The 55,507-nt window shown below is 71.9% G+C and carries 56 protein-coding genes (1 of these 56 cut by a window edge); 34 read left to right on the top strand and 22 right to left on the bottom strand.

Annotation, left to right across the window (positions count from 1 at the left end):
* A protein-coding gene (locus QNO07_RS25000; RefSeq protein ID WP_283994678.1) for a chitinase crosses the window boundary here: on the bottom strand, positions 1-1,283 show its 5' portion. The gene continues 421 nt to the left of window position 1, outside the view; only the first 1,283 of its 1,704 coding nucleotides appear in the window; the start codon lies at positions 1,281-1,283; its stop codon lies beyond the left edge, outside the window.
* Between the two features lie 452 nt (positions 1,284-1,735).
* Here QNO07_RS25000 and QNO07_RS24995 point away from each other — a divergent pair, with 452 nt between their 5' ends.
* The 15 genes from QNO07_RS24995 (at position 1,736) to QNO07_RS24925 (ending at position 14,112) form a co-directional block, all read left to right on the top strand.
* Entirely contained in the window at positions 1,736-2,638 is a 903-nt protein-coding gene (locus tag QNO07_RS24995; protein ID WP_283994677.1) for a hypothetical protein, read from the top strand.
* Positions 2,639-2,735: 97 nt separating this feature from the next.
* Positions 2,736-3,440 (top strand): Flp pilus assembly protein CpaB, encoded by a 705-nt coding sequence (gene cpaB, locus QNO07_RS24990; RefSeq protein ID WP_283994676.1) that lies wholly within the window; start codon positions 2,736-2,738, stop codon positions 3,438-3,440.
* Between the two features lie 8 nt (positions 3,441-3,448).
* Entirely contained in the window at positions 3,449-4,714 is a 1,266-nt protein-coding gene (locus QNO07_RS24985; RefSeq protein WP_283994675.1) for a CpaE/TadZ family protein, read from the top strand.
* A 3-nt stretch (positions 4,715-4,717) separates the two neighbouring features.
* On the top strand, positions 4,718-5,089 hold the full coding sequence (locus QNO07_RS24980) for a TadE/TadG family type IV pilus assembly protein (protein ID WP_283994674.1): 372 nt from the start codon (positions 4,718-4,720) through the stop codon (positions 5,087-5,089).
* The gene (locus QNO07_RS24975) at positions 5,086-5,508 is read left to right on the top strand and encodes a TadE/TadG family type IV pilus assembly protein (protein WP_283994673.1); all 423 of its coding nucleotides are present in this window, start codon (positions 5,086-5,088) and stop codon (positions 5,506-5,508) included. Before QNO07_RS24980 ends, QNO07_RS24975 begins: the two co-directional genes overlap by 4 nt.
* A gap of 83 nt (positions 5,509-5,591) precedes the next feature.
* Positions 5,592-6,929: a TadA family conjugal transfer-associated ATPase gene (locus QNO07_RS24970; RefSeq protein WP_283994672.1), complete on the top strand. Its 1,338-nt coding sequence runs from the start codon at positions 5,592-5,594 to the stop codon at positions 6,927-6,929.
* A gap of 10 nt (positions 6,930-6,939) precedes the next feature.
* A complete protein-coding gene (locus QNO07_RS24965; RefSeq protein ID WP_283994671.1) occupies positions 6,940-7,935 on the top strand; it encodes a type II secretion system F family protein in 996 nt (331 codons plus the stop codon).
* A 112-nt stretch (positions 7,936-8,047) separates the two neighbouring features.
* Positions 8,048-8,935 carry a DUF5936 domain-containing protein gene (locus QNO07_RS24960; RefSeq protein ID WP_283994669.1) on the top strand — a complete coding sequence of 296 codons (888 nt, stop codon included), beginning with the start codon at positions 8,048-8,050 and terminating at the stop codon, positions 8,933-8,935.
* A 167-nt stretch (positions 8,936-9,102) separates the two neighbouring features.
* On the top strand, positions 9,103-10,395 hold the full coding sequence (locus tag QNO07_RS24955; protein ID WP_502961933.1) for a sensor histidine kinase: 1,293 nt from the start codon (positions 9,103-9,105) through the stop codon (positions 10,393-10,395).
* A complete protein-coding gene (locus QNO07_RS24950) occupies positions 10,385-11,344 on the top strand; it encodes a response regulator (RefSeq protein WP_283994668.1) in 960 nt (319 codons plus the stop codon). Before QNO07_RS24955 ends, QNO07_RS24950 begins: the two co-directional genes overlap by 11 nt.
* Before the next feature lie 137 nt (positions 11,345-11,481).
* Positions 11,482-11,664, top strand: a complete 183-nt coding sequence (locus tag QNO07_RS24945; protein ID WP_283994667.1) for a Flp family type IVb pilin — start codon at positions 11,482-11,484, stop codon at positions 11,662-11,664.
* A gap of 56 nt (positions 11,665-11,720) precedes the next feature.
* The gene (locus QNO07_RS24940; RefSeq protein ID WP_502961932.1) at positions 11,721-12,269 is read left to right on the top strand and encodes a pilus assembly protein TadG-related protein; all 549 of its coding nucleotides are present in this window, start codon (positions 11,721-11,723) and stop codon (positions 12,267-12,269) included.
* Positions 12,270-12,299: 30 nt separating this feature from the next.
* Positions 12,300-12,881 (top strand): hypothetical protein, encoded by a 582-nt coding sequence (locus tag QNO07_RS24935; protein WP_283994665.1) that lies wholly within the window; start codon positions 12,300-12,302, stop codon positions 12,879-12,881.
* Positions 12,881-13,498 (top strand): OmpA family protein, encoded by a 618-nt coding sequence (locus tag QNO07_RS24930; RefSeq protein WP_502961931.1) that lies wholly within the window; start codon positions 12,881-12,883, stop codon positions 13,496-13,498. Before QNO07_RS24935 ends, QNO07_RS24930 begins: the two co-directional genes overlap by 1 nt.
* Positions 13,499-13,683: 185 nt before the next feature.
* Positions 13,684-14,112, top strand: a complete 429-nt coding sequence (locus tag QNO07_RS24925; RefSeq protein ID WP_283994663.1) for an OsmC family protein — start codon at positions 13,684-13,686, stop codon at positions 14,110-14,112.
* Between the two features lie 74 nt (positions 14,113-14,186).
* Here the strand turns inward: QNO07_RS24925 and QNO07_RS24920 are convergent, their stop codons facing one another.
* Complete coding sequence (locus QNO07_RS24920; protein ID WP_283994662.1) at positions 14,187-14,555, bottom strand: DUF192 domain-containing protein; 369 nt, start codon at positions 14,553-14,555, stop codon at positions 14,187-14,189.
* 216 nt (positions 14,556-14,771) lie between these two features.
* On the opposite strand from QNO07_RS24920, the gene QNO07_RS24915 reads away from it, so the two are divergent.
* Positions 14,772-15,497 carry a prepilin peptidase gene (locus QNO07_RS24915; protein ID WP_283994661.1) on the top strand — a complete coding sequence of 242 codons (726 nt, stop codon included), beginning with the start codon at positions 14,772-14,774 and terminating at the stop codon, positions 15,495-15,497.
* A gap of 209 nt (positions 15,498-15,706) precedes the next feature.
* On the opposite strand, the gene mgrA is transcribed toward QNO07_RS24915, so the two are convergent.
* Complete coding sequence (gene mgrA, locus QNO07_RS24910) at positions 15,707-16,762, bottom strand: L-glyceraldehyde 3-phosphate reductase (RefSeq protein ID WP_283994660.1); 1,056 nt, start codon at positions 16,760-16,762, stop codon at positions 15,707-15,709.
* Positions 16,763-16,904: 142 nt separating this feature from the next.
* Here mgrA and QNO07_RS24905 point away from each other — a divergent pair, with 142 nt between their 5' ends.
* From QNO07_RS24905 to QNO07_RS24890, 4 genes are all read left to right on the top strand, one after another.
* On the top strand, positions 16,905-17,672 hold the full coding sequence (locus tag QNO07_RS24905; protein ID WP_283994659.1) for an isoprenyl transferase: 768 nt from the start codon (positions 16,905-16,907) through the stop codon (positions 17,670-17,672).
* 319 nt (positions 17,673-17,991) lie between these two features.
* Positions 17,992-19,314 (top strand): RNA 5'-3' helicase PhoH2, encoded by a 1,323-nt coding sequence (phoH2, locus tag QNO07_RS24900; RefSeq protein ID WP_283994658.1) that lies wholly within the window; start codon positions 17,992-17,994, stop codon positions 19,312-19,314.
* A gap of 606 nt (positions 19,315-19,920) precedes the next feature.
* Positions 19,921-20,658 (top strand): aggregation-promoting factor C-terminal-like domain-containing protein, encoded by a 738-nt coding sequence (locus QNO07_RS24895; RefSeq protein WP_283994657.1) that lies wholly within the window; start codon positions 19,921-19,923, stop codon positions 20,656-20,658.
* A gap of 202 nt (positions 20,659-20,860) precedes the next feature.
* On the top strand, positions 20,861-22,336 hold the full coding sequence (locus tag QNO07_RS24890; protein ID WP_283994656.1) for an AI-2E family transporter: 1,476 nt from the start codon (positions 20,861-20,863) through the stop codon (positions 22,334-22,336).
* Here QNO07_RS24890 and QNO07_RS24885 read toward each other — a convergent pair.
* The gene (locus QNO07_RS24885; RefSeq protein WP_283994655.1) at positions 22,330-24,120 is read right to left on the bottom strand and encodes an alpha/beta hydrolase; all 1,791 of its coding nucleotides are present in this window, start codon (positions 24,118-24,120) and stop codon (positions 22,330-22,332) included. The genes QNO07_RS24890 and QNO07_RS24885 overlap by 7 nt on opposite strands.
* Before the next feature lie 285 nt (positions 24,121-24,405).
* Here QNO07_RS24885 and QNO07_RS24880 point away from each other — a divergent pair, with 285 nt between their 5' ends.
* The 5 genes from QNO07_RS24880 (at position 24,406) to QNO07_RS24860 (ending at position 29,403) form a co-directional block, all read left to right on the top strand.
* Positions 24,406-24,930 (top strand): PadR family transcriptional regulator, encoded by a 525-nt coding sequence (locus QNO07_RS24880; RefSeq protein ID WP_283994654.1) that lies wholly within the window; start codon positions 24,406-24,408, stop codon positions 24,928-24,930.
* On the top strand, positions 24,927-25,631 hold the full coding sequence (locus tag QNO07_RS24875; RefSeq protein WP_283994653.1) for an ABC transporter ATP-binding protein: 705 nt from the start codon (positions 24,927-24,929) through the stop codon (positions 25,629-25,631). The genes QNO07_RS24880 and QNO07_RS24875 overlap by 4 nt, the downstream gene beginning before the upstream one ends.
* Positions 25,628-27,991, top strand: coding sequence for an FtsX-like permease family protein (locus tag QNO07_RS24870; protein WP_283994652.1), 2,364 nt, complete (start codon positions 25,628-25,630; stop codon positions 27,989-27,991). The genes QNO07_RS24875 and QNO07_RS24870 overlap by 4 nt, the downstream gene beginning before the upstream one ends.
* Before the next feature lie 171 nt (positions 27,992-28,162).
* Entirely contained in the window at positions 28,163-29,140 is a 978-nt protein-coding gene (locus tag QNO07_RS24865) for an SPFH domain-containing protein (protein WP_502961930.1), read from the top strand.
* On the top strand, positions 29,137-29,403 hold the full coding sequence (locus QNO07_RS24860; protein ID WP_283994651.1) for a type II toxin-antitoxin system antitoxin: 267 nt from the start codon (positions 29,137-29,139) through the stop codon (positions 29,401-29,403). The genes QNO07_RS24865 and QNO07_RS24860 overlap by 4 nt, the downstream gene beginning before the upstream one ends.
* A gap of 114 nt (positions 29,404-29,517) precedes the next feature.
* Here the strand turns inward: QNO07_RS24860 and QNO07_RS24855 are convergent, their stop codons facing one another.
* From QNO07_RS24855 to QNO07_RS24820, 8 genes are all read right to left on the bottom strand, one after another.
* Entirely contained in the window at positions 29,518-30,480 is a 963-nt protein-coding gene (locus QNO07_RS24855; protein ID WP_283994650.1) for a hydrogen peroxide-inducible genes activator, read from the bottom strand.
* A gap of 83 nt (positions 30,481-30,563) precedes the next feature.
* Complete coding sequence (mnhG, locus tag QNO07_RS24850; RefSeq protein ID WP_283994648.1) at positions 30,564-31,091, bottom strand: monovalent cation/H(+) antiporter subunit G; 528 nt, start codon at positions 31,089-31,091, stop codon at positions 30,564-30,566.
* Positions 31,088-31,348, bottom strand: a complete 261-nt coding sequence (locus QNO07_RS24845; protein ID WP_283994646.1) for an MrpF/PhaF family protein — start codon at positions 31,346-31,348, stop codon at positions 31,088-31,090. Before QNO07_RS24845 ends, mnhG begins: the two co-directional genes overlap by 4 nt.
* Complete coding sequence (locus QNO07_RS24840) at positions 31,345-31,728, bottom strand: Na+/H+ antiporter subunit E (RefSeq protein ID WP_283994644.1); 384 nt, start codon at positions 31,726-31,728, stop codon at positions 31,345-31,347. Before QNO07_RS24840 ends, QNO07_RS24845 begins: the two co-directional genes overlap by 4 nt.
* A complete protein-coding gene (locus QNO07_RS24835) occupies positions 31,725-33,287 on the bottom strand; it encodes a monovalent cation/H+ antiporter subunit D family protein (protein WP_283994643.1) in 1,563 nt (520 codons plus the stop codon). Before QNO07_RS24835 ends, QNO07_RS24840 begins: the two co-directional genes overlap by 4 nt.
* Positions 33,284-33,763, bottom strand: a complete 480-nt coding sequence (locus QNO07_RS24830) for a sodium:proton antiporter (protein WP_283994642.1) — start codon at positions 33,761-33,763, stop codon at positions 33,284-33,286. The genes QNO07_RS24835 and QNO07_RS24830 overlap by 4 nt, the downstream gene beginning before the upstream one ends.
* The gene (gene mbhE / locus QNO07_RS24825) at positions 33,760-36,522 is read right to left on the bottom strand and encodes a hydrogen gas-evolving membrane-bound hydrogenase subunit E (RefSeq protein WP_283994641.1); all 2,763 of its coding nucleotides are present in this window, start codon (positions 36,520-36,522) and stop codon (positions 33,760-33,762) included. The genes QNO07_RS24830 and mbhE overlap by 4 nt, the downstream gene beginning before the upstream one ends.
* Positions 36,523-36,579: 57 nt before the next feature.
* A complete protein-coding gene (locus tag QNO07_RS24820; protein ID WP_283994640.1) occupies positions 36,580-37,239 on the bottom strand; it encodes a universal stress protein in 660 nt (219 codons plus the stop codon).
* 242 nt (positions 37,240-37,481) lie between these two features.
* Between QNO07_RS24820 and QNO07_RS24815 the strand changes: the two genes are divergently transcribed.
* A complete protein-coding gene (locus QNO07_RS24815; protein ID WP_283994639.1) occupies positions 37,482-38,036 on the top strand; it encodes a peroxiredoxin in 555 nt (184 codons plus the stop codon).
* A gap of 23 nt (positions 38,037-38,059) precedes the next feature.
* The gene (locus QNO07_RS24810) at positions 38,060-38,593 is read left to right on the top strand and encodes an alkyl hydroperoxide reductase (protein WP_283994638.1); all 534 of its coding nucleotides are present in this window, start codon (positions 38,060-38,062) and stop codon (positions 38,591-38,593) included.
* A 112-nt stretch (positions 38,594-38,705) separates the two neighbouring features.
* On the opposite strand, the gene QNO07_RS24805 is transcribed toward QNO07_RS24810, so the two are convergent.
* The 5 genes from QNO07_RS24805 to QNO07_RS24785 all read right to left on the bottom strand — a co-directional run bounded on the left by QNO07_RS24805 (position 38,706) and on the right by QNO07_RS24785 (position 45,535).
* Positions 38,706-40,667, bottom strand: coding sequence for a SpoIIE family protein phosphatase (locus QNO07_RS24805; RefSeq protein ID WP_502961929.1), 1,962 nt, complete (start codon positions 40,665-40,667; stop codon positions 38,706-38,708).
* Positions 40,668-40,680: 13 nt separating this feature from the next.
* Positions 40,681-41,367, bottom strand: a complete 687-nt coding sequence (locus tag QNO07_RS24800) for a class I SAM-dependent DNA methyltransferase (protein WP_283994635.1) — start codon at positions 41,365-41,367, stop codon at positions 40,681-40,683.
* A gap of 146 nt (positions 41,368-41,513) precedes the next feature.
* Positions 41,514-42,203 (bottom strand): cytidylyl-2-hydroxypropylphosphonate hydrolase, encoded by a 690-nt coding sequence (gene fomD, locus QNO07_RS24795; protein ID WP_283994634.1) that lies wholly within the window; start codon positions 42,201-42,203, stop codon positions 41,514-41,516.
* Between the two features lie 135 nt (positions 42,204-42,338).
* Positions 42,339-43,733: a class II fumarate hydratase gene (locus QNO07_RS24790; protein WP_283994632.1), complete on the bottom strand. Its 1,395-nt coding sequence runs from the start codon at positions 43,731-43,733 to the stop codon at positions 42,339-42,341.
* Positions 43,734-43,831: 98 nt separating this feature from the next.
* On the bottom strand, positions 43,832-45,535 hold the full coding sequence (locus tag QNO07_RS24785; RefSeq protein WP_283994631.1) for a fumarate hydratase: 1,704 nt from the start codon (positions 45,533-45,535) through the stop codon (positions 43,832-43,834).
* Positions 45,536-45,702: 167 nt separating this feature from the next.
* Between QNO07_RS24785 and QNO07_RS24780 the strand changes: the two genes are divergently transcribed.
* Together QNO07_RS24780 and QNO07_RS24775 are read left to right on the top strand one after the other, a co-directional pair.
* The gene (locus QNO07_RS24780; protein ID WP_283994630.1) at positions 45,703-46,401 is read left to right on the top strand and encodes a DUF1707 SHOCT-like domain-containing protein; all 699 of its coding nucleotides are present in this window, start codon (positions 45,703-45,705) and stop codon (positions 46,399-46,401) included.
* A gap of 123 nt (positions 46,402-46,524) precedes the next feature.
* Positions 46,525-46,890 carry a WhiB family transcriptional regulator gene (locus QNO07_RS24775; protein WP_283994629.1) on the top strand — a complete coding sequence of 122 codons (366 nt, stop codon included), beginning with the start codon at positions 46,525-46,527 and terminating at the stop codon, positions 46,888-46,890.
* Positions 46,891-46,973: 83 nt separating this feature from the next.
* Here QNO07_RS24775 and glpX read toward each other — a convergent pair whose 3' ends face one another.
* Positions 46,974-48,008, bottom strand: a complete 1,035-nt coding sequence (glpX, locus tag QNO07_RS24770; protein WP_283994628.1) for a class II fructose-bisphosphatase — start codon at positions 48,006-48,008, stop codon at positions 46,974-46,976.
* Between the two features lie 194 nt (positions 48,009-48,202).
* Here glpX and QNO07_RS24765 point away from each other — a divergent pair, with 194 nt between their 5' ends.
* The gene (locus tag QNO07_RS24765) at positions 48,203-48,808 is read left to right on the top strand and encodes a DUF4245 domain-containing protein (protein WP_349636876.1); all 606 of its coding nucleotides are present in this window, start codon (positions 48,203-48,205) and stop codon (positions 48,806-48,808) included.
* Positions 48,809-48,915: 107 nt separating this feature from the next.
* On the opposite strand, the gene QNO07_RS24760 is transcribed toward QNO07_RS24765, so the two are convergent.
* From QNO07_RS24760 to xseA, 3 genes are all read right to left on the bottom strand, one after another.
* Positions 48,916-49,509 carry a malonic semialdehyde reductase gene (locus tag QNO07_RS24760; protein WP_283994625.1) on the bottom strand — a complete coding sequence of 198 codons (594 nt, stop codon included), beginning with the start codon at positions 49,507-49,509 and terminating at the stop codon, positions 48,916-48,918.
* 145 nt (positions 49,510-49,654) lie between these two features.
* A complete protein-coding gene (locus QNO07_RS24755) occupies positions 49,655-49,936 on the bottom strand; it encodes an exodeoxyribonuclease VII small subunit (protein ID WP_283994624.1) in 282 nt (93 codons plus the stop codon).
* Positions 49,933-51,159 (bottom strand): exodeoxyribonuclease VII large subunit, encoded by a 1,227-nt coding sequence (gene xseA, locus QNO07_RS24750; protein WP_283994622.1) that lies wholly within the window; start codon positions 51,157-51,159, stop codon positions 49,933-49,935. The genes QNO07_RS24755 and xseA overlap by 4 nt, the downstream gene beginning before the upstream one ends.
* A gap of 191 nt (positions 51,160-51,350) precedes the next feature.
* On the opposite strand from xseA, the gene QNO07_RS24745 reads away from it, so the two are divergent.
* Complete coding sequence (locus QNO07_RS24745; protein WP_283994620.1) at positions 51,351-52,331, top strand: 4-hydroxy-3-methylbut-2-enyl diphosphate reductase; 981 nt, start codon at positions 51,351-51,353, stop codon at positions 52,329-52,331.
* 122 nt (positions 52,332-52,453) lie between these two features.
* Here the strand turns inward: QNO07_RS24745 and QNO07_RS24740 are convergent, their stop codons facing one another.
* Entirely contained in the window at positions 52,454-53,065 is a 612-nt protein-coding gene (locus QNO07_RS24740) for a DUF6542 domain-containing protein (RefSeq protein ID WP_283994618.1), read from the bottom strand.
* 279 nt (positions 53,066-53,344) lie between these two features.
* Between QNO07_RS24740 and ychF the strand changes: the two genes are divergently transcribed.
* The 3 genes from ychF to QNO07_RS24725 all read left to right on the top strand — a co-directional run bounded on the left by ychF (position 53,345) and on the right by QNO07_RS24725 (position 55,405).
* The gene (gene ychF, locus QNO07_RS24735) at positions 53,345-54,433 is read left to right on the top strand and encodes a redox-regulated ATPase YchF (protein WP_283994616.1); all 1,089 of its coding nucleotides are present in this window, start codon (positions 53,345-53,347) and stop codon (positions 54,431-54,433) included.
* A gap of 292 nt (positions 54,434-54,725) precedes the next feature.
* The gene (locus QNO07_RS24730) at positions 54,726-55,010 is read left to right on the top strand and encodes a hypothetical protein (protein ID WP_026245732.1); all 285 of its coding nucleotides are present in this window, start codon (positions 54,726-54,728) and stop codon (positions 55,008-55,010) included.
* Positions 54,992-55,405 carry a hypothetical protein gene (locus QNO07_RS24725; protein ID WP_018530184.1) on the top strand — a complete coding sequence of 138 codons (414 nt, stop codon included), beginning with the start codon at positions 54,992-54,994 and terminating at the stop codon, positions 55,403-55,405. The genes QNO07_RS24730 and QNO07_RS24725 overlap by 19 nt, the downstream gene beginning before the upstream one ends.
* The last annotated feature ends 102 nt before the right edge of the window (positions 55,406-55,507 follow it).

Genomic DNA, 55,507 nt, shown 5'->3' with positions numbered 1-55,507 from the left:
TGCATGTCGAGCGTCTGCGGGGCCATGGTGAGCACCATGCCCGGTCCCGCCTTCGCCGACAGGGAGCGCAGCGCCTGCGTGAGATAGGTGCTGTTGATGCCGTGCTCCAGGTCGATGTCGACTCCGCCGAAGCCGTACTTCTGCATCAGCGCCCAGGTGCTGTCCGCGAAGCGGGTCGCCGTCGTGGGACTGTTGACCGTGACGTTGCCCAGTTCACCGCCGACCGAGATGATCACCGACTTGCCGGCCGCCTTCTTCGCGGCGACGTCGGAGATGAACTCCGCCTCCGAGGCGTAGCCGAGCGCCGGGTCGAGGTTGAAGGTGATCTCACCCGGCACGTTGGTGGAGTCTGCGAAGGACACCGCGATGATGTCGTACGCGTTCTGCACGTTGCGCAGCTTCTGCACGGTCGCGCCGTTGTCGAAGTTCTGCCAGTAGCCGGTCACCGCGTGCTTGGGCACGCCCGGGCTGGGGTTGCCGCCCGAGGGCCGGGTGGTGGCGGTCACCGGGGACGAGCGCGCGGACTCGCCGGCGCCGTTGACGGCACTGACCCGGAACTCGTAGGAGGTGGCGGCGGTCAGGCCGCTGACGGTCGCGGAGGTTCCGGTGGGCGACTGCACCCGCTGCCCGTCGCGGTACACGTGGTAGCCCGTCGCGCCCTGCACGGCAACCCAGTTGAGGGTGACGGAGGAGGACGTGGTGGAGCCGACCGCGAGCGAGCCCGGCACACCCGGCGGCACGGGGTCGGGATCACCGGGTGCGTCGCCGGGGCCGGTCAGCGTGAGGTCGTCGGCGTGGTAGGCGGCCTGGCCGTACCAGCCGTGCGTGTAGACGGTCACCGAGGTGGTGTTGGGCCCGGTGCGGAAACCGGTGGTGAGCCGCTGCCAGCCGGAGCCGCCGGGCGTCCAGGTGGACACGTCGGTGGTGCCGGTGCCGGACGCGCCCAGGTAGACGTACGAGCCCTGGACGTAGGCGCCGAGCTGGTAGTTCTCGTTCGGCCTGACGGTGACCACCTGCGAGCAGCGTGCGTGGTCGCTGCCGGCGGGGGTGGCCCGCAGTGCCGAGGCGCCCGAGCGCACCGGGTTGCTCACGGTCTGGCCGCTGCCGTTGGCGCAGCTCCAGCCGGACAGGCCCGACTCGAAGCCGGGGTTGCTGAGGAGATTGGGTTCGGCGGCGCCGGCGTTGCCGGCCAGTCCGCCGGTGACCAGACCGGCGGCGGCCACAAGCGCGGCGAGCGCGCCGCTGAGCAGCCGTCTGCTGCCCCGTGGGGTGGAGCGTTCCACGACATGCCTCCAGGCATAGGAATGCGGGGGGTGCGAGATGCGGGAGTACGGGGGGAGTACTCGGAGGAGTGGAGGTGCGCTGGCTGGGGAGACGCAGGGGAGGACGGACGGCGGCCACCGTTACTGTTGCTGCGGAAGACTGGTCCAGACCAATGGGGTTGTCAAGGGTTCACGCACCGATCCGCGCCCCGCGCGCGTGTGCGAGAGCCGGTGCCGGCGACCGCCGCCCGGCCGGGGAGCCCGCCGGTATGTGCCGCCGTCAACTGTTCACCGGCGCGTCCCGCCCGGCTAGGCTGCCGTGACAGGAAGACCACACAAGGTGATGTACGACAGTCGTTCCGCAAGGCCCGGGCCGGGGAACGCTGCGGGAAGCCGCACCGAGCCGGACCGCCCAACAGGACCGCAGGCAAGGACAGAAGGCCACCAGGACAGAAGGCGGGGAAGAAGACCAGGTGCCCACCGCGATCGCCGTCACCAGTCCCGAGCTGGTGCTCCCGCCGCCGGACCGGCAGACGCCGCCGGCCCACGTCCTCACCGCCCCCGCCGACCAGCCACTCGACGCGGCGCTGGCCGAGACCCGCCAACTGCTCGACCACCACGGCTACCTCGTCACCGTCTACCCGCACTCGCTGCCGCGCGCCTTCCGCGAGCGGCTGCACACCGTGCGGTCCGTGCTGGAGAGCGACCGCATCGCGCTGGTCCGCACCGACCTGCCGCCGCTGGCGCTGGCCGTGCTCGTGCGGCAGCTGCGGCAGCTGTCCGTCACCGACTTCCCCGCCGGGGTGCTCGCCGCCGCGATCCGCCTGCTGTCGCACTACATCCACGCCGGAGCGCTGCTCAACTCGGTCGCCCGCCTGGACCACGTCCCGGTCTCGCTCACCTCCCACGCCAGGTCCTGGGTCCCCGGCAGCCAGTTCGCGGTGCTCACCACCCCGGCCCCGCAGCTCATCAAGCTCGGCGGCGGCAGCACGCTCAAGGGCCCCGACTACGCCACCCGGCTGGTCACCGCCGCCGGCCAGCTCAACTCCGACTGGCCCGACACCGCGCTCGCCGCCCACTGGCAGGTCAGCGGCGTCGAACAGGTCGCCCTGCCACCGGAGTCCGCCGGATGGTGGGGGACGGGCAAACTCGTCGAGTTCGCCGCGGCGATCCCCGACATCTCCGTGCTCTACCAGGTCGTCAGCTCCGTGCAGCGCACGCTGTGCCACTGGTGCGGCCTTCAACTCATCGGCGACCGCTGCGCGTTCTGCGACTCACCGGTCGTTCCCGGCGCGCCGCCGCGCCTCAACCGCGCGGCCCCGGCAGCGCTCACCGCACGCCCCGGCATCCCGGCTTCGGCAGACGGGCAGACATAGACCGGTGCAGACGGCACCATTCGTTGTGCACACGTTCATACGCACGGCTCGCACGCACCGTTCACTGTCCCGGCCCCGAACGAGGTAGCTCCCGGTTATGAATTCCCGCCAGCGCCGCGGCGTCATCCTGCTGGTCCTGTCGATCGTCGGCGCGATCGCCGCCTTCGGCGGGGTGCTCTCGGTGATCAACAACGTGGAGTCGAAGGTCGGGCCCGAGGTGACGGCGTACGAGCTGAAGAGCGACGTCGAGCCCTACCAGGCCCTCGAACGGGACCAGTTCACCCGCATCAGCATGCCGGAGCGCTGGCTGCCGGAGACCGCCGTCACCGACCTCGCCCAGGTCGACGGCAAGATAGCCGTGAACCCGCTGCGCAAGGGCTCCCTGCTCCAGGCCGACATGATCGCCGACCGCCCCGCGCTCGACGCCGGGCAGCAGGAGATCGCCATCATGATCGACGCCGCCACCGGCGTCGCCGGGAAGATCACCCCGGGCTCGCGCGTCAACATCTACGCCACGTTCCGCGGCGAGGGCGACACCGAGTCCGTCTCCAAGGTGCTCGTCTCCGGAGCCCGCGTCATCGACGTCGGCCGGCTGACCAGCATCCGCCCCGAGGACAACGAGGACCCCACCGGCAGCGGCCAGGCCGTCCCCATCACCTTCGCGCTGGGCACCACCGACGCCCAGCGGGTCGCCTACGCGGAGTCCTTCGCCACCCACGTCCGGCTCGCCCTCGTCGCCCCGGGCGACGACGCCACCATCGACAAGGACGAGCGCAACTACACGCTGTCCGGGGACAAGTGAGGCAGCAGATGGTCATCCGAGTCATCCCCGCCACCCCCGACGCCGATCTCGCACGGGCCGTGCTGTCCCTGCTCGGCCAGCTGCCCGGCACCGAACCCGCCCCGCCCGTCGGCCACTCCACCGCACTGCTGGACCTGCTGGCGTCCGTCGCCGCCGAGTCCGTCGCCGACCTGCCCGAGGTCGTGCTCGTCCACGAGCGCATCGGACCCGTCCCGGCCCTGGAACTCATCCGTGAGATCGGGCTGCGCTTCCCCGCCGTCGGCACCGTGCTCATCACCACCGACGCCAGCCCGGCCGTCTACTCCGCCGCCATGGACTCCGGCGCCCGCGGCGTCATCGGCCTGCCGCTCACCTACGACGAACTGGCCGCGCGCACCCAGTCCGTCGCCCAGTGGGCCACCGGGGTGCGCCGCCACCTCGGCAGCGGCCCCGACGTGCTGCCGCCCACCGGCGGAACCGTCGTCGCCGTCGCCGGCGCCAAGGGCGGCGTCGGCACCACGCTCACCGCCGTGCAACTCGCCCTCGCCGCCCAGGCCGCCGGCGGCAGCGCCGCCCTCATCGACATGGACCTCCAGGCCGGCGACGTGGCGTCGTTCCTCGACGTGCAGTTCCGCCGGTCCGTCGCCGACCTCGCCGGCATCGGCGACCTGTCGCCGCGCGTGCTCCAGGACGCCGTCTTCGCCCACCCCTCCGGCCTCGCCCTGCTGCTCGCGCCCGCCGAGGGGGAGCGGGCCGAGGAGGTCACCGACGCCGTCGCCCGGCAGATCGTCACAGCGATGAGCACCCGCTACGACACCGTCGTCATCGACTGCGGCACCCAGCTCACCGCCGCCAACGCGGCAGCCGTCGAGATGGCCGACACCGCCGTGCTCGTCACCACCCCCGACGTCGTCGCCGTCCGCGGCGTCAAGCGCATGGTCAAACTGTGGGACCGGCTCCAGATCCGCAAGGCGGAGGAGACGGTGACCGTCGTCAACCGCCACACCCGCGGCACCGAGATCCAGCCGGCCCTCGTCCAGCAGATCACCGGCACCCTCATCGCCCGCACCACCGTCCCCGCCAACTTCCGCGAACTCCAGGGCTGCCTGGACGCCTCGCGCATGCATGAGCTGGACAGCCGCGGGGCAGTCAGACAAGCACTGTGGGCACTCGCCGGTGAACTCGGCCTCACCGGCCAGGCGGCTGCCCAGCAGCCCGGCAAGGGACTGGTCCGGCAAGGCGACCGCGGCGCTCTCGCCCTGCGACGCCGACGCGGCACGGCAGGGGAGCGCTGAACCATGCGGAGACAGCGGACCGGCACCGACCACGGGCAGACCACCGTGGAGTTCCTCGGCATGGCGCCGCTGATCCTGCTGGTCCTCGTCCTGCTGTGGCAGTTCGTCCTCGTCGGCTACACCTTCACCCTCGCCGGCAACGCCGCCGACGAGGCCGCCCGCGCCTGCGCGCTCGGCGAGAACGCCGGTGCCGCGGCGACGCGGGACCTCCCGGGCGCCTGGCAGGCCGGTGCGTCCACCTCCTGCGCCCGCAACCCCGGCGGCATGTCCACCGCAGGCGTCGACCTCAAGGTGCCGGTGCTGTTCCCCGGCAGCGTCAACTTCCCGTTCACCGTCACCGGTTCCGCCGGTGCGGCATCGGAGGCGCCCGAATGACCACCCCCCGCCCGCAGCTCCCACCCGCCCGCCCGCTGCTCCCGCCCGCCAGGCGGCTCCCGCCGCGCACCGCCCGCGACCGCGGGCAGGCGGCCATCGAGTTCATCGGCTTCCTGCCGCTGCTGCTGATCATCGCGCTGGCCGGTGTGCAGCTCGGCATCGTCGCCTACACCGCCTCCCAGGCCGGCAGCGGCGCCCGCGCCGCCGCCCGCTACGTCTCGCAGGACGACACCCGCAGCGCCACCGCGGGCGGCAAGCAGGCCATGAGCGGCTGGCTCGCCTCCCGCGCCGCGTTCGCCGAGCAGCGCCCGGCAGGCGAGGTCACCGTCACCGCCACCGTGCAGATCCCCTCCGTCATCCCCGGGATCGGCTTCGGCAGCGTCAGCAAGTCGGCCACCATGCCGCGAGCCAGGGACTGACGGCCGATGCGACCGGACCTCCCCGCACCGGGTACCCGCACACCCGTGAGACCCCGCAGGCACACCACGAGGAGGGCCCGCCCATGAGCCTCAAGGCACGCCTCAACGCACCCGAAGCCACCGCGGGCCAGCACGACGAGAGCCACCTCGTCACCGCCTACCGGGCCAAGCTCCTGGAGGAGATCGACCTCGCCGAGATGTCCTCGCTCGCCGCAGCCGAGCGCCGGGTCAGGCTGGAACGCGTCCTGGGCCACATCATCAGCCGCGAAGGCCCCGTGCTGTCCACCCAGGGCCGGGCCATGCTCATCCGGCGCGTCGTCGACGAGGCGCTGGGCCTGGGCATCCTCGAACCGCTGCTGGAGGACGTCACCATCACCGAGATCATGGTCAACGGCCCCGACCAGATCTTCGTCGAACGCAACGGCCGGGTCGAGCGGCTGCCGCTGCGCTTCGCCTCCAACGACCAGCTGATGCAGACCATCGAACGCATCGTCTCCACCGTCAACCGCCGCGTCGACGAGTCCAACCCGATGGTCGACGCCCGCCTCCCGTCCGGCGAACGTGTCAACGTCATCATCCCGCCGCTCGCCCTCACCGGCGCGACCCTCACCATCCGGCGCTTCCCCCGCTCCTACAGCCTCCAGGAACTCATCGGGCTCGGCTCGCTCGACGAGCCCATGACGCTGCTGCTCGCCGCGCTCGTCCGCGCCAAGTTCAACGTCATCGTCTCCGGCGCCACCGGCTCCGGCAAGACCACCCTGCTCAACGCGCTCTCCGGACTCATCCCCGAGGGCGAGCGCATCATCACCGTCGAGGACGCCGCCGAACTGCAACTCCAGCAGCAGCACGTCATCTCGCTGGAGTCCCGGCCGCCCAACGTCGAGGGCAAGGGCCAGATCACCATCCGCGACCTGGTGCGCAACTCGCTGCGCATGCGGCCCGACCGCATCATCGTCGGCGAGGTCCGCGGCGGCGAGACCCTCGACATGCTCCAGGCCATGTCCACCGGCCACGACGGCTCACTCGCCACCGTGCACGCCAACAGCGCCGAGGACGCCCTGATGCGGCTCCAGACCCTGGCGTCCATGTCAGAGGTGAAGATCCCCTTCGAGGCGCTGCGCGACCAGATCAACAGCGCGCTCGACGTGCTCGTCCAGCTCACCCGGCACGCCGACGGCTCCCGGCGCATCACCGAGATCGCCATCCTCGACTCGCACGGCCGGGAGGACTACCGCATCACCCGGGTCGCCGGCTTCGACGCGCAACCCATGGACATCGACGGCGTCGTCCGCGGCCGGTTCCGCTACCACCCGCTGCCACGCAGCGTCGCCCAGCGCCTCTACCTCGCCGGGGAGGCGCTGCCGCCCGTCTTCGGCGTCGCCGGCTCCGAACTGGAACTCGCCACCAGGGAAGCGAGGTAGCCGGTCCGCCATGTCCGCCCTCCCCACCACCGTGACGGCCGCCTCCGCGCTCGCCGCCACCGACCCGCTGGAGCGGCTCGGCCTGCTGACGCTCGGCGTCACCCTGCTGGCCTGCGTGCTCGCCGTCGTAGGCGTGCACGCCTACGCCAGCGGACGCGCCCAGCGGCAGGCCCTCGTCGACCGCCTCTCCCAGGCCGGGCCGCCGCCGCTCGCCGGCCGCAGCCGCCGCTTCACCGGCGTCGACCGCAGGCTGCGCCGCACCCGCGCCGGACGCCACCTCGCGACCCGGCTCACCGGCACCGGACTCGACGTCACCCCCGGCGAGTTCACCGTGTACGTGCTCGCGGGCAGCGCCGCGCTGTGGATCATCGCCCAGTCCCTGCTGGCCTCGTTCTTCGGCCCGCTGGCCGCCCTGCTCGGCGTGTGGGGCGCGTTCGCCTTCCTCAACTGGCAGCGCGCCAAGCGCATCGAGCGGTTCATCAACCAACTGCCCGAACTCTCCCGGCTGATCGCCAACGGCACCCAGGCAGGGCTGGCCCTGCGCACCGCCATCACCATGGCCGCCGAGGAGATGGACGCCCCCGCGGGCGAGGAACTGGCCAAGGTCGCCGACAAACTGGCCCTCGGACACTCCGTCGACGAGGCACTGGGCGAACTCGCGAAACGCCTTCCCTCCCGCGAACTCGTCGTGCTCGTCACCACGCTGGTGCTGTCCAACAAGGCCGGCGGCCAGGTCGTCGGCTCGCTGCGCAACCTCACCGACACGCTGGAGCAGCGCAAGGAGACCCGCCGCGAGGTCAGGACGCAGCTCTCCCAGGTCAACATGACCGCCTACTCCGTCCCGCTCATCGGCTTCGGCGTGCTGCTGATGATGGACCGCGCCGGCCCCGGCACGCTGGAGCGCATGACGGGCTCCTTCCCCGGCCAGGCCGCCGTCGTCATCGCCTTCTCGCTCTACGCGCTCGGCTTCTTCCTCATCCGCCGCATGTCGAGGATCGACGTCTGACCGCCGCCCACCACCCACCACCCGCCGCCCCCGGGACGGACCCCGACCGCCACGGGCCCGGCCCGCCCCCCGACCGCCGCACCACCGACCCGAACGAGAGGAGGACCGCACCATGGCGCTGCTGCTCGCCTTCACCCTCGCCCTGTGCGTCGCCGGAGCCTTCCTGGGCATCAGGATGTACCGGGCCGAGACCAAGCTGCCCGGCGACCTCGCCCTCGCCCTGGAGGTCGGTGCCTCCCGCGCCACCCCCGTCGGCTCCGCCGTCGACCGCATCGGCATGCGCTGGGCGCCGCTCGTCCTGCGCCTCATGGGGGAGGCCCGCGTCAACCGGGTCCGCCGCCGCATCGACCTGGCCGGCAACCCCGGCGGCCTCACCCTCGACCGGTACGCCGCCCGCCGCGCCGTCTACGGCGTGCTGGGCCTGCTCGGCGCGTTCGCCATGCTCACCCGGGGCCAGTACCTGCTGGCGGCGGCCATGGTCGCCTTCGGCCTGTTCTGGGTCGAGGTCGGCATCGCCGTCTCCATCCGCATCCGCAAGGACGAGATCGAGCGGACCCTGCCGGACTTCCTCGACGTGCTCGCCGTCGTCGTCTCCGCCGGGCTCGGCTTCCGCCAGGCCCTCGACCGGGTCGCGGAACGCTACGAAGGCCCGTGGGCCGACGAACTGCGCATCACGCTGCGGCAGATGGACATGGGCGTCAGCCGCCGCAAGGCCTTCGAGGAACTGCGGCGGCGCAACGACTCCGAGCAGGTCGCGATGTTCGTCACCGCGCTCCAGCAGGGCGAGGAACTGGGCGCGCCCATCGTCGACACGCTCATCTCCATCGCCACCGACATGCGCCGCACCGACGCCCAGAACGCCCGCCGCCGCGCCTCCAAGGCCGTCCCCAAGGCGACCCTCGTCATCACCACCGTCATGGTGCCCGCCACGCTCATCCTGCTCGTCGCCGGTCTCTTCCTCGGTACCGAGACCGACTTCGGCCGGATCTCGGGGGAGTGACCGCCATGGCAGCCCCCAACCGCCGCACCCCCACAGGACGCGGGCACGGCGGGGAGCCTGAGCGCAGGGCCTCCGGCGGACACCCGGCGCACGAGGGGTGGACGCGCGGGCCGGCGCGCGGGCGCGCGGGTGGGAAGGCGGGTGGGCTGGCGGGTGGGCAGCCAGCAGTGCCGCTGCAGGCCAACGCCCTCCAGTCGCTGTGCCGCCAGGTGTTCGGGTTCCGGCTCGCCATGATCGCCCTCGGCACCCCGATGGCCCTGGCCAACGCGGCCGAAGGGCTGCCGCAGTGGCTCGTCGGCTCGGCCGTCCTGGTCACCTTCATGGGTTCCTACGCCCTTTTCCGCGACTGGGAGCGCTTCGGCCCGCTGCTGCTGCGCCACCCGCAGCTGCTCGCCCTCGACCTGCTGCTGGGCGGCCTGCTGCTCGTCACCGCGACCCCGCAGTCACCGCTGGCCTATGTGAGCGTCTGCACGCCGCTGCTGGCCGGACTGCTCTACGGCTGGCGCGGCGCGGGTGCCTTCGCCGCCGCCCAGTGCCTGCTGCTCATCCTGCTGCACGCCACCGGCGCCGACCCCGCCGGCGCCTCGGGCAGCGCCCCGGGCAACGTCCCGGGCAGTGCCCCGGCGGACGAGGCGGGACTGCACAGCGCGCTGCTGCTGGCCGGGTTCTGCGCCATCGCCGGAGCCGTCGGTGTCACCCTGCGCAACCACGTGCTGCGGTTCGGCACCGCCTCGCAGGCCCTCGCCGACGCGCACGCCAGGCTGGCGGCCACCACCGCCGTCGCCGAGGAACGCTCCCGCCTCGCCCGCGACCTGCACGACTCCGTGGCCAAGACCCTGCACGGCCTGGCGCTCTCCGCCGACAGCCTCGCCCACGCCGCCGACCGGGACACCGCCGCCGAGGTGCGCCGACGCGCCGAACTCGTCGCCCGGTCCGCCCGGCGGGCCGCCGCCGAGTCCCGCGAACTCCTCACCGACCTGCGCCGCAGCAGCGAGCCCGACGCCTGGGTGCGCATCGTCACCGCCCTGCACTCCGGCACCACCGACTTCAGCCGCCGCAGCGGCCTGCCCGCCACCTTCCACCACAGCGGACCGGACGACACACCCCTGACCGTGCCGCAGCCGGTCGCCCGGCACCTGCTGACCATCACCACCGAAGCCCTCGACAACGCCGCCCGGCACGCCAGGGCCAGCACCGTCGCCGTCACCACCGCCGTCGCCGGCGGCCTGCTCACCCTGCGCATCCGCGACGACGGCACCGGCCTGCCCGCCGGAACCACCCTGCCCGCCCTGCGCCAGGCCGGGCACTTCGGCCTGCTCGGCATGGTCGAACGCGCCGCCGCCATCGGCGCACGGCTGCGGGTCGGCCGCAGCAGCACCGGCGGCACCGAAGTCCGCCTCGACCTGCCGCTCACCCCCCACCGCACCGCGCCCGAAGGGAGCCCGCACCATGCCGTCTGAACCCTCGGCGGAACACACCAGGACCCTCACCCCGCACAGCGCGGTGCGCAGGCCCGCGCTGGCCTCGTCGACCGCCGCCGACCCGCACACGGTGGAGCAGACGGCCACCCGGGCGCCCCTGCCGGCGCCCCGCGCCGCCGCCGAGCCCGGCCGGCCCGGGGCGCTGCGCGTGCTCGTCGCCGACGACAACCCCGTCGTCCGGGCCGGACTCACCGCGCTGCTGACGGGACGCGAGGACATCACCGTCGTGGCCGAGGCCGCCGACGGCGACCAGGCCCACGAAGCCGCCCGCCGGCACCGCCCCGACGTCATCCTGCTCGACGTGCGCATGCCCGGTGTCGACGGACTCACCGCCCTGCCCCACCTCGCCCGCCTGGCACCGGTACTGATGCTGACGTACAGCCAGGAGGGGGAAATCGTCCACCGGGCGCTCCGCCTGGGGGCGGAAGGCTACCTGGTGCACGGCGAGTTCACCGCGGAGGAACTGGTCCGCGCGGTTCGGACCGTCCGGCACGGTCAGGCGCACTTCACCGCCACCCCGTCCACCGTCCTGCTCGCGCAGTTACGAAAGGGCGACCTGGGCGCTCCGGGAACGCCAACTGTCTCGCCTCGTGGGCAATTTCCCCAGAACTCTTCGCATGCGCAACCTGTTGTGGCAGAGTCACTCTCCGGAAGGGCATGGGGTACGGCGGCCCCGGACGGGCCACCGCCCGCACCGGCGCAGGAGCCGGCCGAACGCTTCGGGCTGAGCAGCAGGGAGGCCGAGATCATGTCGCACATCGCGTCCGGCATGGCCAACGCACAGATCGCCGCCGCCTGTTTCGTGGCCGAGAAGACGGTCAAGAACCACATCAACCGCATCTTCACCAAGCTCCACACGACCACCCGCAGCGAGGCCATCGCCGTCTGGCTCGGCACCGCCCGGGGAAGGACGGCCGGCCATGGCTGAGGACGCACACCGCACCAAAAGCCGCCACTGGGCCCGACTTTGGGCCCACGGGCCCATGTCGGGCAAACACCCCGAGGCGTACCGTTCCCCTGCTACGGGGACTGACGCACCGGCCCTGCCCGAAGAGGGAGACCACCATGAACTTCCTGCGCTTCCTGAAGGACCGCAACCGCCTCGACGACAGAGGCCAGACAGCCGTCGAGTACCTGGGCATCCTCGCCGTCGTCGCCGCCATCATCGTCGTGCTGCTGACGACGGACTTCGGGTCGACGATCGCGGAAGCTATCGGCGATCAGATCAACAAGGTCACTGGCGGCTGATTGCATACAGTTTCCGCTCGGACCGAGGGCAGGCTTTCCCAATCTACATCGTTGTGGTGGGGGGCCTGCTCTTTCTTGCACTCGCCTACTTCGCTGTGGGGCAGGCGGCAGTATCACGAAACAATGCCCAGGGGGCAGCTGATGCCGCCGCATTGGCCGCTGCTCACGACGCCCAGGGGCAAGTGGGTGTTCAGATTTCTCGGAACATTGATGATCTCGGTGCGTTGAGTGAGATTTTGACGTCGATGAATATCAGTGCTCCTGGTGCCTGCGATGAGGCTGCTCGGTTCGCTGCGCGAAACAGATCCGATGTGGAGCGATGCACTCGTCAATCTGGAGGAGTTGCTCGTTTCACAGTTGATGTGCGCACTCAGGAGAGCGTAGGGGCATCGGTGGTCCCAGGGACTGACGGCACGCACTCGGTTGCTTCCGCGACGGCTGCTGTCGATTTTTTGTGTGCGCTGAGTGACTCGGTCGATGAGGATGAGTCCGAAGGTGTGCCTATCGAATTCAGGTGTAGGGATGGGCTGGTCGTTATTGACCCAAGTGACATTAACGTCCGCAAGAAGATAAATCAACTATTTGAAGTCCGCCTGGTCGGTTGATGGCGGAAGCGTGAGTGAGGGGCGTAGGCGATGGTGACCGGTGTGGTGCGTCCACGACTGATTGGCCTCAGGGCTCTGGCTATTTCAATCGTTCTATCTATCGGCCTGGTGGCGTGCAGCGGCAGTGACGGTGGATCAAGCGACCCTTCGGAGCGGGCCTCATCGCGCACCGAGGGTAAGGCTTCAGAAGAGCCCGCAGATGAAGTTGATACCGACAAGGTGATCGGGGAGCTGAAGGGTCCTGATGACATTTCCGTCCAAGTTCACTCCGTGGAGCGGGATCCTGGCGGCTTTTTGACCGTCAACGGTACACTCGCCAACGATGGCAGTAAGTCACTGATTGCCAATCGATGGCGTTCGGCGGAAAATGGCGTGAAGTCGCAGTCTTCGATCTCCGGGGCCACTCTCGTGGATACTGAGGGGAAGAAGCGGTACATGATTCTACGGGACACGGATGGTGAGTGTCTGTGCACAACAGGGCTCACGAATATCAAGCCGGGTGAGCGGCGGCCGATTTATGCCCAGTTCCCCTCGCCGCCCAGTAATGTGACTGAGGTCGAATTTCAGCTGCCTGGCATGTCGCCTGCAAAGCTTGAGATTTCAGAGAGGTGATGCAAGTGAGGCAGCTCACTTCTCATAGGGTTTGGGCGGTCGGTGGCGCCCTCGCCCTCGCCCTGGCGCTCGCCCCCGCCGCCCATGCGGAGGATCCGCCGGACGGGCCGGCGAGTGACGACGCTCCGGTGGAGATCGACGCCAAGTCGCCGCAGTTGAAGATGCGGGACGGGGCGACGTTGGCGCAGGCCCGGGTGATCGACATCGTGCAGGTGGTGGAGGACGAGGGCGGTGAGGAGCGGCGGGAGGACTCCAACGAGAAGACGAAGTTCACGCTGCAGGCGGAGGTCCTCTTCGGCAAGGACAGCGCCAAGCTCAACAGCCAGGCCAACACCCGCATCAAGGAGATCGCCGGGGAGATCAACACCCAGCGGGCCCCCGAGGTCAACGTGTTCGGGTTCACCGACAACCTGGGTTCGTACGCCCACGGGGTGACGTTGTCGAAGAAGCGGGCCGAGGCCGTGCACAAGCAGTTGCTGCCGGACCTGACCGACACGAGTGCGACCTTCAACATCCGCGGCTACAGCGAGGACTACCCCGTCGCGTCGAACGCGACCGAGGAGGGGCGGAAGAAGAACAGGCGGGTGGAGGTTTCCTTCCCCCGGGCCGAGCAGTAGCCGCAACAGCAGCCGCCGCGCCGGTGCCGCCAGCGGCTCGGAACAGGTTCGAGACGGTGCTGCTGGTGCACGGTCGGCTCGACCTGAGCAGGCCGGAGCTTCCTGAGGGGGGTGCTCGACAACGGGACACACCGGACGCGAGGATGGCGATCACCGTTATCCGAGCAACTTGGGAAGGAACGCACATGGCCACCACGCGCACTGCGAAGACCCACTGGGAAGGCAACCTGATGCAGGGGAAGGGCTCGGTCGAGCTCGTCTCCTCCGGCATCGGCACCCACGACGTCAGCTGGCCCTCCCGCGCGGAGGAGGCGAACGGGAAGACCAGCCCCGAGGAGCTGATCGCCGCCGCGCACTCCGCGTGCTACTCGATGGCCTTCTCGCACGGTCTGGCCGGCAAGGGCCACACGGTGGAGTACCTGGACACCCAGGCCGACGTCACCTTCCAGCCGGGTGAGGGCATCACCGGCATCGTGCTGAAGGTGCGCGCCAGCGTGCCTGGCCTGTCCGCGGAGGAGTTCCAGGCCGCCGCCCAGGACGCCAAGGCGAACTGCCCGGTGAGCCAGGCGCTGGCCGCTGTCAAGAACATCACCCTCGAGGCCGAGCTTCTCTGAGCCGCCCTGAGGGCTCTCCGGGGCCGCGCCCGCCCAGGCGCGGTCCCGGAGGGGCGCCTGCCGCGCAGCCGGTTTCAGCGGGTCGGCGACGGCTCCACGGCCACCCGTACGCCCTCGTACAGTCCCCAGCGCCGCATGGCGCCCGCTTCGGCCTCCAGGACGTGCCGGGACCGCAGCCGTGGGACGCCCAGACGTCCCGGACGCATCGTCCGCACCGCCAGCACCCGCAGGTCGCGGTCCAGGTAGGCCACGTCGATCGTGAAGCGCATTCGGAAGGTGTGCACGCTGCCGGCCGGGGTCAGCAGAAGCGCGCCCCGGGCCCCGTCCCGCCCGAGCAGTCCCCGGGTGCGGGACCGGTAGGACGCGGCGATCTCCAGCGGGACGCGGGTCCCGCCCACCACGAGCGTGCCCGCGCCGTCCCTCAGCCGTGCCCTGCTCCGCACCGGCCGTCGTCCCCTGCTCAGCACCGATCCACCCCTTCGCCGCCGTACCCGGCAACCGTGCCCCGCCGCAGCACGCGGCAACCGTCCCCGCAGCCGCAGCCGCAGCCGCAGCCGCAGCCGCAGCCGCAGCCACCGCCCCGGGCCCCTCCACCGCCTCCGCCCTGGCGCGGCCCTGGCGCGGCCCCGGGCTGCCTCCGCCGTCCGTAGGCTCGGCGTGTGGGGTATCTGCTGACCGTGCTCGCCGCCGTCTACGGGGCCGTCGCCGGCCTGCTGCTGCCGCGGGCCGGCTACCGGCTGGCGGTGGAGAGCGGCGCGCCGTGGCTGCGCGACTGCCCGGCGGGGCACCGGCTGTCCGGCTGGGTGGGGGGCAACCGCTGCGGGCCCTGCGAGGGCGCCCGCTACGGGCCGTCCGCCACGCGCTGCGCCGTGCTCACGGCCGCGGTCTGCGCGGTGCTGGCCGCCGCGGTCGGTCCCCGCCCGGAGCTGGCCGTCTGGTTGGTGCTGGTGCCGGGCCTGCTGCTGCTGGCGCTGGTGGACCGGGCCGTGCACCGGCTGCCGGACGTGCTCACGCTGCCGCTAGGCGCGGTCTGCGCGGTACTGCTCGGTGCGGCCTGGGCGCTGCCCGGTTCGGTCGGCGACTGGCCGCGGGCGCTGCTGGCCGGGCTCATACTGGCCGCCGGGTACTTCGTGCTGTTTCTGATCAGTCCCCGGGGCATGGGCTTCGGCGACGTCAAGTTGGCGTTGCCCGTGGGGGTCGCTCTTGGGTGGTACGGCTGGGACGTGGTCCTCACCGGTACGTTCGCCGGCTTCGTGCTGGGTGCCGGATACGGGTTGTGGCAGGTCGGACGGGGGAGGGCGACCCGGCGGACCGCCATGCCGTTCGGCCCCTTCATGGTCGCCGGAGCCCTTGCGGCCCTTGCCCTCGGGGGGCTGTCAGGGTGAAATCCACCGCGGTTGCATGGACCACGGCCGGGGAGCGGTTATGGTGGAAACCCCCCCTCGGGCCGGTCCGTATCCCCCCCACGGACCGGCCCGTTTTCTGTCCGCCGTCCGTCGGGGTGCCCGGACGGGCGGGCCCGGGTCCGGGTCTGCGGCCCCCAGCCCCCAGCGCCCAGCCCCCAGCGCCCAGCCCTCAGCGCCCAGAGCGCTGGTCAGCTGTCGCTGCTGCGGGACCAGATGTTGGTTCCGGGCTCGGACACCGCGTAGGTGTCGATCTCGGCCAGTTCCTCCGCGGTCAGCGCCGGTCCTTCCAGGGCCGTCACGTTGGACTCCAGCTGGGCCACGCTGCTGGCACCGATCAGTGCCGACGTCATCCGGCTGTCCCGCAGCACCCAGTTCAGCGCCAGCTGGGCGAGCGACTGCCCGCGCCGCTCGGCGATCGAGTGCAGGCCGCGCAGCCGGGCCACCACGTCGTCGGTGAGCAGGCCCGGGTCGAGCGACTTGCCCTGTGAGGCGCGCGAACCCTCCGGGACGCCGTTCAGGTAGCGGTCGGTGAGCAGGCCCTGGGCGAGCGGGGCGAAGGAGATGCACCCCATGCCCTGCGACTCCAGGGTGTCCAGCAGCCCGTCGTCCTCCGTCCACCGGTTGATCATGGAGTAGGACGGCTGGTGGATGAGCGGGCGCACGCCCATGCCGCGCAGCAGCTCCGCCGCCTCGCGGGTGCGCTGCGAGTTGTAGGAGGACAGGCCCACGTAGAGCGCCTTGCCCTGCTGGACGGCGGACGCCAGCGCGCCCATCGTCTCCTCCAGCGGGGTGTCCGGGTCGAAGCGGTGCGAGTAGAAGATGTCGACGTAGTCCAGGCCCATGCGCTTCAGTGAGGCGTCCAGCGAGGACAGCAGGTACTTGCGGGAGCCCCACTCGCCGTACGGGCCGGGGTGCATGTCGTAGCCGGCCTTGGTGGAGACGACCAGCTCGTCCCGGTACGGGCGGAAGTCCTGCTCCAGCAGCTTGCCGAAGTTCAGCTCGGCGGAGCCGGGCGGCGGCCCGTAGTTGTTCGCCAGGTCGAAGTGGGTCACGCCGAGGTCGAAGGCCCGGCGCAGGATGGCGCGCTGGGTGGTGAGCGCCCGGTCGTCGCCGAAGTTGTGCCACAGGCCGAGCGAGACCGCGGGCAGCTTCAGCCCGCTGCGGCCGGTGCGCCGGTACTCCATGCGGTCGTAGCGGCTGTCGGCGGCCCGGTGGTGCGGGGCGTCGGGGGAGGAGTTCGTCATGTCCTCTGACTATCACGGTGCGCACCGCCTGCCCGCGCCCGACTATCACCGACCTGTGACAGTCGGGCGGCGCGGCGGGTGGTGAACTGGCAGTAGGCTTCCGAGGGCTTGGGACCGGGGCGGAGAAGGGCGTACTGCGGAGATGAAGGCGAAGCTGCGCGATCTGGTGGTCCGGCTGTACTCCCGCCGGGTGGAGGGCCGCCTCGACCACGACCAGGTGCCCAAGCACATCGGTGTGATCCTCGACGGCAACCGGCGCTGGGCGAAGGCGTCCGGCGGCACCACCGAGCAGGGCCACCGGGCCGGCGCGGAGAAGATCCAGGAGATGCTGGGCTGGTGCTCCGAGACGGACGTGCAGGTCGTCACGTTGTGGATGCTCTCCACCGACAACCTGGACCGGCCCGCCGCCGAGCTGAACCCGCTGCTGGGCATCATCGAGGACACCGTGCGCGGCCTCGCCGCCGACGGCCGCTGGCGCGTCCACCACGTCGGCAACCCCGACCTGCTGCCCGACCACACCCAGCGGGTGCTGAAGGAAGCCGAGAGCGCCGCCGCCGAGCGGGACGGCATAGTGGTGAACGTCGCCGTCGGTTACGGGGGGCGGCAGGAGATCGCGGACGCGGTGCGCTCGCTGCTCGCCGAGCGGGCCGAGCGCGGCGAGAGCCTGGCCGCGCTGGCCGACTCGCTGAGCGTCGAGGACATCGCCGAGCACCTCTACACCCGGGGCCAGCCCGATCCGGACCTGGTCATCCGCACCAGCGGCGAGCAGCGGCTGTCCGGTTTCATGCTGTGGCAGAGCGCCCATTCGGAGTACTACTTCTGCGAGGTCTTCTGGCCCGCGTTCCGCAAGGTGGACTTCCTCCGCGCGCTGCGGGACTACGCGGCCCGCCACCGGCGCTACGGCTCCTGAGCCGGGCGGTTCCCTCCCCGCCGGCCCTTCCGGCGGGTGCGCTCGCGCGGCTGTCACCCTGACGCGGCACGTTGTTCATCCACGTGTTCGCATATGCCGTTGCATGCGAGCGCGGCAAGAGGGGAATACCCCCTGCAGGTCGGCGCCCCTCCGGGCACCGGCCGACGGGAGGCCCCTTGCTCACCACGGACAGCCGCACATCCGGTGCGGCGGACGCGGAGGGCCGGTGCCCGGCCCGCTCAGAGCGGGACCGGCCCGGTCTCTTCCCCTGCGACTGCTACGTCGCGCACCGACCTCTTCCGAGGGGGTTCGTCCATCCGTGGTGACCAGCAACAAGCGCCGCGACAACGACCGGCGCACCTATGTCATCGACACCAGCGTCCTGCTCGCCGACCCGGGGGCCATGGCGCGATTCGACGAGCACGAGGTCGTGCTCCCCGTGGTTGTGGTCACGGAGTTGGAGGCCAAACGCCACCACCCGGAACTGGGCTACTTCGCCCGGCAGGCCCTGCGGCTGCTCGACGAGTACCGCATCAGGTTCGGCCGGCTGGACGCACCCATCCCGATAGGGGACGTCGGCGGAACCCTCAGGGTCGAGCTGAACCACTCCGACCCGGGCATCCTGCCCGCCGGTTTCCGGCTCGGCGACAACGACTCCCGCATCCTGGCGGTGGCCCGCAACCTGCAGGCCGAGGGGTACGACGTCACGGTCGTCTCCAAGGACCTGCCGCTGCGCATCAAGGCGTCCTCGGTCGGCCTGCTGGCGGAGGAGTACCGTGCGGAGCTGGCCATCACCGAGTCCGGCTGGACGGGGATGAGCGAGCTGTCGGTGGCCGCCGAGACGGTCGACGAGCTGTTCGCGTCGGAGACCGCGGTCGTGCCGGAGGCGGACGGGCTGCCCGTGCACACCGGGCTGGTGCTCCAGTCCGGCAAGGGCAAGGCGCTCGGCCGGGTCACGGCCGACGGCAGGGTGAGGCTGGTCCGCGGCGACCGTGAGGTGTTCGGCGTCCACGGGCGTTCCGCGGAGCAGCGCATCGCCCTGGACCTGCTGACCGATCCCGACATCGGCATCGTGTCGATGGGCGGCCGGGCCGGTACCGGCAAGTCCGCCCTGGCGCTGTGCGCGGGACTGGAGGCGGTCCTGGAACGCCGGCAGCACCGCAAGGTGATGGTCTTCCGGCCGCTGTACGCGGTGGGCGGCCAGGACCTCGGCTACCTGCCGGGCACTGCCGACGAGAAGATGTCGCCGTGGGCGCAGGCCGTCTTCGACACTCTGTCGGCGGTGACGTCCCGCGAGGTCATCGAGGAGGTCGTGGCGCGCGGCATGCTGGAGGTGCTCCCGCTCACCCACATCCGCGGCCGGTCGCTGCACGACGCGTTCGTCATCGTCGACGAGGCCCAGTCGCTGGAACGCAACGTGCTGCTCACGGTGCTGTCCAGGATCGGGCAGGACTCCCGGGTGGTGCTGACGCACGACGTGGCGCAGCGCGACAACCTGCGGGTCGGGCGGTACGACGGTGTGGTGGCGGTGGTGGAGAAGCTGAAGGGCCACCCGCTGTTCGCGCACGTCACGCTGAACCGGTCGGAGCGTTCGCCGATCGCGGCCCTGGTCACCGAGATGCTGGAGGAGGGCCACATCTGACCGGCGACTGACCGGCGACTGACCGGCGACTGACCGGCGACTGAGCAACGCCCCGACCATCCGGCGGCAACCGGGAGGCGGGGACGTGCGGAGGGAGCCGCCCGCAGCCCGCGGGCGGCTCCCTCCGGCGTCGTGCCACCCGGCTTGCCCATGTTCCGCCGCCCGGGAGGGTTTTGGGTGGAGTGCCGGATATGGTCAACCGGGTGACCGTGTACGGGGGGTGTGGTGACGGTCCGTCGCGGGCGGCACCGGAGAGCGAAGCACTCTAGCGGGACTGCGGCGGGCTACGCCCGCGTTTCCTCAAAGCACAGCACCCAAACGGCGTGTGACCTTTCCCACGTCGTGGAGAATTGCCACGGCCCGGGCGACTCCGGCAGGGTGTGGGTCCTGTCAGGCCCCGCATACGGCACCCGCTCCACCCGCGGTTCTCCACCGCACAACTCAACAGTCGTCACCGCCGTATGCCGCCCGAGTAGCACGCTGGACTCCCGTCACCGGGAGCCCTTCCGGGTCCGCGTCTCCTGTGACCATGCTCAGAGGAGGCCAGCGCCAGGGGCACGATTGCGTCCGCGGGGTCACCTAGCGGGCATTGTGGAAGGAAACTGTGTGACTACTCGGATCTCGGTCCGGGGATTCGCCGTGGCGTCCGCCACCGCGGTCACCACCGTCGGCGCCGTCGTCGGTGTGGCCACGGGCAGCCAGGCAGGCACGACCGAACCGGTCGAGCTTGCGAGCGCTGACGCGACGCTCCTCGCAGACATACCCATGGATGGCAACATCCAGATCCAGACCGCGTCGTTGACGCAGCAGGCGGACGTCCAGTCCGACGCTGCCCACGCGGCTGCCAAGAAGACCGCGGAGGAAGGCGCCCGCAAGCAGGCCGCCAAGGACGCGGCGGCGAAGAAGCAGGCTGCCGAGGAGAAGGCCGCCAAGGAGCGTGCCGAGAAGGCCGCCAAGGAGCGCGAGGAGAAGGCCGCGGCGAGCCGCAGTGCCGAGCGCACCGCCACCGCCTCCGCGCCGTCCTCCACAAGCTTCGCGCCGCAGTCGTCGTACACCGTCGCCGAGGTCAAGGCGATGGCCCAGCAGATCGTGGGCGGCGGCCAGTTCCAGTGCTTCTCGAACATCGTGCAGCGCGAGAGCACCTGGAACTACAAGGCGGAGAACCCCTCCTCGGGTGCCTACGGCCTGGTGCAGGCACTGCCCGCGTCGAAGATGGCCTCGGCGGGCGCCGACTGGCGGACGAACCCGGCGACCCAGATCAAGTGGGGCGTCAACTACATGAACGAACGCTACGGCAGCCCCTGTGGCGCGTGGGAGTTCTGGCAGGCCAACCACTGGTACTGACGGCTCACCAGCCCCGGTTGCCGATCGCCCCCGCTCCCCTCCAGGAGCGGGGGCGACGCGCGTCTGGCGGTTGTCAACCCTGAGCCCGGGTACCGTCGTCCTTCGGTGGGACAGGAATCCCTCAGGACCCTCAGCGCCCTGAGGAAACTGAGAACCCTGAGAACCCTGAGAAACACGGCAACCGCGGGTGTGAAGGAACGGCATGTCACGAATTGACCGGCTCAAGGTGGGTGCGTCCCGCATGGCCGCCCGGGTGTCCGAGTTCCGCGAGCGCGCGGAGCGCGAGCGGGCCGAGCGCGAGCGCGTCGCGCGGCAGCGCGAGGACGAGCAGGCGGAGGAGCTCTCCCCCTCGTCCAAGCCGCAGGAGCCGCCGCAGAAGCCCTCACCGGACGCCGTGATCCCCTGGGGCATGCGGGTCGCCGCCGAGGCCGGCTGGCGGCTGCTGGTGCTGGCAGGCGTCATCTGGGTCCTGGTCCAGGTGATCGGCGCCATCAGCCTGCTCATCGTGGCGTTCTCCGCGGGCCTGCTGATCACCGCGCTGCTCCAGCCCAGCGTCTCCCGGCTGAAGCGGCTCGGCCTGGGACGCGGCCTGTCGACCGCGATCAGCTTCGTCGGCGGGTTCGCCGTCATGGGCCTGATCGGCTGGTTCGTCGTCTGGCAGGTCATCGAGAACCAGGAGGACCTGGTCAAGCAGGTCCAGAGCGGTGTCGACGAACTGCGCACCTGGATACTGAACAGCCCGTTCCAGGTCACCGACGAGCAGCTCAACGACCTGGCCGACAACCTCAACTCCTGGATCGGCGAGCACAGCCAGGAGCTCACCAACGCCGGTCTGGAGGGCGCCACGCTGGTGGTGCAGTTCCTCACCGGCGCGGCGCTCGCCGCCTTCGTCTGCCTCTTCCTGCTGTACGACGGCCGGCGCATCTGGGAGTGGACACTCAACTTCGTGCCGCGGCCGGCCCGGGAGGGCGTCGCCGGGGCGGGTCCGCGGGCCTGGGTGACGCTCACCGGCTATGTACGCGGCACGGTGATAGTGGCCTTCATCGACGCCGTCGGCATCGGACTGGGCATCTACCTCCTCGGTGTGCCACTGGCCGTGCCGCTGGCTGTCATCGTCTTCCTCTTCGCGTTCGTCCCGATCGTCGGCGCCCTGGTCTCCGGCGCGCTGGCGGTGGTGGTGGCCTTCGTCACCAACGGACTGGTGACGGCTCTGCTGGCGCTCGGCGTGGTGCTGATCGTGCAGCAGATCGAGGGCAACATCCTCCAGCCGTTCATCCTGGGCCGGCTCGTGCGGGTCCACCCGCTGGGTGTGGTGCTGGCGGTGACGGGCGGCTCGCTGCTGGCCGGCATTCCCGGCGCGGTGGTCGCCGTGCCGCTGGTCGCCGTGTCGAACACCGTCATCACCTACCTGCGGGCCTACTCCGACCAGCGGGACCAGCATCACGGTCATCACGGGCACCACGGCGCGACGCTTGCCGACGCCTCACCGGCGGTGCCGCCCCGGATTCCGGGGGAAGGGCCCAAGGCCGGTGCCACCGCGGTGACCGTGCTGGAGCGCGAGGATGACGGCACGCCGTCCCCTGACCGGCCGTCCGAGTCCGGCGAGGAGCCCGGCGGCTCCCGCGGCTCCGGCGGCGACCAGCCCCGGGACGGCGACCGGCCGAGCGGGTCTCAGTAGGGGGCTTCGTGGGCCTCGGCGAAGGCTTTCAGACGCATGGTGTCGGCGTCGGTCCACCTCTCCGGCGGGACGACCGCCGCCCAGCCCTCCACGGCGTTGGTGCCGTAGCGGTGGCCGTGCGGGGCCTCCACGCCGTAGGAGGTGGCCATGTCCATGGTGGTCTGCCAGAACGTGACGAAGGGGAACCAGTTGACCTCGCGCGTCACGTCCGGGCCCAGCGGCGGCTGCAGCCACGCCGGGCGGCGCACCGCCAGGTCGGGTGACCACCACACCACCGGGTCGGAGGCGTTCTGCAGGTACACCACCCGCGGGTGCTCCCAGCCGCCGGGCTGCGGCATCAGCAGGTCGCGCTGCGGGTACTGCGCGAACCTGACGTGGCGGCCCCCGTCGAACACCGGCCGCCACACCGGGCTTCCGGGTTCGCGGCGGGCGGTCACGTCGGACCAGATCGGGCTGTAGTGCGGGGGGCCGACGAGCAGCGCGCCGTCGGTCCCGGCCAGCAGGTCCTCGATGCCGTCGAAGGAGTCCTCGATGGCCGTCGCGCCCAGACTCTCACCGAAGACCACCAGCCGGGGGCGGGTGCTCTCCGGCATCGCGTCCACCCGGGCGCGCACCGCGCGGACCAGTTCACGGGTGGCCCGTCCGGCCTCCTCGCGGTCCGCCACGAAGGACACCCAGCTGGGCAGGTAGGAGTACTGGACGGCGACGATCGCGGTGTCGCCGTTGTGCAGGTACTCCAGCGGTTCCGCGGTGCGGGCGTCGATCCAGCCGCTGCCGGTCGTCCCCGCGATGGCGAGGACCTCGCGGCGGAAGGCCCCGGTGCGGTCGAGTTCGGCCATCGCCAGGTCCGCCTGGGCCTGGAAGCCGGGGCTGCCGGCGCGTCCGACGTAGACCCGGATCGGGTCCGTCGCCTCCCGTCCGGTGAACGTGCTGATCTGCTCGCGGCTCAGCACGCTGCCGGTGAAGTTGCGGCCCTGGTACCCCAGGTCGTCCCAGGCGATCAGGGACTCCGGGCTTCCCGAGACGTACCGTGAACCGGACTGGATGACGCCGTCCTTGGTGCTCTGGTCGGTGTTCTCCGCGATGCGGGACGCGATGTCCACCACGCCCCGGTCGAAGACCACGTCCTTCGCGCCGAACAGCACCACCACGGCGCTGATCATCAGACCGGCCACCACCGCGACCGGCTTCGGCACGAAGCGCAGCAGTACGCGGATCAGCTCCCGGGTGCCGACGCGCACACCGCGTGCCGCGAGCAGCAGTGCCCAGCAGATCGCGACGGCCATCAGCGCGATCATGGTGGAGTGCCAGGTCAGGGTGGGCGGCAGCCCCTGGAGCTGGCGCAGTTCGCGCTGCATCCGGGCGCTCTCCGACAGCAGCAGCACGGTCAGGCCGATGCCGAGTACGAAGTAGACCTGCCAGGCGCGGGCCCGGACACGCAACCGGGTCTCCTCGGTGGGCCTCCGGCGGATCAGGACGGGCACCACCCAGCTCAGCAGGCAGCCGAGCGCGTAACCGATGGCGGCGGTGATGCCGCCGATGGTCCCCTGCAGGAACCAGGGGCGGGGGACCAGGGACGGCGTCAGCGAGAGCCAGAAGAAGACGGTGGCGACGACCGTGGCCGTCAGGTCGGGCCAGCGCCGGACGAGCCAGGTCTCGTCGGGGCGCTCCCAGTAGGGTGCGCGGGCGAACCGGACCAGCCGGTCGCGGTGGCGTTCCAGGGGGTTGCCCGGTCTGGTCCTGGCCGTGTCGACCGGGACCTCTTCCCCCGTGGTACCGAGCATTCGACGTCTCCCGGGCTGTCAGTCGCTCACCCCCTCGCCACCGAGGAGGCTCGGTGCCGCCTGTGCCGTGTCGGCCGGTCCTTGGCGGACCTCGGCCGGCGTGGCACCAGTGGGGACGCATCCGCTCACGCCGGGGTTGTTCCGACCACCGATCGTACGGGTGCGGGAGCCCTTGGGCCTGTGATTTAACCGTTGCGGCGGCCCCGCGCCGCGGTCGCCGCGCCGAGTGGAGGCGGTCGGGAGAGCTATTCATGCCGTGTATACGCGTGGTGTACAGTGCCGGGCATGTCCATCAGCCACACTCTGCTCGGGCTCCTGCAGTCCGGCCCCCGCCACGGATACGACCTCAAGCGGACCTTCGACGAGCGCTTCGGCCAGGACCGGCCGCTGCACTACGGCCAGGTCTACTCGACGATGTCCCGCCTGCTGAAGAACGGCCTCGTCGAGGTCGACGGCATCGAGGCCGGCGACGGCCCCGAACGCAAGCGCTACGCCATCACCGACGCCGGCATCACCGACGTGCAGCAGTGGCTGGCACGGCCCGAGAAGCCCGAGCCCTACCTGCAGAGCGTGCTCTACACGAAGGTCGTGCTCGCGCTGCTCACCGGCCGGGACGCGGCCGAGCTGCTCGACACGCAGCGCGCCGAGCACCTGCGGCTGATGCGTGAGCTGACGCAGCGCAAGCGCGGCGGCGACCTCGCCGACCAACTCATCTGCGACCACGCGCTGTTCCACCTCGAGGCGGACCTGCGGTGGCTGGAACTGACCACCGCCCGCTTGGAGAAGCTCGCCCAGGAGGTGCGCGCATGACCACCGCCAGCCCGCCCGGAGCGCTGCTCACGGCCTCCGCCGTGCACAAGACCTACGGGGCCACCAAGGCGCTCGACGGGGCCGACTTCACCATCCACCCCGGTGAGATCGTCGCCGTCATGGGGCCGTCCGGCTCCGGCAAGTCCACCCTGCTGCACTGCCTGGCCGGCATCGTCACACCGGACGAGGGCACCGTGCACTACCGGGGCCACGAACTGTCCGCCATGTCCGACTCCGAGCGCAGCGCGCTGCGGCGCGGCGACTTCGGCTTCGTCTTCCAGTTCGGCCAACTGGTGCCCGAGTTGACCTGCGTGGAGAACGTCGCCCTGCCGCTGCGGCTGGCCGGCGCTGACCGCAAGGTGTCCGAGCGGCAGGCCGCCGAGTGGCTGGAGCGACTGGAGGTGGCCGACGTCGCGGGCAAGCGGCCCGGCCAGGTGTCCGGCGGCCAGGGGCAGCGGGTCGCCATCGCCAGGGCGCTGGTCGCCACCCCCCGGGTGGTGTTCGCCGACGAGCCGACCGGCGCGCTGGACTCGCTGAACGGCGAGCGGGTGATGGAACTGCTCACCGCCGCCGCGCGGGACACCCGGGCCGCCGTCGTGCTGGTCACCCACGAGTCCCGGGTCGCGGCCTACTCCGACCGCGAGATCGTCGTGCGGGACGGCAAGGCGCGCGACACGGCGGGCGTGGCGGGGGCGGCATGATCAAGCAGTGGGCCAGGGAACTGGCCATGGGGGCGCGCTTCGCCGCGTCCGGCGGCCGGTCGGGCTGGACCCGGACGGTGATGACCGCGGTGGGTGTCGGCCTCGGCGTGGCGGTGCTGCTGCTGGCCGCCTCCGTGCCGTCGGCCATCAGCGCCAGCACCGCCCGCGACGACGCCCGCAAGACCGAGATGTTCGGCGAGGGCGTGCCCAAGGGCGAGACCACCGTGCTCGTCGACTACGCGGACACCCGGTTCCGCGGTGACAACCTGAGAGGCCGCCTGGTGCGGGCGGACGGCGCGATCGAGGACGCGGCCCGGCCGCCGGGCGTGGACCGCCTGCCGGCGGTCGGCGAGATGGTCGTCTCACCGGCTCTGAAGCGCCTGCTGGACAGTCCGCGCGGCGCCCTGCTGGAGGAACGTTTCCGAGGGGCGGAGGTCATCGGCGTCATCGGTGACGAGGGACTCAAGGGACCGGCCGAGCTGGCCTTCTACTTCGGCACGGACACTCTCCGTGGCGGTGGTGAGGACGGGGCGGTCCGCGTCTCCGAGTTCGGGGTGCCGTACGAGGCCGAGGAACTCAACGCGCTGCTGCTGGTGCTCGTCGTGGTCATGGTCGTGGTGCTGCTCATGCCCATCGCGGTGTTCATCGCCACCGCGGTGCGGTTCGGCGGCGAGAGCCGCGACCGCCGGCTCGCCGCGCTGCGCCTGGTGGGCGCGGACAACGCGATGGCCCGCCGGATCGCCGCCGGCGAGTCGCTGTTCGGCGCGCTGCTCGGCCTGCTGCTGGGCGGCTGGTTCTTCCTGCTGGGCCGGATGTTCATCGGACGGATCACCTTCATCGACGACCTGTCGCTCTTCCCCTCGGACGTGACCCCGGTCGGCTGGATCGCGGCGCTCGTCCTGGTGTCGGTGCCGGCCTGCGCGGTGGCGGTGACGCTGCTGGCGATGCGCGGCGTGGCGATGAGCCCGCTGGGCGTGGTCAGGGAGGGCACCGACCGGGGTCGGCGCCTGTGGTGGCGCCTGCTCGCGCTGGTCGTCGGCGCAGGCGGGCTCGGGGTGTTCGGTCCGCGGATGAGGAGCGGCGACTCCGTCAACGAGTACACCATCGCGGGCAGCGTCATCCTCACGCTGGTCGGTATCACCGCGCTGCTGCCGTGGGTGGTGGAGCGTGCCGTGGACCGGTTGAACGGCGGCGGCCTGTCCTGGCAGCTGGCCATCCGCCGGCTCCAGCTCAACAGCGGTCTGGCGGCCCGCGCGGTCAGCGGTGTCACCATCGCCGTCGCCGGTGCCGTCGCGCTGCAGATGCTCTTCTCCGCCGTGGAGGCCGGGGAGACGCAGTCGACCGGCCAGGACCCGACCCGGGCCGACGTGGTCGCCAGCGAGAGGGTCGCCGCCGGCGCCCAGGCCCGGGAGGTCATCCGCCGGTACGAGCAGACCGAGGGGGTCAGCAAGGTCCTGGGACTCGTCGACGCGGCCGGGGTGCAGGAGGGCACGAAGCCGGACGACGGGGGCTACCGGGAGTCCGTGCCGATCGTCGTGGCGGGCTGCGACACCCTGACGGAGCTGGTGCGGATCGGCACCTGCCGGGACGGCGACGTCTTCCTGGCCACCGACCGGTACGACGCCGAAGGCGACGCCGCTCCCGCCTCGCTGCCCGGGCCCGGCGACCGGCTGGACCTCGCGGACGAGGGAGGGGACGAGGCTGCCGCCGTCGCATCGAAGTGGTGGACGGTGCCCGAGGGCGCCCGCCGGGTGGACGCCATCGCCGACCCGACGGGCAACAAGCGCTCCGGCGTCTTCGCGACCCCTGCCGCGCTCGACGTGGCCGAGCTGGGATCGGCGTATGCGATTTCCATGATCAACACGGTGCCGGGGGCGCCGGACGTGTTGGAGCACCTGCGCAACACCGCGGGGGTGGGTGACCCGGGTACGCACGTGTACCCGCTCGCCTCCGAGCGCACCTCCTCGGAGTTCGCGGCCGTCCGCAACGGCCTGCTCGCCGGGGCCATCGTGATCATGCTGCTCATCGCAGCCAGCATGATCGTCAACACGATGGAGCAACTCCGCGAACGCAAGAGGCAGTTGTCGGTGCTGGTGGCCTTCGGGACGCGGCGCGCCACGCTGGGAGCCTCGGTGCTGTGGCAGACCGCGGTGCCCGTCGGCCTGGGCCTGCTGCTGGCGACCGGCGGCGGGTTGCTGCTCGGTGTGCTGCTGCTGCGGCTCATCGAGCGCCCGGTCACCGACTGGCTGGCGTTCCTGCCGCTGGTGGGGGCCGGTCTGGGCATGATCCTGCTGGTGACCGCGGCCAGCATGCCGGCGCTGTGGCGCGTGATGCGGCCGGACGGCCTCCGGACGGAGTAGGCGACGGGTGGGCGCGCCGGTCCCGGCGGTCCGGCGCGTCGCCTCCCGTCCGGCGGCGACGCCATACGCAGGGAGAGCCCCGACCGGTGAGCGGCACTGGTCAGGGCTTCCTGCGTACGTTAATGTGCTATCACTTTGATAGTTCAGTGACCGCACGCGACGGGGGACCCCATGTCAGAAGGCACCCAGCACCGCACCGCGCACGACCCGGTGGACCCGGCCGACCTGCCGGTCGACGCACCGGTGATGCCCAAGGCCCCCGTCCGGGAGCAGGCCGCCCACAGCGTCAACGGCGGCTTCGGCCTGCTGCTGGGCGTCTTCGGACCGCTCGTCGGCATCGGTCTGCTCGTCCTCGGCGTCCTGGTCGGATTCGACCCCGGTGACACCCCCGCGCTCGGCATCCCGCTGATCGTGCTGGGCGTGCTGCTGGTGCCGGTCTCGCTGCTCGCCTGGAACGGCGTGAAGATGGTCGCGCCCGGTGAAGCCAGGGTCATCCAGCTCTTCGGCCGCTACGTCGGCACGCTGCGCACCGACGGGCTGCGCTGGGTCAACCCGCTGACCAGCAGCAGCAAGATCTCCACCCGGGTCCGCAACCACGAGACCGCGGTGCTGAAGGTCAACGACGCCAAGGGCAGCCCCATCGAGATCGCCTCGGTCGTCGTCTGGCAGGTGGAGGACACCGCGCAGGCCAAGTTCGCGGTGGACGACTACGAGGAGTTCGTCACCACCCAGACCGAGACCGCGCTGCGCCACATCGCCACCAACTACCCGTACGAGGCGGACGGCGAGCTGTCGCTGCGGGACAACGCCGAGAGCATCACCGACCAACTGTCCGCCGAGGTGGACGCCCGGGTCGGCGCCGCCGGGGTGAAGGTGGTCGAGTCGCGGTTCACCCACCTCGCCTACGCGCCGGAGATCGCCGCCGCGATGCTCCAGCGGCAGCAGGCAGGCGCGATCATCGCCGCCCGCCGGGAGATCGTCGAGGGCGCGTGCGGCATGGTCGAGTCGGCCATCGCCCGGATCACCGAGAACGACTTCGTCGAACTGGACGAGGAGCGGAAGGCGGCCATGGTCTCCAACCTGCTGGTGGTGCTCTGCGGTGACCGCGCGCCGCAGCCGGTCCTCAACTCGGGGTCGCTCTACCAGTGACCGAGCGCCCGGCCCGCCGCCCGGCCCGCAAGCAGGTGCTGCTGCGGCTCGACCCCGCCGTCCACGACGCCTTGGCCGCGTGGGCGGCGGACGAGCTGCGCAGCACCAACGCGCAGGTCGACTACCTGCTGCGCCGGGCGCTGGCCGACGCCGGCCGGCTGCCCCGCGAGGCCCGCCCGCACCCGCGCCGCGGCCGGCCCCCGGCCCGGCCCGCGACACCGGAGGAGGACGCTCCGGTGAGTGGCGAGCCGCAGGGAGAGTAGGAGTGCCTCCCGCGGTGCGGGTCCTGGCCCGAAGGGGAAGCACCGCAGCAGTCTCACCCGGCGGCCCCCGACCGGGGATGAGTACGGCTACTCGGCGCTTGCCCGCGCCGCTGCTCAGCCCTCGCGCCCCGAAGCGTCCACCGGGCGCACCGGCAGTACCGCCAGTTCCTGCCGCAGCGCGTCGGCGAAGGCCTCGAACTCCTGCTGCCGGGCCGTGCCCGACCGCATGGCCAGCGCGATCCGCCGGGACGGGGCCGGCGCGGCGAAGCGCCCGGTGGCCAGCGACTCGCTGCGCCCGGTCTCCACCCGCAACGCGGTCCGCGGCAGCAGCGTCACACCCATGCCGCCCGCCACCAGCTGCACCAGCGTGGACAGGCCGGCGGCCGTCGTCGTCACCGGCACGCCGTCGCTGCGTCCGGCCTCACGGCAGATGTCCAGCGCCTGGTCGCGCAGGCAGTGGCCCTCGTCGAGCAGCAGCAGGGCGAGGTCCCGAAGCCGCGCCCGCGGGATGTCCCGGCGGCCGGCCAGCTCGTGCGAGCGCGGCAGCACCAGCACGAAGTCCTCGTCGAACAGCGGCATGGTGGCGATGCCGTGCGACCCGGCCGCGCCCAGCGGCACGGCGAGCAGCAGCAGGTCCAGGCGCCCGGCGGTGAGGCCGTCCAGCAGCGAGGCCGTCTGCTCCTCGTGGACCTGGAGGTCCAGCTCCGGGTAGCTGCGGTGCACCAACCGCAGCACGGTGGGCAGCAGGTAGGGCGCACAGGTCGGGATGACGCCCAGCCGCAGCACACCGGTGAACGGCGCCCGGGCGGCCTCGGCCTCCTCCAGCAGTTCGCCGACCGCCTCCAGCACCGTGCGGGCCCGCGCGGCGAGCCGTTCCCCGGCGGGGGAGAGCAGCACCCGGCGAGTGGTGCGCTCCAGCAGCTGCACCCCCAGCGACTCCTCCAGCGCCGCGACGGCGCCGGACAGGGCGGGCTGGCTCATGCCGATGTCGGCGGCGGCTTCCCTGAAGTGAAGATGTTCCGCGACCGCGGCGAAGGCTCTGAGCTGCGAAAGGCTGGGCTGGCGGAATTTGCTCACGGCAGGTGCTCACTTCGGTGGCCGCGGGGGCGGCCGTGCGGACGTCGGCTACGAGTCTACGGGCCGCCCCGTGGACGGGCCCCTCACGCACCCGCCCCGCGGTCCCGCGGCTCGCCCTCCGCGTCCGGATCAGGGGCCGCGTCCGCGCCGCTGCCAGTCCCCGCCTCGCTGTCAGTCCCCGCCTCGCTGTCAGTCCCCGTGCCGGGGTCGGCCGGTGCACCGGGGGCCGGGGGATTCCGCACCCGGTCGCCCAGTTCGTCGGTGTGGGTCACCGCTGCCAGCGGGGCGCCCGTGCGGTAGCAGGCGCGGCCCACGGCGTAGCCGGAGATCGGCAGCGTCAGGAGTTGCAGCACCACCGCCACGGCGACCGTCAGCACGGTCAGCAGGCTCGGCATCCGCACCAGCGCGCCCAGCAGCAGGCACACCAGGCCCAGGCAGGCGCCCTTGGTGACGGCGTTGACCCGGTTGTAACTGTCGGGCAGCCGCAGCAGCCCGACGGCGGCGATCAGGATCAGCGCGCCGCCGAACAGCAGCAGCCCGTCGGAGGCGACCGTCTGCACACTCCCGGTGAGCGTCGCCGTGGTCACGGCCGGGCCCGCGGTGGCGATCACCGCGTGCTCCGCGCTTCGAGGAGGCGGGCCAGCGCGACCGTGGCGAGGAAGCCGACGAGTGCGGCCACCAGTACCAGGTCCAGCAGCGCCGCGCTGTCCAGGCGCACGGCCAGTACGGCCAGGCCGCCGACGAACACCGCGAACCCGAAATCGGCCCCCACCAGGCGGTCCGCCGCGGTGGGTCCGGCGATCACCCGGGCCACGGCGACCAGCAGGGACAGTGTCAGGGCCACCAGAACGGCGTTGATCACCATCATGTGCTCCTTCGCAGTTCGGCGGCCTCGTCGGCGGGCCGGAAGGCGACCAGCATCAGCGTCTCCAACTCCCGCAACCCCTGCCGGAAGGCCTCCACGTCATGGGCGTGGGCGCCGTGCACGTAGAGCACGGGCGGCTCGGTGCTCACCTCCAGGGTGAGTGTGCCCGGTGTCAGGTTGATGAGGTTGCCGAGCGAGACGGTCTCGAAGTCGGTGCGGCAGCGCAGCGGCACCCGCACGATGGCCGGGGACAGTCCGCTCGGCGGGGTGAGGATCTCCCACGCCATGGTCAGGTTCGCCTTGACCAGGCGGTATCCGAAGCCCACCAGGAACGCCGCCACGTGGAGGCTCCGCAGGGTCGCCCGCCGTACCCACTCGCTCATCGGCCCGTCACCTCCCGTACCCAGCCGGACGGGTCGACCAGTCCGGCGCCCGCCGTGTCGGCCCACGTGAGCAGCGGCTCGGCGCCGATGCCGAGCAGCACCGAGAACAGTGCGAGGAACGCGGCGGGCAGCACCAGCACGGTGCGTGCCCTCGGCCCGTCGTCCCGCCCGCCGCCCGCCGGACCGCCTCCGCCGCCGTCCCCGCCTCGGGAGCCGCCGCCGTCCCCGCTGCCGGAGCCTGCGGTGGTGGTGGCGGCGGTGGCGGGCAGGACGGTGGGTCCGGCGAAGACCATGCTCCAGATCTTGGTCATCGACAGCAGCGTCAGCAGGCTGACCACTGTGGCCACGCCCACCGCCAGGTAGGCCCCGTCGAGGGCGGCGGCCCTGATCAGGGTGAACTTGGCGACGAAGCCGGACAGCGGTGGCAGCCCGGCCAGGGACAGCGCGGCCACCACGAAGACCGCCGTCAGCAGCGGCTCCCGGCTGCTCAGCCCGCCGACGTCCTTGAGCCGCCCCGATCCGTAGGTGGTCTCCACGACACCCGCGCAGAGCAGCAGCGCGGCCTTCACCAGGATGTACTGGACGAGGTAGAACACGGCCGCGGTCAGACCGGCGTGCGTGAACAGGGCCAGGCCCAGCAGCACGTAGCCGATCTGGCTGACGATGTGGAACGACAGCACGGACCGCATTCCCTGCTCGCCGACCGCGCCGAGCACGCCGACGACCATCGTCACCAGCGCGGCGGCCGTGAGGACCCACAGGAACCGCTGGTCGCCGTCGTAGAGCACGGAGTAGATCCGGATGATCACGTACAGGCCGACCTTGCTGAGCAGCCCGGAGAACAGCGCGGTGATCGCCGGGGACGCCTCCGGGTAGGTGCGCGGCAGCCAGCCGTGCAGCGGCACCACCGACGCCTTCGCCGCCATCGCCACCAGCACGACCGCGCCGGCCAGGGCCACCTGCGGGGAGTCCTGCGCGGCACCGGCCAGTTCACCCAGGTTGACCGTGCCGGCGGCGCCGTACAGCATCGCCAGTCCGCCCAGGAAGACCGTGGACGCCAGCAGGTTGTAGACCAGGTACAGGCGGCCCGCGGGCACTCTGCGCCGGCCGCCGGTCAGCGTCAGCAGCGCGTACGAGGGGACCAGCATCACCTCGATCAGCACGAACAGGTTGAACAGGTCGGCGGTGAGGAACGCGCCGTAGACCCCGGTGGTCAGCACCAGGGCGAGTGGCCCGTACAGCGGGTGCCGGTCGTCGCCGGCGACCGCGGCGAACGCCAGGCAGGCCAGTGTGGTCAGCGAGGTGACGGCCAGCATCAGCGCGCTGAAGGTGTCGGCGGCGAACACGATGGCGATGCCCGGCGGCCAGCCGCCCAGCCGGGCGGTGAGCACCGAGCCGTCGGAGGTGGCCACCAGCAGCCAGCCGCTGAACACCAGCACGGCGGCGGTCGTGCCGAGCACGAGGGCCCGGACCACCGCCCGGTGCCGTCCGGCGGCGATCGCGGCGCCGGACGCCAGCAGCGGTCCGGCCACGGCCAGTGGCAGCAGTGCGCCGCTCATCGCTTCCCCTCCCCGCTCGTCCCCGTGCTGTCCCCGCTCGGGCCCGCCTCGCCGTGCTCCGCGGCCGTCCCGTCCGCCGCGCCGGGGGGCGCGTCGGCTGACGGCACAGCCGACGGATCGGCGGCCGGATCGGCGCGTTCCGGGGCGGTGGGGGGCCGTTCGCCGGCGATCTCACCGCCGCTCGGCTGGTCCTGGCCGCCCGCCCGCATCAGGGCGAGCAGGTAGACGGTGATGGCGAAGGTGATGACGATCGCGGTGAGCACGAAGGCCTGCGGCAGCGGGTCGGCGGCTTCGCCGGGGCCGTTCTCGCCCAGCAGCGGCGCCTCCCGCCGGTCCATGCCGCCCGCGGCGACGAACAGCACGTTGACGGCGTGGCCGAGCAGCACGAAACCGATGGTGACCCGCAGCATCTCGCGCTGGAGGATCAGGAAGACGCCCCCGGCGACGAGCACGCCGACCAGGATCGCGGCGGTCATGACGGGCCTCCCTGGGCGGGCTGCCGGGCGGGCGTCGTCGCGGCGTCGGCGGGCAGCCCGTTGCCCAGCCGGTCCACCGCGGTCAGCGCCAGCCCGAAGACCAGCAGGTAGATGCCGACGTCGAACACGAGCGAGGTGGTCAGGTGCACCGGGCCCAGCAGCGGCACGGTGAGGTCGGCCTGCAGCGGGGTGAAGAACGCCCGCCCGGTGGCCATGGCCAGCAGCGGGGTGGCCAGGCTGATCAGCAGTCCGGCCGCCGTGAGGTGGGTCGGCCGCAGGAACCGGCTGCGGCTGCCGGGAACCCGGCCGTGGGCGAGGTAGCTGAGCGCCACGGCGGTGCCGCCGACGAGGGCCGCGATGAATCCGCCGCCGGGCTGGTAGTGCCCGCGGGCGAACAGGTAGACGGACAGCACGGCCATCAGCGGTCCCAGGATTCGGCTGGTCTGCTGGAGGATGAGGCCGTCCGCAGCGGTCGGCGGGCGCTCCGAGCCGGGCACGTCGCGTGAACCCAGCAGCATCAGCAGCCCCAGTGTGACCACGCCCAGCACGGCCGCCTCACCCAGGGTGTCCAGGGCGCGGAAGTCCACCAGCACGGTGTTGACGACGTTGCTGCCGCCGGTGGCGTCCTTGGCGTTGCGCAGGAAGTAGTCACCGGCCAGGGAGAGGTCGCGCCCGCTGGTGAAGACGAGCGTCGCCGCGGTGGCGAGCACACCGGTGGCGACGGCCACCGTGCCGGCCGCGGCCACCGGCCTGCTGCGGCGCCGCGCGAAGCGGCCCGGCAGCCCGGTCATCACCAGCATGGCGACCACCGCGGTCAGGGTCTCGACCAGGACGAGCGTCAGCGCCACGTCCGGCGCGCCGGCCAGCAGGAACCACACCGCCACCAGCAGGCCGGCCAGGCCCAGCATGGCCAGCGCGGCCAGCGCCGACGCCGTCCACACCAGGCCCGCCACCAGCAGCCCGACCAGCACCAGCACGGGCCAGTCCAGTGCCGAGACCACCGAGGCGTCGGCGGTGGGCGCGCCGCTCAGCGTGACGACGCCGACCACACCCAGCACGACCAGGGCTGCGACCGGCCGCACCAGGTGCGGGGCGGACGCCGAGGTGCGCTCGGGCCGGCCCACGAGGGCGCCCAGCCACAGCACCCGGTCCCGCAGCCGCTCGAAGAGGGAGTCCGCCACCGGGATGGCCAGCAGCCCCCGTTCCACCGGCGCCCGGGCGAGGAACAGCAGCAGCCCGGCGCTGATGGTGACCGCGGACATGGCCACCTCCAGGGTGAAGCCCGGCCACACCTCGAAGCGCGGGGAGCCCGCGTCGGGCTGTATGTCCGACAGTGCGCGGCCCACTATGCGGTCCAGCAGCGGCACCCCGGGCCCCAGCAGCAGTCCCAGCGCGGCCGGCACGGCCGCCGGAGCGAGGAACGACCAGCCCGGCTCGTACAGGTGGCGCGGTGAGGGACCGGCGAAGGCGCCGTAGAAGATGCGCAGACCGTAGGCGAACGTCAGGGCCGAGGCGGTTATCGCCGCGGCGGTCGCCGCCGGCGCCGCCCAGGGCGCGAAGTCCGCCTGCAGGAACGCCTTGAACAGGTACTCCTTGCTCACGAAGCCCAGCAGCACCGGCACGCCGGCCAACGACAGGCCGGCCAGACCGGTCACCACCGCCGTGACCGGCATGACCCGGCGCAGCCCGTACAGCTCGCGGATGTCGCGGCTGCCGGCCTCCTTGTCGATGATGCCGACCAGCATGAACAGCGTCGCCTTGAACAGCGCGTGCGCCACGGTGTGCAGCAGCGCCGCAGCCATCGCGGTGGGCGTGCCCACGCCGATCGCGGCGGTCAGCAGGCCCAGCTGACTGACCGTGGAGTAGGCCAGCAGCGCCTTCAGGTCGTGCTGCCGCAGCGCCCACACCGCGCCGAAGATCGCGGTGGCCAGGCCGACGGTGACCAGCGTCGCCGACCAGGCGGTGACGCCGCCGTAGAGCGGCGAGAACCGCATCAGCAGGTAGATTCCGGCCTTCACCATGGTGGCGGCGTGCAGGTAGGCGCTGACCGGGGTGATGGCCGCCATCGCGCCCGGCAGCCAGGAGTGGAAGGGCAGTTGGGCCGACTTGGTGAACGCGGCAATGATCAGCAGTGCGCCGATCGGCCAGGCCAGCGGGGAGTCGAGGATCTCATCACGCTGCGCCAGTACCGCGGTGAGGTTGGTGGTGCCGGTGACGACGGTGAGCAGCACCACCGCGACCAGCAGCGACAGTCCGCCCGCCGCGCTCACCAGGAACGCCTTGACCGCCGCGCCGGTCGCCTGCGGCCCGGCCGAGCCGATCAGGAAGAACGAGCAGACCGTCGTCAGTTCCCAGAACACCAGCAGCAGCACCGTGTTGTCGGCGAGGACCATGCCCATCATGGCCAGCGCGAACAGCGTCAGCAGGCTGTAGACCTGGGTGTGGGTGCCGTCCTTCGACAGGTAGCGCGCGCAGAAGGCCATGATCAGCGCGCCGACGCCGAGGATCAGCATGCAGAACAGCCCGGCCAGCCCGTCCAGCCGCAGTGCCAGCGACGCGTCCAGGTAGGGCAGCCAGGGCCAGGACTCGGTGACGGCCTGGTCGCCGGGGGTGCCGAGCACGGACACGCCCAGCAGCGCACCGACGGCGACGAAGGCCACGGCGAGGAGGTATCCGGTGTTGCGCCCCAGACGCGCGGCCACCGCGGGGACCGCGGTGGCCAGCGCGATCATCGCGATCAGGGCGATGACCAGCAGCACGGTGGGGTGTCCTCCTCAGTGCCGGGCGTTCAGTGCAGGTTGTTCAGCGTCGGGTGTTCAACGTCGGGCTTTGGTCGGGCAGGAGAAGAGTACGGGGCGGGGGAAGTGCTTAAGCACCTCGTTCGCCACGCTGCCCAGCACGCGCTGCGACAGGCCCTTGCCGCGGCGGCCGATGACGACCAGGTCGGCGCCCTCGGACTCGGCGACGGTCAGCAGCACGTTGGCCGGCTGGCCCGAGCCGATCTCCAGCATGGTCTCCGGGCCGTGTTCCGCCGTCCCGCTGTCGCCGTTGCCCGGCAGCCAGCTCAGCCGTTCCTGCAGCATCTCGCGGGCAGCCGCGCGCTGTTCCTCGGCGCGGTGTGCCTCGGCGTCCACGACCGTCACCAGGATCACCCGTGCGGCGGTTCCCGCGATCAGCTCGGCGGTGTCGCGGACGGCCTGGTCGCCCTCGGGGGAGCCGTCCGTGCCGACGACGACGGTCAGCCCGTCCTTGGCGGCGCCGGCTGGGCGCTGCGCGCCCGGCGTGCGCTCCAGCACGCGGGTGTCGCGCCGGGCCCGGTCGGCGGCGATGGGAACGAACAGCAGGCCGAGGATGCCGCCGACGAGGTACCAGTGCCAACTGCGATAACCCTGCCGGCCGAGGAAGTGGACCACGGCAATCACACCGATGGCGACCCACAGGAAGATCACCAGTATGACCAGCAGCAGAGTTGTCATGAAGCCATCCTGAGGTGGAGATGAGGCCCGGCGGGCACCGGAAAATGTCCGGCCACCCTACAGCTCCCCTGTCCGGAGCTGGGGAAACGTCTGTGCGGGGGTGGGCTGGGCCACTCGGGTGAGTGATAGGCGAACCCGATCAGCGCGGCCGAGGTGGGTTATTTCCGCTATCAATGAGGGCTGTGGCACGGTGATCGTGTTCGGCATCGATCCACTCCAACAACCCCAGGAGTCCCCGCAACATGCTCACTGTCGGTGACAAGTTCCCCACCTTCGAACTGATCGGCGTGACCGGCCCGGCCGACGACATGAAGTTCGAGACCTTCTCGCACAAGAGCGGCGACAAGGACTGGAAGGTGGTCTTCTTCTGGCCGAAGGACTTCACCTTCGTCTGCCCGACCGAGATCGCCGCGTTCGGCAAGCTGAACGAGGAGTTCGCCGACCGCGACGCCCAGGTCCTCGGTGTCTCCGGCGACTCCGAGTTCGTGCACCACGCCTGGCGCAAGGACCACGCCGACCTGCGTGACCTGCCCTTCCCGATGCTGGCCGACTCCAGGCACGAGCTGATGCGCGAGTGCGGCGTCGAGGGCGCGGACGGCTTCGCCCAGCGCGCGGTCTTCATCGTCGACCAGAACAACGAGATCCAGTTCTCCATGGTGACCGCCGGCTCCGTCGGCCGGAACCCCAAGGAGGTCCTGCGGGTGCTCGACGCGCTCCAGACCGACGAGCTGTGCCCCTGCAACTGGTCCAAGGGCGACGACACCCTCGACCCGGTCGCGCTGCTCGCCGGCGAGTGACACGAAGGGACTGAGCAACCGAAATGGCACTCGACGACCTGAAGTCGGCCCTCCCCGGCTACGCCAAGGACCTCAAGCTCAACCTGGGTTCGGTGATCGGCAACTCCGACCTCCCGCAGCAGCAGCTGTGGGGCACGGTCCTGGCGTGCGCCATCGCCTCCCGCTCGCCGAAGGTGCTGGCCGAGCTGGAGCCCGAGGCCAGGGAGCAGCTGAGTGAGGACGCCTACACCGCTGCGAAGGCCGCCGCGGCCGTCATGGCGATGAACAACGTCTTCTACCGCACCCGGCACCTGCTGTCGGACCCCGAGTACGGCAACCTGCGCGCGGGTCTGCGGATGAACGTCATCGGCAACCCCGGCGTGGACAAGGTCGACTTCGAACTGTGGTCGCTCGCCGTCTCGGCGATCAACGGCTGCGGCATGTGCCTGGACTCGCACGAGCAGGTCCTGCGTAAGGCCGGCCTGGACCGCGAGACGATCCAGGAGGCGTTCAAGATCGCCGCCGTGCTCCAGGCGGTCGCCGCGACCCTCGACGCCGAGGCCGTGCTCGCCCAGTAGCAGCAGCCCGTACGGCCCGGCCCACCCCACGGCTCGGCAGCCGGGCGTGGAACGACGATGCGCCCCCGGCGCGGGACCTCCCGCACCGGGGGCGCACCCGTGTCCGCAGCCGTCAGCCGTCCCGCTCGGCGGGGCGCTGCTCCCGGCCGGGAAGGGCCAGCTCGAACCACACGACCTTGCCCGTCGACAGCCGCGTCGCACCCCAGCGCCGCGCCAGCCGGTTCACCAGGTACAGGCCCCGGCCGCCCTCGTCGGTGACCCGCGCCTGCCGCAGCCTGGGCAGCTGCGGCACGTCGTCGCCCACCTCGCAGCGCAGGGTGTCGGTGCGCAGCAGCCGCAGCGTGATCGGCCGCTCCGCGTAGCGGACGGCGTTCGTCACCACCTCGCTGACCAGCAGCTCCACCGAGTCGCTCAGCTCCTCCAGGTCCCAACGGGCCAGCGCCCGACGGGCGAGGCGGCGGGCCTGTCCCGCGGTCTGCGCCCGCGGGTCGAGGTACCAGTACGCCACGTCGCTCGGCGCGATCCCGTCGAAGCGGGCCGCGAGCAGCGCGATGTCGTCGTCGCGGTCGCCGGGACCGAGGATCTCCAGCACCTCGTCGCACAGCGGCTCCAACGGCGGGGGAGAGCCCGGGCGGGTCAGCCGGGCCGTCTCGGTGAGCTTCTCCCGCAGCTGCTCGATGCCCGTCCACACGTCCCGGTGGCGGGACTCCACCAGGCCGTCGGTGTACAGCAGCAGCGTCGCCCCGGCGGGCGCGTCCAGCTCCACGGCCTGGAAGTCGACGCCGCCCACGCCGATCGGCGCTCCCGCCGGTATACGCAGCACCTCCGCGCGCCCGCCGCGGTGCAGCATGACGGGCGGCGGATGGCCGGCGTTGGCGATCACCATGCGGTGCGCCACCGGGTCGTACACCGCGTACAGGCAGGTCGCCATGCGGTCCTGGCCGAGCCGCTGCGCCTGCTCGTCCAGGTGGTGCAGCACCTCCTGCGGCGGCAGGTCAAGACCCGCCAGGGTCTGCGCGGTGGTGCGCAGCTGGCCCATGATCGCCGCGGACGTCATCGAGTGGCCCATCACGTCGCCGACGACCAGCGCCACCCGGCTGCCCGGCAGCGGGATGGCGTCGTACCAGTCGCCGCCGACCCGCGCGGACTCCGCGGCCGGCAGGTAGCGGCTGGCGAGCTGCACACCGGTGGGCTGCGGCAGGTTGTCCGGCAGCATGGTGCGCTGCAGCTCGTCGGCGATGTACGCCTCACGCCCGTACAGCACGGCCTTGTCCACACCCAGCGCGGTGTGTGTGGCGAGCTGCGCCGCCACCAGCAGGTCGTCGTTCTCGAAGGCCGCGCGCTCGGGGCGGCGCAGGAACACCGCCGCACCGATGACCCGGCGGCGCCCGCGCAGCGGGGCCAGGATCGACCGGAACCCGGCCGGCATGTCCCGTTCGGCGCCGAGCAGCTCCGGCAGGGCGGCCTCGCCCGCGGGGGAGTCGCCGAACACCGGCCGCACCCCGCGCAGCACCTCGGCGAGCGGCCCGCCGCTGGGCACCGCCACCAGCTCCGAGGCGCCTCCGGACGGGTGCTGGGTGGCGCCGGACAGCAGCGGCAGCCGCCCGTCGGCCGTGGGCACGGGCGGCTCAGCGCCGCCGTCCAGGGCGAAGTCGGGCAGCCGGTCGGTGCGCCGCAGCCGCAGCCGCACCTCACCGACGGGCCGTTCGTCGCCGACCGGCAGCGGCTCGCGCAGGTACACCAGGATCGCGTCCGCGAAGGCCGGAACCGTCACCCGGCACAGCCCCAGCACCGTCTCGTCCAGGTCGACGCCCCGCGCGATCCGGCGGGTGGCGGCGCCGACGAAGCGCAGCCGGTCGCCGCCGCGCCGCGTGTGCTCGGCGGCCTGCGTGCCCGCCTCCGCGGCGGCGCCCTCCGGGCCGGGGCGCCCGGGCTCGCGCACCCCGGAGCCGTCCGCGGCCGTCGCCGCTCTCGCCCGCGCGTGCGGTATGGCGGACTCGGCAGGCAGGGCCGCCGGTGGCCCTGCGGCCGACTGGTGGGGCGTCGGGTACTCCGTCACGTGTCGGGTTTCCATCCGTCCGGAGCTACTAGGGGCGTCGGCAGTGCAGGAAGAGCTGGATCTCGGGGGGCACGTCGGTGCTGGCGGGTGCGAAGGCGAAGGACTCCTCACCGGTGATGTCGAATCCAGCATCGCGCACCACGCGGCGCAAGTCCTCCCGCAGGTAGCCCGATACCCGGATCGTGTTCCCCAGGAACGGGATCGAGAAGTCGTTCACGTCGGCCTCGACCATCGCGATCGCCAGAAGTCCCCCCGGACGCAGCCGCCCGTGCAGCATACGCAGGGCGACCGGGATCTCCTCAAGCGGAAGCATCAGCAGCGAGAAGAACGCCGCGACCCCGTCGAAGCCGCCCGGCGGCGTGAGGCCGCTCGTTTCCAGGTCGGCGATGTCCAGCAGGTGGAACGCGCCCTCCGGCACGTTGTCAGCGGCGATCTTCAGCATCTCCGGCGACAGGTCGATGCCGACGACCCGGTGCCCGGCGTCCACCAGCTGCCGTGCCGTCGGCAGTCCCGTGCCGCAGCCCAGGTCCAGCACCGTGGAGCCCTGCGGCAGCTCGCGGCCGAGCCACTCGCCGGCCGCCACCTGGCCCTCCTTGTGGGGGAACGCCTCGTCGTAGCGGTCACCTATGCCGTCGAACGCCTCCGCCTGCCCGGTGCGGTCGATGGCCGACCGGTCCCAGCCCTCGTAACCGGTATGCCCGTCCGTGCTGTCCACGCCGGGTCTCCTCTCCGTGGCGTCCGTCAGATGCCGTCAGATGCGCTGCGGCCAAATGCGCTGTCGTACGGGGATGTTGACGCTGTGAAAGGCCGTCACCAGGAACCGTACGGAGGCTGATCCTACGGTTGCCGACCGGGGGCGCATCAAGAGGTGCACCGGGGATCGATGCGGTCCCAGTCCGCCGGCAGCGGCGGCACCCGCCACCGCCGGTCGGGCCGCCAGTGCTCCCAGCCGTCCGCGTACGGCGCACCCCACGCACGGATCACCTCCACCGCGTCCCGGCCCGCCGCCCGGACCCGCTCGGCCTGCCCGGCGTCCATCAGCCCGGCGCGCTGGGCCTGGCCGAACTCGTCCTCGTCGCGCCACTGCCAGCTTCGGTCCGGGTACACCTCGATGTCCAGGAAGTGGTCCTCCGAATCCACCCCGCCCGACCAGCGGTGCAGCGGGTCCTCCAGGTTCACGTACCAGTTCTTGAACCGCCAGCCCTGCTCCCAGAACAGCCACACCGACCACGGGTCGCCGGGGCGGGCCAGCTTCAGCACGCCGGTGCCGAACCAGCGGGAGGTGACCGTGGTGCGGGGCTTGGTGTAGCGGGTGGCCAGCGGCTCGCGGTGCACGGGTGTGCCGTCGGCGAGCTGCGGTTTCACACACCGGGTACCGGGCGCCATCCACACCGCGAGCAGGTCGTCGCTGTCGTGGACCACCGTCACCGGTCGGCAGATGTGCGGCTCGGTGCGGCCGTTCGCGCGGTACCGCCACAGGATGTGGCTGCCGGGCGACCACCTGGCCCCGGCGAGACCACCCGTCTGTCCCTGCTCGATGTCCGCTGTCATTCACGGATACTACCCGCGTGGAGCGGCCCGAGCCGTGAACCCGGCCGCCCTCCCGCGCCGCCCCGAGGCCTGCTCCGCGCCCGTCCGACGCCCGTGCGAGCAGGGCCCGACCAGGGCCTCCGGGCGGCGTCGCGGTCACGGGCGGGTCATGCGCAGCACGTCCAGGGCCTCGTCGAGCTGCTGCTCGGTCAGCTCGCCGCGCTCCACGTGCCCGTTGGCCAGCACGGCCTCCCGGATGGTGATCCGCTCACCGATCGCGCGCTTGACGACCCTCGCGGCGGCCTCGTAGCCGATGTACCGGTTGAGCGGCGTCACCACCGACGGCGAGGACTCGGCGTACTCCCGGGCGCGCTCCTCGTTCGCGGTGATGCCGTCCACGGTGCGGTCCGCCAGCAGCCGCGAGGCGTTGCCGAGCAGCCGCACCGACTCCAGCACGTTCCTCGCCAGCAGCGGCAGCATCACGTTCAGCTCGAAGTTGCCCGAGGCGCCGGCCACCGTGACGGTGGTGTCGTTGCCCATCACCTGCGCGGCGACCATCAGCACGGCCTCCGGCACCACCGGGTTGACCTTGCCCGGCATGATCGACGAGCCGGGCTGGAGATCGGGCAGGTTGATCTCGGCCAGACCCGTGCGCGGCCCGGACGCCATCCAGCGCAGATCGTTGGCGATCTTCGTCAGGCTCACCGCGACCGTCTTCAGCTGGCCCGAGATCTCCACCAGGCCGTCCCGGGCGCCCTGCGCCTCGAAGTGGTCGCGCGCCTCGGTCAGCGGCAGGGCGGTGGCGCGGGCCAGCTCGGCGATCACCGCCGCCGAGAAGCCGGGCGGCGTGTTGATGCCCGTGCCCACCGCGGTGCCGCCCAGGGGCAGCTCAGCCAGCCGCGGCAGCGAGGCGTGCAGCCGCTCGATCCCGCACCTGACCTGCGCCGCGTAACCGCCGAACTCCTGGCCCAGGGTCACGGGCGTGGCGTCCATCAGGTGGGTGCGGCCGGACTTCACCACCGTCGCGAAGGCCTCGGCCTTGCGCTCCAGGGCCTCCGCCAGGTGCGTCAGCGCCGGGACCAGGTCCGCCGTCACCGCGGCCGTCGCCGCCACGTGCACCGACGTCGGGAACACGTCGTTCGACGACTGGCTGGCGTTGACGTGGTCGTTGGGGTGCACCGGCCGGCCCAGGCGCTCCGACGCCAGCGAGGCCAGCACCTCGTTCATGTTCATGTTGGACGAGGTGCCCGACCCGGTCTGGAAGACGTCCACGGGGAAGTGCGCGTCGAAACCCCCCTCGGCGACCTCGTCGGCGGCACCGGCGATGGCGGCGGCCGTCTCGGCGTCCAGTACTCCCAGTTCGCCGTTGACCCTGGCCGCGGCGGCCTTCACCCGGGCCAGCGCCTCGATGTGCGCGCGTTCCAGGCCCCGCCCGGACAGGGGGAAGTTCTCCACCGCGCGCTGAGTCTGCGCCCCCCACCTGGCGTGCGCGGGCACCCGTACCTCGCCCATCGAGTCGGTTTCGATCCGGTGGCTCGTCTCGTCGCTCATGCCAAGCGAGCCTACGACGTGGCGGCCGGGCCCGCCGGACGCGGCGCCGTATGCGCCCGGCCGGGCCCCGGCGCCGCAGGGCCCGGCCGGACGGCCGGTCAGCTGCCCGAACGCACCGGGATGCTGGTGACGAACGGTTGCGCGGGGCCGGGGTCGGTGAAGAAGTCGTTGCCCTTGTCGTCGACGACGACGAACGCGGGGAAGTCCTCCACCTCGATCTTCCAGACCGCCTCCATGCCCAGCTCCTGGTACTCCAGGACCTCCACCGACTTGATGCAGTCCTGCGCCAGCCGCGCGGCGGGGCCGCCGATCGAGCCCAGGTAGAAACCGCCGTGCGCGGCGCACGCGTCGGTGACCTGCTTGCTGCGGTTGCCCTTCGCCAGCATCACGAAGGACCCGCCGGCCGCCTGGAACTGCTCCACGTAGGCGTCCATCCGGCCAGCGGTGGTCGGCCCGAACGAGCCGGACGCGTAGCCCTCGGGCGTCTTCGCCGGACCGGCGTAGTAGACGGCGTGGTCGCGCAGGTACTGCGGCATCTCCTCACCCGCGTCCAGCCGCTCCTTGATCTTGGCGTGCGCGATGTCCCGCGCCACGACCAGCGGCCCGGTCAGCGACAGCCGCGTCTTCACCGGCTGCCGGGACAGCTCGGCGCGGATCTCGTCCATCGGCCGGTTCAGGTCGATGCGCACCACGTTGCCGCTGTCGGCTGCGTCGGCGCTCTCCAGCTCCTCGTCGGTGGTCTCCGGCAGGAAGCGGGCCGGGTCGGTCTCCAGCTGCTCCAGGAACACGCCCTCGGCGGTGATCTTCGCCTTGGCCTGCCGGTCCGCCGAGCAGGACACCGCGATGGCCACCGGAAGGGACGCGCCGTGCCGCGGCAGGCGCACCACACGCACGTCGTGGCAGAAGTACTTGCCGCCGAACTGCGCGCCGATGCCGATGCGCTGCGTCAGCTCGAAGACCTTCTGCTCCAGCTCCTTGTCCCGGAAGCCGTGGCCGGCCGGCGAGCCCTCGGCGGGGATCTCGTCCAGGTAGTGCGCGGAGGCGTACTTGGCGGTCTTCAGCGCGTACTCGGCGCTGGTGCCGCCCACCACGATCGCCAGGTGGTACGGCGGGCAGGCCGCCGTCCCCAGCGAGCGGATCCTCTGCTCCAGGAACGCCATCATCGACGCCTCGTTCAGCACCGCCTTCGTCTCCTGGTACAGGAACGACTTGTTCGCGGAGCCGCCGCCCTTCGCCATGAACAGGAACTTGTAGGCGTCCCCGTCGGTGGCGTACAGCTCGATCTGGGCGGGCAGGTTGGTGCCGGTGTTCTTCTCGTCCCACATGGTCAGCGGCGCCATCTGCGAGTACCGCAGGTTCAGCCGCGTGTACGCGTCGTGGATGCCGCGGGACAGGGCCTCCTCGTCGCCGCCCGAGGTCAGCACCTGCTGGCCGCGCTTGCCCATGACGATCGCGGTGCCGGTGTCCTGGCACATCGGCAGCACCCCGGCCGCGGCGATGTTGGCGTTCTTCAGCAGGTCCAGCGCCACGAACTTGTCGTTGGCGCTGGCCTCCGGGTCGTCCAGGATGCGGCGCAGCTGCGCCAGGTGCTCGGGCCGCAGGTAGTGCGAGATGTCGTGCATCGCCTCGGCGGCCAGCGCGGCCAGGGCCTCCGGCTCGACGCGGAGGAAGGTCCGGCCGTCGGCCTCGAAGGTGCTCACGCCCTCGGAGGTGACGAGCCGGTACGGGGTGGTGTCCTCGCCCAGCGGGAGCAGGTCCGTGTACGTGAACGCCGGTCCGGCCGGACGGGAGCTGTCAGCCATGGGGAGGTTCTTCTCTTCCTCTCGACAATGAGCGCGTCTCACAGCGTAGAGCGCACACGGGCGGGCGCCGCTGTGAGGTCCGGCTCACCCGCGCTGCGCGCTGCCGGTCGGGCGGCCACGACCTCCGGGGGGTGTCGCGATGTATCGCGTTTCGCTAGGGTGGAGGGGTGAACGAGACGCCGATGCGGAAGCAGCCCGCCGAGCAGAGCGAACCGGGGCGCCCCGCCGCGCCCTTCGGCGCGCGTGGTGACACCCGCCCCGACGCGCGGGCCGAGGTACGTCCGGGCGACGTGCTCGCCTCGGACGCCGACCGGGACCGGGTGGCGCAGATCCTGCGGGACGCCTTCGCGGAGGGCCGCCTCGACGCCGACGAGCACGCCGAGCGCCTGGACGCCGCGTACTCCGCCCGCACCAACGGCCAGTTGGAGCCGCTGCTGCGCGACCTCCCCGCCGGGCGCCGCCGTCCGCAGCCCGTGCTGCCGCAGCCGCCGGGGGAGACCACCAACCTGGTCGCCGTCTTCAGCGGCTCCACCCGCAGGGGCCGCTGGCGCACCGGGCGGCGCATCAACGCCTTCGCCTGCTTCGGCGGTGTGGACATCGACCTCACCGAGGCCTTCTTCGACCAGAGGGAGATCGTCGTCCAGGTCACCGCGATATTCGGCGGCGTCGACATCGTCGTGCCCGAGAACGTCGGCGTGCGCGGCAGCGGCGCGGGCGTCTTCGGCGGGTTCGACGTGGAGCACGAGGAGGCATCCGATCCGGACGCCCCGGTGATCGTCGTACGCGGCATGGCGCTCTTCGGCGGGGTCGACGTCAAGCGCCGCAAGGGCAAGCGGATTCGGGATCTCCGCGCGCCTCGCGACTGAGCGCATAGACGCGCGCACAGCGGGTATTGCTTCGGGCATCGTCTCTCGCACGGACAAATGCGCCAACTTCCGTGTGCAGCAAGGCGGAAAGGGTGACTCCATCGCCGTCGTCAGGAGTAGACCGTGCTGCAACCGCCGCATCAGCCCCTGCAGGCCGCCGTGATTCCCGCGCAGCGCACAGGTACGCGGGAACAAGCGGAGCCATGGCATTCGGAGGCGGTGTGTCACCGGGACGAAGCCGGACTGTTCTTTGCCCCTTCCAAGGAACCGACCGCGGCGCGACTCGCCCGGGAGCAGGCGGCCAAGCGGGTCTGCGCCCGCTGTCCCGTCCTGGTGGAGTGCCGTGAGCACGCGCTGGTGCAGCCCGAGCCGTACGGCGTGTGGGGCGGCCTGACCGCCGCCGAGCGGCGCGTGGTGCTGGCCCGCCGGCGGCGCCGGGACGCCGCCGCGCCCGAGCCGTCGCACTCCTCGGTCCAGCGCATCGCCTGACCCGCCCGGCCCCGGTGCCGCCCGTCCCCCGCGTGGGGGCCGGGCGGCACTGGGGCGGCGGGGGTGGTGCCGGGGGCGCGGGGTCAGCGGGCGCGGTCGAAGTCGATGGCGCTGTAGGCGCGCAGCTTCGACAGGCGGTGCGTGGAGTCGATCTGCCGGATCGTGCCGGACTTCGAGCGCATCACCAGGGACTGCGTGAACGCCGTCTCCGCCTGGTAGCGCACACCGCGCAGCAGTTCGCCGTCGGTGATGCCGGTCGCCACGAAGAAGACGTTCTCGCCGGAGACCAGGTCGTCGGTGTGCAGCACGCGGTCCAGGTCGTGGCCGGCGTCGAGGGCGCGCTGCCGCTCCTCGTCGTCCTTCGGCCACAGCTTGCCCTGGATCGTGCCGCCCAGGCACTTGATCGCACAGGCGGTGATGATGCCCTCCGGCGTGCCGCCCACGCCCAGCAGCAGGTCCACGCCGACGCCCTCGCGCACGGCCATGATCGCGCCGGCCACGTCGCCGTCGGCGATGAACTTGATCCGCGCGCCGGTCTCCCGGATGCCCTGCACGATGGCCTCGTGCCGCGGCCGGTCCAGCACGACGACGGTGACGTCCTCGGGAGCGCAGCCCTTGGCCTTCGCCACCCGCCGCACGTTGACCGACGCCGGGGCGTTGATGTCGACGTACTCGGCGGCCTCGGGGCCCGTCACCAGCTTGTCCATGTAGAAGACGGCCGACGGGTCGAACATCGCGCCGCGCTCCGCCACCGCGAGCACCGACACCGCGTTGGCCATGCCCTTGGCCGTCAGCGTCGTGCCCTCCACCGGGTCCACGGCCACGTCGCACTCCGCGCCGGTCCCGTCGCCCACCCGCTCGCCGTTGTAGAGCATCGGGGCTTCGTCCTTCTCGCCCTCACCGATGACCACCACGCCGTTCATGGAGACGGTCGACACCAGCGTGCGCATGGCCTTGACCGCCGCGCCGTCGGCGCCGATCTTGTCGCCGCGGCCGACCCAGCGGCCCGACGCCATCGCGCCGGCCTCGGTGACCCGGACCAGTTCCAGCGCCAGGTTGCGGTCGGGAGCCTCCGGGCTCACTTCGAGCTGCGACGGGAGATGGTGGTTCTCGGACATCTAAACGCACCTTTCTGCACGGTCGCCGGGAGTCGCGGCCGGGCAGTGCAAGAGGAGAGAGGGTACGTACGACCATATCCGCACCGCGCCAGTCTGAGCAGCGGGGTCCACGCATGAGCGCCCGGCGCAGGGCCGGAACGGGCCGCGCGGGGGCCGGTTCGGGCCGCCCTCCGGCGATGGTGGACGATGGAGGTGTGGCGACGAAGCGTGGATTGAAGACGGTGCGGGACATGGTGCTGTCGATGGCGGTCATCGGGCTGGGTGCCTGGTTCCTCTATCTCTTCCTCCCGAACGACGACCAGCAGGACCCGGTCCGCGAGGTGAGCTACCGCACGGAACTGGTCACCGCGGAACGCGCCGCGCCCTACGGCCTGGCCGCCCCCGAGGGCCTGCCCGCGAGCTGGCGGGCCACGTCCGTCTTCTACAAGGCGCAGAGCGACCACGGCGCGGTCTGGCACCTGGGGTTCATGGACCCCGACAACGAGTACGCGGCCGTCGAGCAGAGCGACGCCGATCCGCGCAGGTTCGTCGCGAAGGTCACCCACCGGGCCGAGGCCACCGAGCAGACCGAGCAGGTGAACGGCGAGGAGTGGGTCTACCACGAGGGCGTCAAGTACGACGCGCTGGTGCTGGAGCAGGACGGCGTGACCACCGTGGTGACGGGCACGGCCCCACGCGGGCGGCTGGTCGAGCTGGCGTCCGCGCTGCGCACCGAGCGGCCCGGCAACACCCCGGACGACGGCCAGTCCTCGGACCGGCCCGCCCGGCAGGAAGCCGCCGGCGACACCCCCGAGGGCTGATCCGCCCCGGCGGAGGAGCTGCGCGGGGGAGCCCGGCGCGTACGGAGAAGGAGGCGTTCCCCGCGCGGCGGGGAACGCCTCCTTCTCCTGTCCCTGCGGGGTCCGGCTCAGACCGTCGTGACCGCCTCGGTGTGGGGCAGCCGCGGGGAGCGCGGGTAGTAGGCGTCCGGGCCGGGGTGGCCGATGTTGATGACGACCAGGGTCTTCTGGCGGCCGTCGCCGAAGAACTCCTTGTTCACGCCGTCGAAGTCGAAGCCGGTCATCGGGCCGGCGGCCAGGCCGGCGGCGCGGATGCCGAGGATGAAGTAGCCGGCCTGCAGGGCGGCGTTGAACGAGGCCGACTGCTCGCGGGCAGGCTCCTCCGAGAACACGGCGTCCTTGAGGCCGGGCATCACCGGGAACAGCTCGGGCAGGCGCTCGTGGAAGTGCAGGTCGGCGGAGAGGATCGCGGTGATCGGCGCGGTGCGCGTCTTCGCCTGGTTGCCCTCGGCCATGTGCCGCACCAGGCGCTCGCGGGCCTCCTCGGAACGGACCAGCGTCACCCGCAGCGGCGACTGGTTGAAGGCGGTGGGGGCGAGCTTGATCAGGTCGTAGACGGCCCGGATCTGCTCCTCGGTCACCGGCTCGTCGGAGAAGGTGTTGGCGGTGTGGGCCTCGCGGAAGAGCAGGTCCTGGGCGGCGGAGTCGAGAGCGAACGTCATGGGGCAACCTCGGGGGAGTAGTTCGAATTTGCACTACCCACTCTAACCGAGATCGGTGAAGTTTCAACTAAAGCGACTGTGACGCGCAGGACAGCGCGCCCGCCCGAGGCCGCGGTCCTGCTGCCCCTCGGCGCCCGCCCCCGCCTCAGGCGTCCTCAGCGCCACCTGCGTCCCCGACTCCCGGGCCGTCCCCGTCCCCGTCCCCGTTCTCGTCCCCGTTCTCGTCCCCGGCCAAAGCCGCGTCCAGCCGGGCACGGGCGCCGGCCAGCCAGTCGCGGCACACTCCCGCCAGCTCCTCGCCGCGCTCCCACAGCGCCAGCGACTCCTCCAGGGTGGCGCCGCCCGCCTCCAGGCGGCGCACCACCTCGATCAGCTCGTCCCGCGCCTGCTCGTAACCGAGCGCGGAGCCGGTCTCCGTCCGTGTCATGAATCCACCTTAGGTTCGGAAGTCACCGTGACCTGGAACTCGCCCTCGGCCACCCGGGCCCGCAGCGCCTCGCCGTCCGCCACCTCGCCCGGCTCACGCACCGCCGTGCCGTCCGCGCGCTGCAGTACCGCGTAGCCGCGGCGCAGCGTCGCCGCGGGGGAGAGCGCGACCACCCGGGCGCGGGTGTGCGCCAGCTCCGCGTCCGCCCGGTCCAGCAGGTGCCCCAGCGTGCGACGGCCGCGCACCACCAGCTCGTCCACCTGGTCCGAGCGCTGCTCCAGCAACCGGTGCGGATAGGCCATCGACGGGCGGCTCATCCAGTCGGCCAGGCCGCGTTCCTGCTGGTCGACGAAGCTCGTCACGCACCGCCTGGCCCGGTCCCTGAGCTGCTGGATGCGGGCGTGCTCCTCGCCCACGTCCGGCACCACGTCCTTCGCCGCGTGCGTCGGCGTGCGTGACCGCAGGTCGGCGACCAGGTCCAGCAGGGGCGTGTCAGGCTCGTGGCCGATCGCCGACACCACCGGCGTGCGGCAGTCGGCGACCGCGCGCAGCAGCCGCTCGTCGGAGAACGGCAGCAGGTCCTCCACGCTGCCGCCGCCGCGCGCCACCACGATCACCTCGACGTCCGGATCGGCGTCCAGCGCCCGCACCGCCTCGATCACCTGCGGCACCGCGTGCACCCCCTGCACGGCGGCGTACCGGACGGCGAAGCGCACCGCGGGCCAGCGCTGCCTGGCCGTCTCCAGCACGTCCCGCTCGGCGGCCGACGCCCGGCCGGTGACCAGCCCCACCTGGCGCGGCAGGAACGGCAGCGGGCGCTTGCGGGAGGCGTCGAACAGGCCCTCGGCGGTCAGCGCCTTGCGCAGCTGCTCCAGCCGCACCAGCAACTCCCCGACGCCCACGGGCCGTATCTCGGCGGCCCGCAGCGACAGCTGCCCACGCGGCGCGTACCACTCGGGGCGGCCCAGCACCACCACCCGGGCGCCCTCGCCGACCAGGTCGGCGACCTGGTCGAAGACCTGGCGGTAGCAGGTGACACTCAGCGAGACCTCCTGGGACGGGTCGCGCAGCGTCATGAACACCACCCCCGCCCCCGGGCGCCGGCTGAGCTGCGTGATCTGCCCCTCGACCCAGACCGCGCCGAGCCGGTCGATCCAGCCGCCGATCAGCCGGGAGACCTCACCGACGGGGATCGGCGCCTCGGGCGACGTGTTCAGAGCCATGCAGACGAGGCTATCGGCCCGCGCCGACAACCCGCCGCACCCGTGCGGCCTCCCGGCCACCGCACCGCACCCGGCGCGTGCGGGGGCGTGCGGACGCGTGCGGGGCGTCCCGGCACGCGCGGGCTGCCGCCCGGACCGCCGCACCCCATGCGCCCTGCGGGCCCGCCGGAACGCGCCCGTACGATGGACGTATGACTGCTACGACCGCCCGCCGCGTCCTGCTCGCCGCCCCCCGTGGTTACTGCGCGGGCGTCGACCGAGCCGTGATCGCCGTGGAGAAGGCGCTGGAGCAGTACGGCGCTCCCGTCTACGTCCGGCACGAGATCGTCCACAACAAGTACGTCGTGCAGAGTCTGGAGAAGAAAGGCGCGATCTTCGTCGAGGAGACCGGCGAGGTGCCGCCCGGTGAGATCGTCATCTTCTCCGCCCACGGCGTCGCGCCCGTCGTGCACGAGGAGGCCGAACGCGGCAAGCTCGCCACCATCGACGCGACCTGCCCGCTCGTCACCAAGGTCCACAAGGAAGCCGTGCGCTTCGCCCAGGACGACTACGACATCCTGCTGATCGGCCACGAGGGGCACGAGGAGGTCATCGGCACCTCGGGTGAGGCGCCGGACCACATCACCCTCGTCGACGGCCCCGAGGACGTCGACAAGGTCGAGGTCAAGGACCCGTCCAAGGTCGTCTGGCTGTCCCAGACCACGCTTTCCGTCGACGAGACGATGGAGACGGTCGACGCGCTCAAGACCAAGTTCCCGAACCTCATCTCGCCGCCCAGCGACGACATCTGCTACGCCACGCAGAACCGGCAGACCGCCATCAAGCAGGTCGCGGCCGAGTCCGACCTCGTCATCGTCGTCGGCTCGAAGAACTCCTCCAACTCCGTCCGGCTCGTCGAGACAGCCCTGGCGCACGGCGCCAAGGACGGCCACCTCGTGGACAACGCCGGCGAGATCGACGAGAAGTGGCTGGACGGCGTCAGCACCGTAGGCGTGTCCTCCGGCGCCTCGGTGCCGGACATCCTCGTCGAGGGCGTGCTGGAGTGGCTGGCCGAGCGCGGCTGGTCCGACGTGGACATCGTCAAGCCCGTCGACGAGCACATCACCTTCTCGCTGCCCAAGGAACTGCGCCGCGACCTGCGCACCGAGGCGGCGGGCAAGGTCAAGGAGTAACCACCAGCCGGAGGCAGGGGCAGGGGCAGGGGCAGGGGCAGGGGCAGGGGGCGCTGTGCGCCGTGCGGCGCCGGGCCCCTGGTCCTGCGCGGGCACCCGCGTGGCCGGGGCCCGGCCACGCTTCAGCGGCTGCCGTCGCCCTTCGGGCCGCCCGCCCGCCGGGCCCGCCGCCGGGCGGCGGTCAGCGTCACCCGGCGCACCAGCGCCGCCAGGCCGGTCAGCAGCGTGCCGCCCCACACCCATCCGGCGTTCACCGCCAGCGCCGTGACCAGCGCCATCACCCGGCCGCCGAAGCCCTCGCCGCCGCCTCCGCTGATCAGCGCGAGCCCGCAGGCGTAGGCGATCGGCGCCGCGACGGGAGCGGTGAACACGTCGGCCGGCCGCACCCACAGCGCGGACGCGAGGCCCGCCAGTACGAAGCCCACCCCGTAGGCCGTCGCCGAGCCGTCGAGCAGCAGCGCGCACAGCCCGCCGACGGCCAGCATCACCGTGACGGTCAGCAGCCCGCTGCCGAGCGCGGTCAGCCGCATCTGCGACAGCCGCGCCAGCGGCCCGCCCTCCGGCGTGCGCGGCGACCCCGCCGGCCGCCGCGCCGCCGCGGGTCTGCGCACACCCGGCGGCGGCCCCTGCCGGGACGCGCGCTCCGATCGCGGTCCGGGCGCCTTGGGGGTCGCCTGCGGCGGGACGTCCCGCCGCCTGCTGGGCTGGCTGAGGGGGGCGCTGTGTTGCTCCACCGCACCACGTTAGGACGCCGGGCGCTGGTCAGGACGGTACGGACACGCCCGTGGCCGGTGTTCGCCCCCTGTTCGACGCCGCCCGACCGGATCGTGTCCACCGATACGCGGCGCCCGCCTCCGTCCCGCCGCTCGCCGCCCGGTCCGCCGTCGCCCGTGAGTGAGACCGAGCCCTCGCACCGGCCGTCACCCGGCGCCGCGCCCCGCCCGTAGACTGGACGACCGGCCCGCCTCGGGCCCGCCCGCCCACCGGATCCTCTCGCAACGGGAAGTCGCCACGTGTCGCTCACGATCGGAATCGTCGGCCTGCCCAACGTCGGCAAGTCGACTCTGTTCAACGCCCTGACCAAGAACGACGTGCTGGCGGCCAACTACCCGTTCGCCACCATCGAGCCCAACGTCGGCGTGGTCGGCGTGCCCGACCCCCGCCTGGACAAGCTGGCCGAGATCTTCTCCTCCCAGCGCAAGCTCCCGGCCACCGTCGACTTCGTCGACATCGCCGGCATCGTGCGGGGCGCCAGCGAGGGTGAGGGCCTGGGCAACAAGTTCCTGGCGAACATCCGCGAGTCCGACGCCATCTGCCAGGTCATCCGCGCCTTCCAGGACGAGAACGTCGTGCACGTCGACGGCAAGGTCTCGCCCCGGGAGGACATCGAGACGATCAACACCGAGCTGATCCTCGCCGACCTGCAGAGCGTCGAGAAGGCACTGCCCCGGCTCCAGAAGGACTCCCGCATCCAGAAGGACAAGGTGGCGACGGTCAAGGCCGTCGAGGAGGCCAAGGCGCTGCTTGAGGAGGGCCGGACGCTGTTCTCCGCCGGCATCATCCAGGGCAGCGAGCGCGCCGAGCCGCTGCGTGAACTGCACCTGCTGACCGTCAAGCCGTTCCTCTACGTCTTCAACGTCGACGAGGACGAGCTGACCGACGAGGCGTTCAAGGACGAGCAGCGCGCCCTGGTCGCCCCCGCCGAGGCGATCTTCCTCAACGCCAAGCTGGAGTCGGACCTCGCCGAACTCGACGACGAGGAGGCTTTGGAACTGCTCCAGTCCGTCGGCCAGGAAGAGCCCGGCCTCGCCACCCTCGCCCGCGTCGGCTTCAACACCCTCGGCCTCCAGACCTACCTGACGGCCGGCCCCAAGGAAGCGCGGGCCTGGACCATCAAGAAGGGCGCCACCGCCCCCGAGGCGGCCGGTGTGATCCACACCGACTTCCAGAAGGGCTTCATCAAGGCCGAGGTCATCTCCTACGACGACCTCGTCGAGACCGGCTCCGTCGCCGAGGCCCGCGCCAAGGGCAAGGCCCGCATGGAGGGCAAGGACTACGTCATGCGCGACGGCGACGTGGTGGAGTTCCGCTTCAACGTGTAGCGGGTGACTTATCACCACTTCGCTGATCTGGCAAACATGCAGGTCAGAGAGGGTCCGACTCTTCGTGGTCGGGCCCTTGGTTTTTTCCCGTGCTGGGATGGTGCTGGGATAGCTGACCTCTCGTCACCTGTCGTCATCCCTGGTCATCCGTACCGTGCTGGGATGGTGCTGGGATGGTGCTGGGATGGGATGAGGGCGCCCGTGCTGGGATTTGTGCGAGCAGGGCGTTGACCGAGCTGTGAAGGTAGTACGGACGTGGCACTTTTCCTACTCGTTTGACACAATCGGGGGCATGGCTGAGTCGACGTACAGCATTGGGGAAGGCCCGGCGACGCGGGTGAGCCTGTCGCTGCCGGAGGGGACCGCGGAGGCGATCCGGGCGCGGGTGGGCAAGCGGGAGTTCTCCGCGTTCATCGCCGAGGCGGTCGAGCGTGAGCTGCGCGGCCAGGTCCTGGACGAGTACCTGGCGGACTACGAGAGCCGCAAGGGGCCGGTCTCCGAGCCGGCCCGGCAGCGGGCGCGCCAGGTCTTCGATGAGGTGTTCGCCGAGGAGGCCGAGTGGCCCGCCGCAGGCTGAGTCACGAGGGGACGCTGGTCCTCGACAGCGAGGGATTCTCAAAGCTGCTCGCCGACGACGAGCAGGTGGTGGCCCTGATCGCTGAGGCGCGCTCGCGGGGCATGGAGGTCGTGATCAGTGCGCTCACCATTATCGAAGCCGTCCACGCCCGTACGAATAAGTCCCGGCTGAACTGGGTGCTTTCCGGGCTGCGGGTCGTCTCGGTCGGTGACGAGGAGGCGAGGGCGGCCTCGAAGTTGCTGATGAACGCCGGTTTGCATGGGCACAAGTACGCGATCGATGCGGCGGTCGCCGAGGCCGCGCTGCGACAGCACCGCCCTGTGGTCATGCTGACTTCCGATATTGACGACATGGCCAAGCTGTGCGGCGAGCGGGTCCGGCTCGTTGCGGTGTGATTGCCCTTGGTCCGGCTCAGTAGGAGCGGGGTCCGTAGGCAGGGCGGTTTCAAAGTCTGACTGTTCATGGGTCCGTGCTGGTCAGCGGAGTCCGAGGAGAGC

Source organism: Streptomyces sp. 549 (assembly GCF_030124175.1).
Lineage (GTDB): Bacteria > Actinomycetota > Actinomycetes > Streptomycetales > Streptomycetaceae > Streptomyces.
Note: the sequence above shows the minus strand (reverse complement) of the source record. Positions and strands in the feature narration are given on the sequence as shown.

What these genes read in the sequence shown, in the direction of transcription:
- QNO07_RS24950 (WP_283994668.1), top strand. Translation starts at nt 10,385, where the DNA reads ATGCCGTCTGAACCCTCGGCGGAACACACCAGGACCCTCACCCCGCAC.
- QNO07_RS24870 (WP_283994652.1), top strand. Translation starts at nt 25,628, where the DNA reads ATGATCAAGCAGTGGGCCAGGGAACTGGCCATGGGGGCGCGCTTCGCC.
- QNO07_RS24880 (WP_283994654.1), top strand. Translation starts at nt 24,406, where the DNA reads ATGTCCATCAGCCACACTCTGCTCGGGCTCCTGCAGTCCGGCCCCCGC.
- QNO07_RS24840 (WP_283994644.1), bottom strand. Translation starts at nt 31,728, where the DNA reads ATGAGCGAGTGGGTACGGCGGGCGACCCTGCGGAGCCTCCACGTGGCG.
- QNO07_RS24960 (WP_283994669.1), top strand. Translation starts at nt 8,048, where the DNA reads ATGGCGCTGCTGCTCGCCTTCACCCTCGCCCTGTGCGTCGCCGGAGCC.
- QNO07_RS24745 (WP_283994620.1), top strand. Translation starts at nt 51,351, where the DNA reads ATGACTGCTACGACCGCCCGCCGCGTCCTGCTCGCCGCCCCCCGTGGT.
- QNO07_RS24865 (WP_502961930.1), top strand. Translation starts at nt 28,163, where the DNA reads ATGTCAGAAGGCACCCAGCACCGCACCGCGCACGACCCGGTGGACCCG.
- glpX (WP_283994628.1), bottom strand. Translation starts at nt 48,008, where the DNA reads ATGTCCGAGAACCACCATCTCCCGTCGCAGCTCGAAGTGAGCCCGGAG.
- QNO07_RS24905 (WP_283994659.1), top strand. Translation starts at nt 16,905, where the DNA reads ATGAAGGCGAAGCTGCGCGATCTGGTGGTCCGGCTGTACTCCCGCCGG.
- QNO07_RS24845 (WP_283994646.1), bottom strand. Translation starts at nt 31,348, where the DNA reads ATGATGGTGATCAACGCCGTTCTGGTGGCCCTGACACTGTCCCTGCTG.
- QNO07_RS24760 (WP_283994625.1), bottom strand. Translation starts at nt 49,509, where the DNA reads ATGACGTTCGCTCTCGACTCCGCCGCCCAGGACCTGCTCTTCCGCGAG.
- QNO07_RS24965 (WP_283994671.1), top strand. Translation starts at nt 6,940, where the DNA reads ATGTCCGCCCTCCCCACCACCGTGACGGCCGCCTCCGCGCTCGCCGCC.
- QNO07_RS24875 (WP_283994653.1), top strand. Translation starts at nt 24,927, where the DNA reads ATGACCACCGCCAGCCCGCCCGGAGCGCTGCTCACGGCCTCCGCCGTG.
- QNO07_RS24930 (WP_502961931.1), top strand. Translation starts at nt 12,881, where the DNA reads ATGCAAGTGAGGCAGCTCACTTCTCATAGGGTTTGGGCGGTCGGTGGC.
- fomD (WP_283994634.1), bottom strand. Translation starts at nt 42,203, where the DNA reads ATGACAGCGGACATCGAGCAGGGACAGACGGGTGGTCTCGCCGGGGCC.
- QNO07_RS24985 (WP_283994675.1), top strand. Translation starts at nt 3,449, where the DNA reads ATGGTCATCCGAGTCATCCCCGCCACCCCCGACGCCGATCTCGCACGG.
- QNO07_RS24970 (WP_283994672.1), top strand. Translation starts at nt 5,592, where the DNA reads ATGAGCCTCAAGGCACGCCTCAACGCACCCGAAGCCACCGCGGGCCAG.
- QNO07_RS24755 (WP_283994624.1), bottom strand. Translation starts at nt 49,936, where the DNA reads ATGACACGGACGGAGACCGGCTCCGCGCTCGGTTACGAGCAGGCGCGG.
- QNO07_RS24925 (WP_283994663.1), top strand. Translation starts at nt 13,684, where the DNA reads ATGGCCACCACGCGCACTGCGAAGACCCACTGGGAAGGCAACCTGATG.
- QNO07_RS24805 (WP_502961929.1), bottom strand. Translation starts at nt 40,667, where the DNA reads ATGGAAACCCGACACGTGACGGAGTACCCGACGCCCCACCAGTCGGCC.
- QNO07_RS24730 (WP_026245732.1), top strand. Translation starts at nt 54,726, where the DNA reads ATGGCTGAGTCGACGTACAGCATTGGGGAAGGCCCGGCGACGCGGGTG.
- xseA (WP_283994622.1), bottom strand. Translation starts at nt 51,159, where the DNA reads ATGGCTCTGAACACGTCGCCCGAGGCGCCGATCCCCGTCGGTGAGGTC.
- QNO07_RS24830 (WP_283994642.1), bottom strand. Translation starts at nt 33,763, where the DNA reads ATGACCGCCGCGATCCTGGTCGGCGTGCTCGTCGCCGGGGGCGTCTTC.
- QNO07_RS24890 (WP_283994656.1), top strand. Translation starts at nt 20,861, where the DNA reads ATGTCACGAATTGACCGGCTCAAGGTGGGTGCGTCCCGCATGGCCGCC.
- QNO07_RS24790 (WP_283994632.1), bottom strand. Translation starts at nt 43,733, where the DNA reads ATGAGCGACGAGACGAGCCACCGGATCGAAACCGACTCGATGGGCGAG.
- mgrA (WP_283994660.1), bottom strand. Translation starts at nt 16,762, where the DNA reads ATGACGAACTCCTCCCCCGACGCCCCGCACCACCGGGCCGCCGACAGC.
- QNO07_RS24835 (WP_283994643.1), bottom strand. Translation starts at nt 33,287, where the DNA reads ATGAGCGGCGCACTGCTGCCACTGGCCGTGGCCGGACCGCTGCTGGCG.
- QNO07_RS24810 (WP_283994638.1), top strand. Translation starts at nt 38,060, where the DNA reads ATGGCACTCGACGACCTGAAGTCGGCCCTCCCCGGCTACGCCAAGGAC.
- QNO07_RS24785 (WP_283994631.1), bottom strand. Translation starts at nt 45,535, where the DNA reads ATGGCTGACAGCTCCCGTCCGGCCGGACCGGCGTTCACGTACACGGAC.
- QNO07_RS24885 (WP_283994655.1), bottom strand. Translation starts at nt 24,120, where the DNA reads ATGCTCGGTACCACGGGGGAAGAGGTCCCGGTCGACACGGCCAGGACC.
- QNO07_RS24815 (WP_283994639.1), top strand. Translation starts at nt 37,482, where the DNA reads ATGCTCACTGTCGGTGACAAGTTCCCCACCTTCGAACTGATCGGCGTG.
- QNO07_RS24980 (WP_283994674.1), top strand. Translation starts at nt 4,718, where the DNA reads ATGCGGAGACAGCGGACCGGCACCGACCACGGGCAGACCACCGTGGAG.
- QNO07_RS24935 (WP_283994665.1), top strand. Translation starts at nt 12,300, where the DNA reads ATGGTGACCGGTGTGGTGCGTCCACGACTGATTGGCCTCAGGGCTCTG.
- cpaB (WP_283994676.1), top strand. Translation starts at nt 2,736, where the DNA reads ATGAATTCCCGCCAGCGCCGCGGCGTCATCCTGCTGGTCCTGTCGATC.
- QNO07_RS24975 (WP_283994673.1), top strand. Translation starts at nt 5,086, where the DNA reads ATGACCACCCCCCGCCCGCAGCTCCCACCCGCCCGCCCGCTGCTCCCG.
- QNO07_RS24945 (WP_283994667.1), top strand. Translation starts at nt 11,482, where the DNA reads ATGAACTTCCTGCGCTTCCTGAAGGACCGCAACCGCCTCGACGACAGA.
- QNO07_RS24820 (WP_283994640.1), bottom strand. Translation starts at nt 37,239, where the DNA reads ATGACAACTCTGCTGCTGGTCATACTGGTGATCTTCCTGTGGGTCGCC.